This window comes from Actinophytocola xanthii (assembly GCF_001921205.1).
Classification (GTDB): domain Bacteria; phylum Actinomycetota; class Actinomycetes; order Mycobacteriales; family Pseudonocardiaceae; genus Actinophytocola; species Actinophytocola xanthii.
Genome location: NZ_MSIE01000007.1, coordinates 1 through 55,482 on the forward strand (window position 1 = coordinate 1; position 55,482 = coordinate 55,482).

Sequence of the window (55,482 nt, forward strand, 5' to 3'; positions counted from 1 at the left end):
CCACAACCCCTGGCTGCGCTGAACACGACCGCACGCCGCGACCGCCGGTCACCGCAACGGTGACCGGCGGTCGCGGCGTGGGGGGTCATCCCAGCGGTGCGGCCGTCCTCGCGACGCGCAGGGTGCGGACCGACTGCCAGACGAGCAGCACCAGCACCGCGGCGCTGCCGGCGAACGCCGCGCACGCGGTCGGGTTCGTGGCAAGCAGGGTGAGCGTGGACTGCCCGCCGGCCACGTTCATCGCGACCGCGTTGCCACCGCAGACCAGCGCACCCACCGTGCCGGTGACCCCGACGACGCTGGCCAGCGGGCGCGGCGGCACCGTGCGCCGCAAGGTCACCACGAGCAGGGCGAGCGCGACCAGCGCCACCACGGCGGTCAGCACGTCCTGCAGCGCGGCGAGCGAGGCGACCAGGTCCTGCGCCGGGGCCGGCTCCCTGCTCACCGCCCCGCTCGACCAGAGCAGATCCCAGCCGAGCAGCATCGCCGGGAACACCACGGCGAGCAGCGCGGCCGACCATCGTCCGCGTGCGGCGACGAGCTCGTCCTGGAACAACGGGGCGATCTCGCTCACCGGCCCGAAGTCCCGAACCGCGCGCTCGGCGGCCTGCTCCGGCGACAGCCCGCCGGCCCGGTAGGCCGCCGCGGCGTCCCGCAGGCCCGTCCGCGCCTCGGCGACCATGCACCAGCGGGCACGGCGGGGACCACGCAGCGCTCGCTCGAGCGCGGCGACATAGCTGTCGATCGGGTCCGCCGTGCTCATGTGGCACCGCCCGCCGGACGCAGCACCGCGTCGACGACCGAGCTGAACTCGCTCCACTCCGCGCGCTGCCGGGCCAGCGCGTGCCTGCCGGCGCGGGTGAGCGCGTAGGTGCGCCGCTCGCGGCCGCCGACGCTGCTCCACGTCCCGGACAGCAGCGCGGCGCTCTCCAACCGGCGCAGCGCGGGGTAGACCGTGCCCGTGGGCAGGTCCAGCGCACCGCCACTGCGCGCCTGCAACGCCTCGATGATCGCGTAGCCGTGACGCGGGCCGTCCTCGAGCACGGCGAGGATCAGCGCGTCGAGGTGGCCACGGACTGCTGCTGGTCGCACAGGTAGGCACTCTACTCACCGTCCTGGTCGGAACACGACACGTGGATCAGGGGAATCCCTGATGTATAGGTAGTCTGTCTACTTATAGTGTCCGGTGCGTGAAAACACTCGTTCGACCTGTGCGAGCCCGACGCGGGCCCGGGCTCTCACTGTGGTCCCTACGCATCACCGTCACGGTGTACCTCGTGATGGTGTTGGCCCAGCCCGTTCTCGCGGGGCTGTTCCTCACCGGGAACGTCGACGCGATCGCCGTGCACGGGGTGGTCGGTTCGACGCTTTCCGCGCTCGGTCTGGTGCTGGTCGCGGCGACCGCGGTCTACCTGGTGCGCCGGGGCCGGCTCTGGGTGCTGCCCGCCGTCGTGCTGCTGTTCCTCGCCGCCGGCCTGCAGACCGGCCTGGGGTACTCGCGCGTGCTGCAGGTACACATCCCGCTCGGGGTCGCCGTGACCACGGCGACGGTGGTTCTCGCGGTGTGGGTCTGGTCCCCCTCCGCCGCCCGTCCGCGCGGGGGTGCCCGGTGAGCCGCCTCTCCCGCCGTTCGTTCCTGGGGCTCGCCGGCGGCGCCGCGGCGGGCGCCGCACTGGCCGGATGTGGCGTGGACACCGTCGGCCAGACCGGGGAACGGCTGGCGAGCGGGCTGCCGTTGCCGAGACCGTTCCGGGTGCCGCTGCCGATCCCGCCGGTGGCGCGGCCGGTGGGGACCGACCGGAGCGGCGCCGAGCTGTACCGGATCACCCAGCGCCGCGCGCACGTCGAAATCCTCCCGGGCACGCGGACGCCGGTCCTCGGCTACGACGGGATCTTCCCGGGACCGACGATCGAGTCCCGCCGCGGCAGGCCGCTCGTCGTGCGGCACCGCAACGAGCTGGACGTGCCGACCGTCGTGCACCTGCACGGGGGGCACACCCCGCACGAGCACGACGGTTGGCCGCTGGACCTCGTCCTGCCGGCCGGGGACGACCGGGACTGGACGCCGCACCACGGGATGCGCGGCGAGGTCGCCAGGGGCGAGCGGGACTACCGGTACCCGATGGAGCAGCGCGCCGCGACGCTCTGGTACCACGACCACCGGATGGACTTCACCGGTCCCGCGGTGTACCGGGGCCTGGCCGGGTTCCACCTGGTCCGCGACGAGGTCGAGGACGAGCTGCCGCTGCCCCGGGAGGAGCGCGAGCTGCCGCTGATGATCTGCGACCGCGCCTTCGCCGAGGACGGCTCGTTCGCCTACCCCGCCTTCGACGAGGCCATGCGCTCGCTGCCGGGGGTGCGGGAGGAGTGGATGGAGGGCGTGCTCGGGGACGTCGTGCTGGTCAACGGCGCCCCGTGGCCGGTGCACGAGATCGACGCGGCCCGCTACCGGCTTCGCCTGCTCAACGCGTCCAACGCGCGCCGCTACCGGCTCGCGCTGAGCGTGCCGGGCGGCCCCGACCTGCCGCTGACGCAGATCGGGTCGGACGGCGGCCTGCTCGCCGCGCCCGTGTCGCACGACGCCGTCGAGCTGGCGCCGGCGGAACGGTTCGACGTGGTCGTGGACTTCTCGGTGCTGCCGGTCGGAACCGAAGTGACGATGGTCAACGGGCTGGGCGCCGGCGGCACCGACAGGGTCATGCGCTTCCGCGTGGTCCGCCGGGCCCCCGACGACAGCCGGGTACCCGACCGCCTCGCCGAGGTCGAGCGGCTGGTCGTGCCGCCCGGGGCGCGGCGCCGCACGTTCAGGTTCAGCCGCGGCGCGGTCGACGACCACACCGGCTGGACGATCAACGGGAGGTCCTTCCACCCCGACGACAGCCACGCCGACAGCCGGCTCGGCGAGGTGGAGGTCTGGCGGTTGGTGACCGACGTGCACCACCCGGTGCACGTCCACCTCGACCCCTTCCAGGTCCTGGCCCGCGACGGCGGCGACCCCGGCCCGGCCGACGCCGGATGGAAGGACACCGTGGACATCCGCCCCGCGGAGGTCGTCGACATCGCGGTCCGCTTCACCGACTACACCGGACGGTTCGTCATGCACTGTCACAACCTCGAGCACGAGGACATGGCGATGATGGCGACGGTCCGGACCACTCACTGACAGCCGTTGTCAGGGAAACCCCCTACCGTCGCCCGCATGGGACCCACCACCACCCCGCCCGACACCCGCGGCACCGTCGCGGCCTTCCTCACCCGCCTGGCCGAGGGCGACCCGGACCAGATCGCGGCGGTGTTCGCGGACGAGGTCGACTGGCAGCTGGCCTGGCCGGCCGAGGGTCATCCGGCTGTTCCCTGGATCCGCCCCCGCTCGACCCGCGCGGACGTGGCCGACCACTTCCGCGAGCTGAACGCCTTCCACGTGGCCGAGAAGGCGGCGGCGGAGGTGACCCGCATCCTGGTCGACGGGACGGACGCGGTCGTCCTCGGCCACCTCCGGCAGACCGTACGGGCCGACGGCCGGTCCTACAGCTCCCCGTTCGCACTGCACGTCACGGTGGAGGACGGGCTGGTCACCCGGTACCACATCTACGAGGACAGCCTCGGCATCGCCACCGCGTTGGCCTGAGCCGGACCGCAGGTCGCGTGTGGACGGTCAGCCGACCGGCTGGCCCTGCCGGGGCGCCGCGGCCGGGGTCCTGGTCGCGGCGGCGCCCTTTCGTGCGAAGTAGACAGCGCAGACCGTGGCCGGGAGGAACATGACCGTCCCGTACACGGCACCGGGGATGGCCATCTCCGTGCTGCCGAACACCGACGCGGCGACCGTCATGGCCAGCACGGCGTTGTGGATGCCGATCTCCATGGCCGAGGCGATCGACTGCGGCCCGCTCACCCCGGCCAGCCGCGGCGCCCAGTAGCCGATGGCGAAGCTGAGCACCGACAGCGCCAGCGCGACCCCGCCGACCGTGGTCATGTTGCTGAAGATGGTCTCGCGGTTCTGGACGATGGTCGCGACGATCATCAGCCCCAGGACGGCCGCGGAGAGCTTCCTGACCGGTCCGCGCATCCGCTCGGTGAAGCGGGGGAACAGCCGGTGCAGCCACATCCCCAGCGCCACCGGAACCAGGACCACGGCGAAGACCTGGACCAGCTTCGCCGGCTGCATCCCGATGTCGGCCCCGTCGCCGAGGAAGTGAGCCGCCGACAGGCCGACGACCAGCGGCAGCGTGACGACCGCGATCACGGAGTTGAGCGCGGTCAACGTGATGTTCAGCGCCACATCCCCACGGGCGAGGTGGCTGAACAGGTTGGCCGTCGTGCCGCCCGGCGAGGCGGCGAGGATCATCATGCCCACGGCCAGGACCGGCGGCAGGCCCACGAGCTTCACCAACCCGAAGCAGACCGCCGGAAGCACCACCACCTGGCAGCCCAACGCGATGACCGCCGCCCTGGGCGCGGTCGCGATCCGCGTGAAGTCCGCGAGCCGCAACGTCAACCCGAGCCCGAGCATGACCACCGCCAGCGTCGCCGGCAGCAGCACCGTGAGAAGCGTTCCCATGTTCCTCAACCCTCCTTGGCCACCGAGGTGGCGGACTGCCCACAGTGTCGAGAAGTCCGGGAGGCGGTGCTTCCTCGAGAGTGCGCAGCTGGCTCACGGTTGCCGTGGACCCGGCACAGACCTCGGGTAGTGCCAGTCGAACCGGGCGAGCACAGCGGCGGCCACGATGTCCTGGTGGTCGAAGGCAACGACCGCGGCCGAAGACAGGAACTCGCCGAGCGGGACCCAGCGGGCCGCTTGTGCGTCATCGTCGGCCACCACGTCGGGCGCTCCCGGGACGTAACCGTGGAAGGCCTCGCTGATCACGTGTCCACGGGGGTCCCGTCCCGGGCGGTCATAGGACCCGAACTGACACAGGCGCGTCGCCTCGATGGCCAGTCCTGTCTCCTCGGCCAACTCGCGCACCGCCGCCGAAACCGGCACCTCCCCCGGCTCGACGAAGCCCCCGGGAAGGGCCAACGCGGCGCGGAACGGCTCCTTACCCCGTTCCACCGCCAGGACCGAGAGCACATCGCCGCGCTTCGTGAACAACACCACGTCTGCCGCTACGGCAGCACACAAGGACGATGACCGAAAGTTATCACTCATGACCCTAAGTTATAATAAGGTCAGAGTGACTTCAATGGGATTCCCCGATTTCCACAGAACACTGGTCACGTTCCGGCACTCGGCAGGGAGTTCTCCTGCGCCCGAAGGAAAGGCGGCATCAGCAGTGGCGCCGAGCCCCTAGAGTACAATGCGGCCGGCCGTCCCACGGTGGACGTACGAAATTTACCCGTCGGCTCAAGGAAGCCTTCCGCCCGAGTGAGCTTGCGACGGAAGTTGCTCGGATCAAGCGGAATCCCCCAGATCACCTCGTACACGCGCCTCAACTCGCCGATCGTGAACGGCTCGGAGCAGAAGACCGTCGCGATACTGGTGTACTCGAGTTTCGCACGCGCGCGCTCCAAGCCGTCTCGCAATATCACGCCGTGATCGAAGGCCAGGAACCCCTCCTCGAGAACATCTCGCACAGGCATCCAGGACGCCTCTTTCGCATCGGTGCCCGCGCTCGGAGTCGGCAGATCGGCACCGAGTGCCAGGTAGGCGGTGGTGACAACCCGGCCGCGCGGGTCCCGGCGCGGGTCGCTGTAGGTCCGCAACTGCTCCAGATGCAGCCGCGCTCCATCCAGCTGGGTCTCCTCCCACAGCTCCCGAACTGCCGCCTCTTCCAACGTCTCCGCCCCACGCAGATACCCCCCGGGAAGCGCCAGCTGGCCCCGAAAGGGCTCGTTGCCCCGTTCCACCAGCAGCACCTGCAGCTGCTCCGCCCGCACGGTGAAGATCACCAAGTCCACCGTGAGCGACACCACGGCTCGCCCGCGCCCCATGCACACCCCTAAAGGTCGTATTGACTTTAAGTCGCGGACCCAATTAAGGTCGACCTGACCCGAACCTATCAGGGCTCCTTGGGGGAGCGATGACCGCATCGTTGAACGTGCTGCCTGACGGCACCCAGCCCGAGCCGGACCAGCACGAGGAACTGTCCGCCACCCGGCATCTCTGTACTGGGGTGTACCTGGACCGATCCTTCCGCAACCTGGTGATCCGGAAGGTCCACAACGACCCTCGGCGGAGGGTGGCACCGTCCTACGGGTTCGATCTCGTACCAGTGGTCCGACATGCCTGGCGCGCCTGGGCGCTCGATCTGGCACTGCACGTCGCCATAGTCGCCACGCTGCTGGCCGGTCTACTGACACATCAGGTGGTCTCAGTGCTCACCCTGCTGTGCGTGTTCTCGGTCTATCTTCTGGTGCTTTCGGCCGGCCGTGACCTGCTCGATCTACTTCGCCTCCGCGTCACGGACGAGGCGGAGCGATGGCGGGAGCGGCCGGAGCGGCGGGGCCGGTTCAAGGACATGGAACGCAAGGACAGAGGCAAGTTGCGCCTCAAGGTGCAGGCCGTGGCCTGTGTCGCACTCGCCGTCGGGCCACCGGTCGTGGCGAGCCGCACCGGCGATTCGCTGGGAGCGACGTTCCCAGAGACGGTTCTCCTGGCGGGAGTGATCATGTCCTGTGCCGTGGTCGTCGGCGTGCTTCGCCAGCTCCAGCTCAACGCGAACCAAAGCGCCGGGTCCCTTCGCCCCCGAACCCTTACTCGCCGGGAGAAGACGATCGACGAACAGCAGGACCATCCGTGTGTCGTCTACCGCCGGCCGCCGACCGAAAGTGACGTCGACCCGCTGGATCTCCTGACCGAGCCGCAGAAGGCGCCGTCGCCTTTTGTGGGAGCCGGCGCCCTGGTCAACCGGTGGCTGCCACCGATGACGATCCAGCTACTCCGACGAGACCTGGGTGCGACCGCGGTGGGGTTGGCGCAGCGGGAGCACAGCACGCCGCCTTTCCAAGCTCACGAGCTGGTCAACCATCTGAAGGGCGCCCTCGAGCAGCTCACCCATGACGCCGGCAACGAGGGTCTCCCCGGGCTGCGGGTGCGCGATCGCCTCTACGTCGCGGACACGGACCTCTCCGCAAACCGCCAGCTGCTCGGCGACGACCTGGCGTTCACGATCCGGCGAATCATCGACAACCCGCTGGCCCTCGCCCACCACTTCCTCGAGACCAGTGTGCCCATCGCCGGCGGCGAGTTGGTCACCACCGTGTTCATTCGCGTTTCCCTCAAGGGGCGCTGCCTGAGCCTCGACGTCGGCACGTGCGCGCTGACGAGGACGAACGAACGGTTCCACGTGGTCGACCGTTATGCCGAACACGGAATGACCGCGATCGTCCGGTCCGCCTTTCGCGCCCTGGGCAACGTGCCCAAGGACGTTTTCCATTCCTGGCACCTCCTGGAGACGCCAGGTCTACTGGCGGGCGCCGTGTGGTCCAAGAAGGACAGGACACGGAGGCCGCGGCGCGGCGTGCCGGTCGGCCCGCGGGTGGTCGTGAGAGAAGCCGTCGCCGACGGCTGGCACAGGGCTGAGCTGGACCGCACAGCGATCTACGACCACATGAAGATCATCGAACAACGCATCATCAAGGCGGCGATGGACTTTCTCGCTCAGCACGACGTCGATACCTCTGCGTTCGAGCGACAGGCGACCAACATCATCAACAGCGGGACATTGAACATGGGCGGTGTCAACACGTTCCTTAACTCGGCGCTCGGCGCCTCGGCCAAGGCCATGGTTGGAGCAGCACAGGAGATCCAGGCGGCAGCGAGGGAGAAGGCGACATGAACGGCACGACGGACAACCGCGGGGTGATCAATCTCGGTGGCACCAACACCTTCACCAACTCCGCTCTGGGCGAACAGGCCACCGTCTACGTGGGACACGACGGCCGCGAGAGCTCCTCGGCTCTGCGGCCGGATGAGTGGGACTTCGGGATCGTCACGGTCCTGCCCGCGGAGACACGAGCCGTACTGGACGTCCTCCAGCTCACCGACGACGGCTCCACCGGGCAGCGCTTCTATACGGGGCAACTCGACGTGCCCGGCGGAACCACAAAACTGGTGGCCACCCAACCCACTGGGCAGGGCCAACGCCCTATCATGGCCGCGCTGACGAACCTGCGGGACCGGTACTCCCCCGCTGTCGTCGCCCTGGTCGGCATCGGCGGGGCTATCCACGGCGACGTGGCGATCGATGACGTCGTTCTCGCCACGCGGGTGGTGTTCTACGAGAGCCGCAAGCTCCTCCCGGGTCGTATCCTCCGGCGGGGGCAGGAACTGCAGGCGCCGAACGAGATCACTCACTCGGTGAACGCGTTCTTCATCGCTGCGGACGAGCCTGCGGTTCTGCCCGGTCGCGGTGTCGCTCAGTCCTTCCGCGTGCACCACGGTGTCATCGGCTCCGGCGAGGCCGTGATTGCCGACGCCGACGACGAAATCCGCCGCTACCTCAACGACTACAACGACAAGACACTGGCGGTCGAGATGGAGGCGGGCGGGCTGAGCCAGTTCTGCCACGACACCACGACACGGTCAGGAGGCCCTCTCGGCTGGCTGGTACTCCGCGGTATCGCCGACCGCGCCGATCCGGACAAGGATGACCGCCATCACGAGACGGCCGCCGTCCATGCCGCACAAGCCCTCCGCTACCTCATCCCCTACGTCCGCCCTCAGCTGGTAGCTGGTCGGTGAGCTAAAGCCGTGGGCGGCGGCTGCGCACGAACAGGTCGGTGACCGAGGGGCCGCCGGCGAGGCACCAGACGGCGATGACCGGGTCGCAGATGGCGCAGCCCAGGGAGGAGTGCTCGGCGAAGGGGATGATGGGGTTGCCCTTGAGGTGGTGGGCCACGTCCCACGCGGTGTGCAGCAGCCACGCCACACCGATGAAGCTCCAGGAGTCGAGGCCGCGGTAGGCGCAGTAGGTGACGACGGCGGTGAAGGCGAACTCCCACGGTCCGAAGCCGCCGCCGCTGAGGTAGGCCGCGCCCGCGCCGGCGACCATCACGGCGTTGACCTGGCGGCGGTGCGGCTCGCGGAGCAGCGAGGCGAGGACGACGTAGGCGAGGCCGATCAGCAGTGGCACGAGGATGGTCATGGCGCTCCGGTGTCGGGTGTGGACCGTGGGCGCCGCCGACGCTAGGAGCTTCCGGCCGGGACCGGGAGCGGCCGGCGGGACAGGAACCGGCGGGTTCTCGCCAACCCGGGCGCGCCTACGGTGGTCCCATGCACACCGTGGCCGTCCTCGCCCTGGACGGGGTCATCCCGTTCGACCTGTCCACGCCGATCGAGGTGTTCACCCGCGTCCGGCTGACCGACGGCGCCCCCGCCTACCGCGTCCGGATCTGCGCCGCCACGCCGACCGTGGACACCGGGGCCTTCACCCTGCGGGCGCCGTGGGGGCTGGACGCCCTGGCCGACGCGGCCACGATCGTCCTGCCCGGCTGTGCCGACCCCACCGCCCCGGTGCCGGAGCCGGTGCTCGAGGCCCTGCGTCGCGCGGCGGCCGGCGGCGCCCGGATCGCCTCCCTCTGCACCGGCGCGTTCGTCCTCGCCGCCACCGGGCTGCTGGACGGCCTGCGCGCGACGACCCACTGGCGCGGCGCCGCGGCCCTCGCCCGCCGCCACCCCGCCGTCCAGGTCGACCCCGACGTGCTGTACGTGGACAACGGACAGCTGCTCACCTCGGCCGGCGCGGCCGCGGGGCTGGACCTGTGCCTGCACCTGATCCGCCGCGACCACGGTTCCGCGGTGGCCGCCGACGCCGCCCGGCTCTCGGTCATGCCGCTGGAGCGCGAGGGCGGCCAGGCGCAGTTCGTGGTGGACGACAACCCGCCCACGCCGCGGGGATCGGTCCTGGAGCCCGTACTGCGCTGGGTGAGCGACAACTGCGGCCGCGACCTGAGCCTGCACGACATCGCCGCCCACGCGGGCATGAGCACGCGCACGCTCAACCGGCACTTCCGCGAGCAGACCGGGACCACCCCGCTGCGCTGGCTCAACCGGGCCCGGGTCCGCCGCGCCCAACACCTGCTCGAGGCCACCGGCCACACCGTCGACCGCATCGCCGGCGAGGTCGGGTTCGGCTCGCCCACGGCGTTCCGCGAGCACTTCCGGCGGGTCGTCGGCACCAACCCGAACAGCTACCGGGCCGCGTTCCGCCGAGCCGTATGTTGATCTCATGCGCGTCCTGTTCGCCAGCCCCGGCTCGGTCGGCCACACCTACCCGCTGATCCCGCTCGCGGTCGCCGCCCGGGAGGCAGGGCACGAGGTGCACTTCGCGGCGGGCGAGGCCGTGCATCCGGCCCTGGCCGCGAACGCGTTGGCGCCCTTCCGCCCCGCCGACGCGTTCTACGAGATCTACGCCGAGGACCTCGAACCCGAGCTCGCCCGGCTGCGGCCCGACCTCGTCGTGCACGGGTGGGGCCTGCCCGGGGCCGCGGTGGCGGCCCAGCGGGCGGGGGTACCCCACCTCTGGCACGGTTTCGGCCGGATGTTCCCCGAGGGGATCGGCCTCGAGCGCCCCGCGGAGACACCCCGCCGCCCGCACGTCGACATCTGCCCGCCATCCCTGCAGGACGAGCGCTTCCTGACCGGCGCGGAACGGGTCGAGCTGCGCCCGGTGCCCTACTCCGAACCGGGACCGGCGGTGCCGACCGCCGACCACCCGCTCGTCTACCTGACGCTGGGAACGGCCTTCGGCACCGCCGAGCTGTTACGCACCGCCGCCGAGGCCGTGGCGGCGCTCGGCGCCAGGGTGGTCGTCACCACCGGTCGCGTGGACCCGGCCGAGCTCGGCGAGCTGCCCGGGACCGTCACCGTGCACCGGTGGGTGGCGCAGGCCGAGCTGGTCCCGCACGTCGACCTCGTCGTGCACCACGGCGGCAGCGGCACCACCCTCGGCGCTCTCGCCGCCGGCGTGCCGCAGCTGCTCCTGCCCCAGGGCGCCGACCAGTTCGCCAACACCGAGGCGCTCACCGCCGCCGGCGTCGGGCTGCACCTGCCGCCCGAGGACCAGACCGCGGACGCCATCGCCGAACGCACCGGTGCGCTGCTCGGCCGCGCCGGCCGGCCCCACCGCGACGCCGCCCGCTCGGTGGCGGCGGAGATCGCCGGGATGCCCTCCCCCGCCGAGGTCGCCCGCGCCCTGCCCGACCTGGCCGCCGACCAGCGCTAGGACGCGTCCTGGGCGGCTCGCCACTCCGGCGCCAGGACCGACCAGACCTCGACGTCGTACCGTCGCCCGCGGTGCGGGAAGTACTCGCGCAGCACCCCGTCCCTGGTCATGCCGAGGCGGCGGGCGACGGCGATGCTGGCCTCGTTCTCCGAGGAGACCAGCCACTCCACGCGGTGGATGCCCCGCTCCCGGATCGCCCAGTCGATGATCACCCGGGCCGCCCTGGTGGCCAGGCCTCGCCCCGCCGCCGCGGGCTCCAGCCAGCAACCCGCCTCGGCGTTGCCGTTCGGCACGTCCATCGTCCGGAACAGGACGCCGCCGACCAGGGTCCCGTCCACCCACGTACCCCAGATCCGCCCGGTGTCGGCCGCGGCCTTGTCCGCGTAGCCGCGGAGCAGCGCCCGGGCCGACTCGAGATCGGTGACGGCGTCGGCGAGCCCGATGAACCGGCCGACGAAATCCCGGCCCCGGTCCATGCTGGCGAGAAACTCCTCGGCCTGCCACGGCTCGAGGGAACGCAGCTCGGCGCCGTCCGCACCGAGGGAGATAGAGAACATGTCACCTTCCATGAGCTCGTCGGCCGCAGCGTACACAGCACAGGGACCGGGCCCGCCGGGTCAGGGTGGTGGCGGGTGGACGAGGCGGTGGCGGTAGGCCAGGGCGACGAGCTGGGCGCGGTCGCGGGCGCCGAGCTTGGTCATGGCGCGGCTCACGTGGGTCTTGGCCGTGGCCCGGCTGATGTGCAGGGCGGCGGAGATGTCGTCGTTGGTCATGCCGTGGGCGACGTGGGCGACGATCTCGCGTTCGCGGTCGGTGAGCTGGGCGAGGACGTCGGGGTTGGCTCGGGGCGGTTCGGCCCGGGCGGCGAGGCGAGCGGCGAGCCTGCGGGTCAGCCCCGGGGAGAGCAGGGCTTCGCCGCCGGCGATGATGCGGATGCCGTCGAGCAGCTGCCGGGGACTGGTGTTCTTGACCAGGAAGCCGCTGGCGCCGGCGTCGAGAGCGTCGATGACGTACTCGTCGTGGTCGAACGTGGTGAGGACGAGGACGTGCACGGCGGCCAGGTCGGGGTCGGCGGTGATCTGGCGCAGGGCGCTCAGGCCGTCCACGCCGGGCATCCGGATGTCCATGAGCACGACGTCGGGGCGGGTGTGGCGGGTGAGTTCGACGGCCTCGGCGCCGTCAGCGGCCTCGCCGACCACCGTCATGCCCGGTTCGGTGTCGATGAGCACGCGGAAGCCGCCGCGGACGAGGGCCTCGTCGTCGGCGATCAGAACGCGGACGGGGACGGCGGTCATGGTCGGTCCACGGGGTGGTCGGCGGTGGGCAGTTCACAGTGGACCTCGAACCCGCCCGTGGGCCGAGGGCCGGCCGTCAGCCGTCCGGACAGGGCGAGGACTCGTTGCCGCATGCCGGTGATGCCGTGCCCATCGCCGTGCCCATCGCCGTGCCCATCGCCGTGCGCATCGCCGTCCGCGGTGGCGACGCCGCGGCCGTTGTCCCGGACGTGGACGGCCAGCTGGGTGGGTTGGTAGTCCAGGTCGAGGTGGACGGTACTGGCGTCGGCGTGGCGGAGCACGTTGGTGAGGCTTTCCTGGATGATCCGGTACGCGGCGAGGTCGACCGCGGCGGGCAGCGGCCGCCGCGTGCCGCGCACGGTCAGCTCGATCTCGGGGCCGGCGGCCCTGGTGGCGTCGAGCAACGGGCCGAGCTGGGCGAGGCCGGTCGGTGGGGACGTGGGCGCGTCGGTCGGGTCGCCGGTGTGCAGCGCGACGAGGATCGACTTGATGTCGGCCAGGCCCTCGTCGCTGATCTTCTTGATGGCCGTCAGGGCTTCGACGGCCTGGCCGGGGCGTTGCTCGATGACGTGCAGGGCGACCCCGGCCTGGACGCTGATGGTGGCCATGGCGTGGCCGACGATGTCGTGGACCTCCCGGGCGATGCGCAGCCGCTGCTCGGCGGCCTGACGACGGACCTGCTCCTCGCGGGCCTCGGCCTCGCGAGCGAGCCGGCGGCCGACGGCCGCGGTGAGCTCGCGCCGGTAGTGCACGGCGATGCCGGCGAGGTAGGCGAGGAGGACGAGCTCCGGGTTGGGAGGCGGTGCGCCGACCACGGTCAGGTCGGTCGTCAGGGCGATCAGCACCATGGTCAGGGCGGTCACCGCGGCCGCGGCGAGACCCTGGCGCCAGCCCCGCCGCGCGGCGACGGTGTACAACCCGATCATCGGTACGAGCGTCACCAGCCGCCCGGGACAGCCGGCGAGCAGCCACGCGGCCGTGGCGGCGTTGAGGACGACCAGCGCCGCCAGCGGGTGGCGGCGCCGCGCCCCGAGCGCGCCGGCGAGCACGAGGCCCAGCCCCACCGTCACCAGGTCGACCGGGCGGGCGTTCGGCACCCCGGCCGGGCCCAGGCCGAGCCAGGCGGCGGTGAGCAACAGCACGGCCACCCCCGCACCCAGGGCGACGTCGGTGACCAGGGGCGGCGGTCTCCGCATCGACTCCCCTTCCGTTGCGCGTGTGTGGCCGATCCTGCCGGTAGCGGCCGGGTCCGGGCATCCGGCCGGGGACGTACGGCGCGGCGACGACGTCCGTACTACCCGGGGATGATCGTCGTCCCCGGGGTGGACCTCGGGAACGGGCCCGCTGTCCGACGCGGACGAGGCGGTGCGGCGGCGAGCATCGCCGACATGGACATCCTCGTGGGCGTGCTCAACGGTTCGGCGATCGTGCTGGTCGCGTTGTTCGGTGGCGCACTGTTCCGGTGGCGAGCGGCGCGCTGGCTGCGGTGGAGCGGGGCGGTCCTCGCGCTCGGTCAGCTCGGGGTCGCCGGCTACCTGTGGTCGTTGGACTGGCGCTTCGCCGCGGATGTCGTGCTGGTCGCCGTGCCGCCGCTGGCCGCGGCGGTGGTGCTCGCCCCGCCCGCGCGGGACCTGGCGCCCTGGCGGCGCGGGGCGGCCGGGTTCGGGGCGCTGCTGCACGGGTACGCGATCGTGAGCCCGCCGGCCCCGCCCTACCTGCCCGATGCGGGGCGCATGCTGGTGGGGCTGGCCGTGGGCGTGGGGCTGGCCTGGTTGTGGCAGCACAAGGCCTCCGGCAGGGCCGGCCGGGGCGTGCGCATCGCGCTGGGTGGCACGGCGGTCGCCGCACTGGTCGCCGCCGGGCTCGTCGCGTCGGCGGCGAGCCGGGTGCCCGCCGAGGCGAGCATGACCGACCACGGCGTCCTCGACTACGGCGGCGGGGACGCCGGCGGCGCTGAGCACGACGGTCACCACGCCGGGGTGGACATCAGCACGCTCACCGGGCCGGCGGACCGCACCCCCGACCGGCGCTTCGCTCTCGACGCGCGCGCCGCGCGGGTCACCCTGGCCTCCGGCGAGCGGGTCGACGCGTGGACGTTCAACGGCACCCTGCCGGGGCCGGAGCTGCGCGTGCGGCAGGGCGAGCTGGTCGAGGTGACGCTGACCAACGCCGACGTTCCCGCCGGGGTGACCGTCCACTGGCACGGGGTGAACGTCCCCAACGCCGAGGACGGGGTGGCCGGCCTCACCCAGGACGCGGTCCGGCCCGCCGGACGGCACGTGTACCGGTTCGTCGCCGAACAGACCGGGACCTTCTGGTATCACTCCCACCAGCAGTCCAACGACCAGGTGCGCCGCGGCCTGTTCGGCGCGCTCGTCGTCGAACCGCGCACCGCCGCGGCGGGCACCGACCTGGTCGTGCTCGCCCACGCCTGGTCCACCAGCCACGACGATCGAGACGGCTGGACCTCGGCCCTGTCGGTCGCGGCGGCGACCCCGTCCACCGGCACCGTGCGCCGCCAGGTGACACCTGGCACGCGGGTTCGGCTACGGCTGGTCAACGCCGACAACGAGCCGCGCGTCCACGCCCTGGCCGGCGCCCCGTTCCGGGTGACCGCGATCGACGGCAACGACGTGGCCGGACCAACCGACCTCACCGGGCGAGCGCTGCTCGTCGCCGGCGGCGGGCGGTACGACGTCGAGCTCACCATGCCCGCCGGGCCGGTCCAGCTCACCCTCACCCGGGACACGAACGGTCGGGGAAGCCCAGCGGTCCTGCTGTCCCCGGACGGCTTGGGCGAGCTCCGGCACGCCCCGCCGGGCGACGTCCTCGACCCGGCCGCCTACGGCTCCCCGACCGACCTCCCGTACGGAGCCGACAGCGCGTTCGACCGCACGTTCACCCTGCTGCTCGGCGAGACGATCGGCTTCTACAACGGCCGGCCGGGCCAGTGGACCACGATCAACGGCGGCGTCTACCCCGACACGCCCGTGTTGGCCGTCGCTCAGGGTGACCTGGTGAAGGTCACCATTCTCAACCGCGGCTTCGAGGACCACCCCATGCACCTGCACGGCCACCACATGCTCGTGCTCAGCCGCGACGGCCGCGCCGCCACCGGCAGTCCATGGTGGACGGACACACTCAACGTGGCGCCGGGCGAGCGCTACGAGGTCGCCTTCCGCGCCGACAACCCCGGCCTGTGGATGGACCACTGCCACAACCTCGAACACGCCGCCGAGGGGATGACCACCCACCTGATGTACCTCGGCTACCACACGCCCCATCGCGTCGGACCCGACACGGGAAACCAACCCGAGTAGCTGTCAGGCCACGGCGCCCACGATGCAGCCGAAGGCGGCCAGGCCGAGCAGTGTCCGACCGTAGTGGAACCGGCGCCACACCACCCGCAGCCGGTCGGCGCGCTCGGGCGCCTGTCCCTCCGGGAGCCGGCGGAACCGCGCGTTGATCGGCTCGGCCACGATGAGGGAGCTGACGATGATGACCCCGAGCAGCGCCACGGCGACCCAGGTGAGGGTGGCCGGGCGACCGCCCGAGTTCAGCGCGAACAACAGCGCCCCCACGGCGGTCAGCGCACCCAGGATCGGCAGCATCGGGTCGACACGGGCGAGCGAGCGCCGGAAGTCCACGGCGTACTGCTCCACCGGCATCCGGCGCCACAGGTTCGTGCGCTCGACCGCGACGACCAGGATGCCGCCGGCGAACAGCCCTCCGGAGGAGAGCATCAGCCACGCGGCGAGCTGGGTGAGCGTCATGGGCACTCCCTCGAGGTCTCCTGCCGGCCGGCGCGCCACGGGCCGCCACCCGCAGTCAAGGCGACCGGCGCTCCCCCGGCAACGGTCCACCACCTCCTCTCGACCCGACCTCCGGTGCGCGGTCAGCCGCCGAGCGGCAGGGGCAGCCGCGGGGCGAGCAGTCCACGGCGTGCCAACTCGGGTCGGACGCCCTCGCCGAACCAGTAGGCCTCCTCGAGGTGGGGGTAGCCGGAGAGGATGAACTCGTCGATGCCGAGCGCGTGGTACTCCTCGATCCGGTCGGCGACCTCTGTGTGGCTGCCGACCAGTGCGGTGCCCGCTCCCCCGCGGACCAGGCCGACACCGGCCCACAGGTTCGGGTAGATCTCCAGCGCGCGTACGCCCGCGCTCGCGTTGCCGTTGTGCAGAGCGACCATGCGCTGCTGCCCGACCGACTCGCTGGCCGCGAGCTGGCGCTGGGCGTTGCGGACCTGCTCCTCGTCCAGGGAGTCCAGCAGGTTCTGGGCCTGGGCCCAGGCCTGCGCGGAGGTGTCCCGGGAGAGCGTGTGCAGGCGGATGCCGAAGCGCACCTCCCGCCCGGCCCGCTCGGCGAGCTCGCGCACCGCCGCGATCTTCGCCGCCACCTGGTCCGGCGGTTCACCCCAGGTGAGGTAGACGTCGGCGTGGCTGGCGGCGACCGGCAGCGCGGCGGCCGAGGACCCTCCGAAGTAGACGGCGGGTACCGGGTCCGGCGGGGCGAGCATCGTGGCGCCCTCGACCCGCAGGTGCTCGCCGTGGTGGGTGAACGGCTGCCCCGACCAGACGCCGCGCAGGATCGCGAGGAACTCGTCGGTCCTGGCGTAGCGGGCGTCGTGGTCGTGCCAGTCGCCGAACCGGCGCTGCTCCACGGCGTCGCCGCCGGTCACGATGTTGAGCAGGAGCCGGCCGCCGGAGATGCGCTGGTAGGTCCCGGCCATCTGGGCGGCCAGGGTCGGGGAGATCACCCCTGGCCGGAACGCGACCAGGAACTTCAGCCTGGTGGTCTCGCGGATGAGGGCGGCGGTGGTGAGCCAGGCGTCCTCACACCAGGTGCCGGTGGGGGTGAGCACCCCCTCGAACTCGAGTCGCTCGGCGGCCCTGGCGACCAGGGCGAGGTAGTCGATGTCGGCGTCGCGCGCGGCGGCCGGGCCCAGCGAGCGGTTGGCGTGGAACCGCTCGACGATCGTGCGCCCGTCGCCCGAGGTGGGCAGGAACCAGTGCAGGTGGAGGCTCATCGGCTGCTGTCCTTGATCTTCTCGAGGTCGTCGGTGAAGCGCCTGTCGACGAAGCGGGCGAAGTCGACCCGGCCGGGGAGCACCCCGTCGTCGGTGAAGGCGTCGGCGAGGTCCTGCTCGGAGCCGACGACCTCGTCGTCCAGGGGGACCGGCACGTCGGGTCCGCGCTCCACGGCCCTGCTGGCGACCTCGACCGCGAGCCCTGTCTCCGCTGCCCAGGACCGGGCCCACTGCTCCCGGTGTGCGTCGGCCCAGAGCTCCGCCCTGGCGTGCCGGGTGACGTAGTCGAGGATGGCCGCGTTGCGACCGGCGTCGGCCAGGGCGTCGGTGCCGGCCACGATGAACGTGTAGCCGTTGGCGGTACCGGTGCCGTCGGCCAGGACCCTGGCATCGGCCTCGAGCTCGGCCTGGGCGCTGTAGGGGTCCCAGACGGCCCAGGCGTCGACCTGTCCCTGGGTGAACGCGCCGTAGGCGTCGGCCGGCTGAAGAAAGGACAGCTTGACGTCCTTGGTGGACAGTCCGGCACGGCGCAGCGTGTAGAGGATCTGCCCGTGCGCCGAGCTGCCCTTCGCGACCGCGACCGTCCTGCCGCGCAACTCGCCCACCTCCCGCAGGGGCGAGTCCGCGGGCACCAGCAGCGTGTCGCCCGCGGTACTGCCCTGGGAGCTGGCGACAACGGCGATCCTGGCGTTGGCCGCGGCCGCGAAGATCGGCGGCGTGTTGCCGACCCGGCCCAGGTCGATCCCGCCGGCCGAGGCTGCCTCCAGCAGCGGCGGGCCGGAGGTGAACGTGGACCACTCGATGCGGTACGGCACGTCGTCCAGCAGCCCAGCGGCGGTCAGCAGTGCCTGGGAGCCGCCCTTCTGGTCGCCGACCCGCAGCGTCACCGAGGCCAGCTCCTCACGGCTGACCGGCGGCGGCTCGGCTGTCGAGGCGGGCTGTGACTGTCCGCACGCCGCGAGGAGGAGGACGGCCGTGAGGAGGGCGAACGGCTTAGCTACGCGCATGGTCGGTGACTCCCAGGTCGGCGAGTACGTGGGCGCGCAGGTCGATGTGGTCGGCCAGGCGCCGGGGACGGGGGGTGTCGAGCACGTGTTCGGCGGTGATCCGCCCGCCGTCGAGGACGAGTACGCGGTCGGCGAGCAGGAGTGCCTCGTCGACGTCGTGGGTGACCAGCAACACGCTGGGCCGGTGCCGCTGCCAGAGGTCCTCGACCAGGCGGTGCATGGCGAGCCGGGTCAGCGCGTCCAGCGCGCCGAACGGCTCGTCGAGCAGCAGCAGGTCCGGTTCGCGGACCAGTGCCCTGGCCAGCGAGAGGCGCTGGGCCTCGCCGCCGGACAGGGTGCGCGGCCAGGCGTCGGCGTGGTCGGCGAGACGCACCTCGTCCAGCGCACGCTCGGCCAGCGCGCGGTCCCGGGAGTGGTTCCGGCCGTCCCGGCGCAGGCCCAACACGACGTTGCGCCACACCGACCGCCAGGGCAGCAGCCGTGGCTGCTGGAAGGCGACCGAGACCGTTCCGCGCACCTCGGCCGAACCGGTCGTCTCCGGGTCCAGGTTGGCCAGGATGCGCAGCAGGGTGGACTTGCCCGAGCCGCTCCGGCCCAGCAGTGCGACGAACTCGCCGGTACCGATGTCGAGATCGAGTCCGGAAAGGACCGTGCGTGTGCCGAACCTCCTGGTGAGGTCCCGAACCTCGACGGTCAGCGTGCGCGCCATCGCAGTGCCCTCCGTTCCAGTAGGCGAACCAGGGCGTCGGTAACCAGGCCGAGTACCGCGTAGACGACCAGTCCGACGACGATCACGTCCGTGCGGAGGAACTCGCGCGCGTTGTTGATCAGGTAGCCGAGGCCGGCGTCGGCGTTGACCGTCTCCCCCACGATCAGCGCCAGCCACGCGATGCCGAGCGACTGCCGCAGGCCGACCAGGGTCTGCGGCACGGCGGCGGGCAGGACGACGTGCCACAGGCGTTCGGCGCGGCTGTACCCGAGCGCGGTCGTGGCCTCGATCAGGTGATCGTCGACGTTCCGGATACCGGAGTGCACGTTCAGGTAGAGCGGGAACGCCACCCCGAGCGCCACAAGGATGATCTTCGGCTCCTCCCCGATGCCGAACCACAGGATCAGCAGCGGGATCAGCCCCAGGAACGGGAGCGTGCGGAGCATCTGCACGGGCGGATCGATCAACACGTTTGCCCACGTGGACAGTCCGGCGAGGATGCCCAGCAGCAGGGCGATCGTGGCGCCGAAGAGGAAGCCGGTACCGACCCGCGTGATCGACACCGCGAACGCCGAGCCGAGCTCGCCGCTGCGGACGAGGTCGAGTCCGGCATGCAGCACCGTCCACGGCGAGCTCAACTTCTCCGGCGGCAGCAGGCCGGTCGCGCTGGCGACCTGCCAGAGCAGCACCAGGCCGACCGGGCTGACCCAGCGGCGAAGATCCGGCAGCCGCCAGCGCCGGCTTCTCGGCGCCAGCCGGCCACGTTCGTCTGAAGTGGACACAGTGGTGCCCAGGGTCGAGATGGACACGGATTTCTCCTGGCAGGATCAGGGGAACAGAAGAGTTCGGCCGTGACGTGAACTGGCGGCGGGAGACCGCACCGCTCTCAGGCGCCGGCCGGACAGGTGCAGGCGGCCACGCGGACGAAGTCCACATGACGGCGCCGAGTCAGCAACAGGACGGTACCCACAGCACTATCGGTACCCGGCGCGCTCGGGTCGGGTCAACGAGCGCGTCCCCGCGTCCACAGCATGGGAAGGGTTGGTCCGGTCGGATGATTGCCCTCATCGCCCGAAGACCGGATGATAGTGAATTATTTTCGTATTGCTCGGGAGGTTCACATGCGTCGCCGGGTCGTCTCCGTCTCCGCCGCCACCGTCCTCGTCGCCGGCGCCCTGGTGGGTGCCGCCGCCCCGGCGCAGGCAGCCGCCTGCCGGCGCGGCTGGGAGTGCGTGACCACCTACTACGACGACTCCGCGCACACCAACGTGGTGGGCGGCAAGGTCGAGTTCTGCGAGGGCGGCTCCAACTCCTGGGGCACCCGCACCGGCTACATCGAGTTCGACCAGTACCAGTGCTGACCGCGTGATCTTCATCAGCAGTTCACCGCTCGGGTGCCGGCCGGGCTACCGACCGGCACCCGGGCGGCGGATGCTCCGCGGTACATGCGGATCGTGCAGTTGGCGAACTTCTACAGCCCCACCTCGGGCGGGCTTCGTACCGTCGTGGACACCCTGGGCCGCGGGTATGCGACCCGGGGACATGAACGGGTCCTGGTCGTGCCCGGCGACCGTGCCCGGCGCCGGCGCACCGCCGGCGGGTGGTTGATCACCGTGCCCGGCGTGCCGGTCGGCGGCGGCTACCGGGTGATGCCGCGGTCGGGCCCGGTGCTGCGGCTGCTCGACGACCTCGCCGTCGGCCCCGTGTCGATCGAGGTGTCCGACAAGACCACGCTGCTGACCGCCGGCGAGTGGGCCCGTCGGCGGGGCGTGCGGACCGTGCTGTTCTCCCACGAGCGGTTGGACCGGTGGATCGCGGCGCGGCTGCCCCGGCTCGAGGCGCTGGGCGGGTCCCTGTTCGCCCGCGCCGTGCACGGCTGGAACAGGGGCATCGCCTCGCGGTTCGACACCGTCGTGGTGACCAGCGACTACGCCGAACGGGAGTTCGCCGGGCTGGACGTGTCCCTGCGCCGGGTCCCCCTGGGGGTGGACCTGGCCACGTTCCGGCCCGCACGGGCCGCGCGGGCGCGAACCGGCCCCGTACGCCTGGTCTACGCCGGCCGGCTGTCCCCGGAGAAGAACCCGGCGGCGGCGGTCGGCGCCGTTCGGGAGCTGCTTTCCGCCGGCACCCGGGTACGGCTGGACGTCTACGGCGAGGGCCCCGAGCGCGTGCGGCTGGCCCGGCAGGCGCGGGACCTGCCGGTGGTGTTCCACGGTCACGTCGGCGACCGCGCGGCACTGGCCGCCGCCCTGGCGCGGGCCGACGTGGCCTTCGCGCCGAGTGTCGCCGAGACCTTCGGCCTGTCCATCCTGGAAGCCATGGCCTGCGGCACTCCCGTGGTCACGTCGGTGACCGGCGGCGCGCCCGAACTGCTGTCCCCCGGCGCCGGGGTGGCCGTCCCGGCGACGCCGGCGGGCCTCGCGGCCGGGGTGGCCGAAGTCCTGTCCTGGCCGGTGGCCGTCCGCCGTGCCGCGGCCCGTGAACGCGCCGAGCGCTTCCCCTGGTCGAGGACCATCGAGGCCATGCTCGCCCTGCACACGTCATCGGCGTCCTGACCGTCCTGACCGTGTGCGAGACTCCCCTCATGCGCCTACGGCGGTTCGTCTCCCTGGACCCCGACGGGATGGCCGACGGATGGCTGTACGTGATCGTGGCGGCCCCGACGGGAGTTGTCCACCAACACCAGTACGGGGGCACGGCCTGCCGGCAGGGCCAGCTCGAGGGCTACCTCGTCCCGGTTCCCGCCGCCGAGGGCCTGGACGCACTGCGCGCGCTGTTCGAGCAGGACTTCGACAGCGTGGGCACCTGGAACCGCCGGTGGCGGGACGAGGAACGGGACGCGTTGACCCGGATCGTCCGCGGCGTCTCGTACTGGGCGTCCGACGGGCACGGCGAGGAGCGGCACGACCTCCGACTGGACGAGAGCCGTATGGCCGAGGTAGACGAGGCGTGGGTACCGGTTCTCACACCGGACGGTCCCGGCGTGCTGGTCTGGCCCAACTCCGACTGAGCGCCGCCGCGGGTCGGAGCAGGGCAGCCAGCGCATAGGGCACCAGATCCCCGCCTCGGCGGCAGAGCCACGGGATCCCCTTGCACACGAGCCAGATCCAGTGGGCGAGGGGACCGGTGGCGCGGCCGCCGGCGCAGTCAAGCGACACCTCCGCCGCGGCCAGGCCGCTCTCGGCGATCCGGGCGGCCAGGGCGCGGGCCAGCATGCGGTGCCCGAGCTCGGAGGGGTGCAGCCGGTCCACGGCCCAGGCCGCCGGATGGTAGATCTCGGGCAGGGCGCCCAGGTCCACGAGCGCGATGCGGTTGCGGGTCGCGACCTCGTCCAGGACCGCGTTGAGCGCGGCGATCCGCGCCGCGAGCGCCCGGCGCAGCGGGCCCGGCAGCGGGAAGACCCGGTGGTGCTCGTGGTACCGGACGGTGACGACCATCGTCCCGACCGCCCGCAGCGCCGCGACGACGTGGTCGAGGTCGGCGTCCAACCTCGCCGGGTCGAAGTCCGAGCGCATGGTGTCGTTCATGCCCACCACCAGGACCGCGACGTCCGGCCGGAGATGGAGCGCCCGGGGCAGCTGAACCTCGCGCAGCCCGCTCACCCGGGAGCCGCTGACCGCCAGGTTGGCCAGCCGCGGCCCGCCGAGCGCCTCGGCGAGCAGTGGCGCGAACCCGCGCCACCCGCCGTCCAGCGCGGGGTCCCCGATCCCCACGCCCACGGAGTCCCCCAACACCGCGACGACCCCCACCGCCCGCCCCAAACCGGCTTCCGGAACCGCGTCAACCAGCACGGACGCACTGTCCCCCATCGATCCACACACCCGATGAGAACGCGGTTAGCACCTGGCGAAGGATCGGCGAACTCGCGCCACCGAGAGTCCTTTGAGGACAGAACTACCCGGCTGGCGGGCCGCCCGTGCGGCTGGCACAGTCCTCGCCATGAGGGTGGACGACCTGCCGGGGTGGCTGCCGGCGTGGTGCGTGGACCAGCTGGGGGACGAGCCGGTCGCCGTGCTGTTCGAGCGACGGTCGATTTCCGCGGTGGTCGGGCTGCGGCTGGCCGGTGGACGCGACGTCGTGGTCAAGGCGCGGGAGGACGACGGCCGGGCGGAGTCGTGCGTCCTCGCCCAGACGCGGCTGGCCGAGCGTGGCTTCCCGTGCGCCCGGCCGCTCACGCCGGTCGTCGGCGTCGGTGCGCTGGCCGTGCACGCCGAGGAGTCCCGCCCCGGCGGCGAGCTGCTGCACGGCGACTCGCCCCACGTCGCCGTGCGCTACGCGGCGGTGTTCGCCCGGCTCATGGCCGAGCTGACCGACGTGACGGTCGCGCCGCCGCTGCCGAACCCGCGCTGGGCGCGCTGGGACCACGGCGACCCCGGCCTCTGGCCGGCCGTGCGGGTTCTCGACGAGCGGGACCAGAGCGCGGTACCCCCGTTCGTCCTCGAGACCGCCGAGCGCGCACGCGGCCGGCTGCTGGCAGCCGACCTGCCGTGCGTGTTGGGCCACGCCGACTTCGAGGCGCAGAACCTCCGCTGGCGCGACGGGGAGGTGTGGGCCGTGCACGACTGGGACAGCCTCGCCTGGCAGCCGGAGGCGGCCCTGGTGGGCGCCGCGTCCGGGACGTTCGTCAGCGTGTCGCCGCCGACCCTCGCGCCGGTCGAGAGCTCCGCCGCGTTCCTGGCGGCATACCAGGAGCTCCGGGGGCGGGTCCTCAGCACGGAGGAGCAGGAGATCGCCTGGGCGGCGAGCCTGTGGCCGGCCCTGCACAACGCCCGGTGGGAGGCCCTGCACGGGGACCCGCCGGTGTGCGGTGAGGCCGTCCGCGCCCAGGCCGCCGAACGCCTCCGTCTGGCGAACGCCTGACCCGGACGTTCAACGCTCCTCAGTAGACGGATTGCGCCGGGCGCGGTTGGCCGCCGAGAGGTCGTCGGCGGTCACCAGGCGTACCTCGGCGGCGCGGCGACCGACGGCGAAGCGGACGTTGCGGACCTGGCGGTCGGTACCTGCGCGGAACGGGTCCTCGTGGGGACCGAACGCGACGGCGGACACCTTGCGGATCGCCTCGTCGACTCGCTGGGGGCGCTCGAGGTTCCAGGCGTAGCCGCGCCAGGACAGCACGCGCTCGTAGATCTCGCGGTTGGTGGGCGGGCGGGGGTAGTCGTCCGCGCCGCTGAGCCATGGCTCGGCCAGTGCCAGCGCCACGAACCACTCCCGGCCGTGCGGCACGAGCCCCGGGGCGTCCTTGGTGGGCGCGGCGTCGCGGTCGAGCAGGGCCGGCAGCGGGATCGGTCGCGTCGTGGTCTCGTCGACGCGGGTCACGTCCATGGCCAGCAGCAGGTCCGCATGCCCGGCGCCGACCTGCTTGCCGCGCAACACCAGCAGCTGGTTCTCGCCGTCGTCGAGCTGGGCCGAGACACCCTCGGTCAGGATGACCCGGCGGGCTCCGCCGGGAGCGTCGAACATGCTCGACAGCTGGGCCGCGGGGTTGCCGCGCCAGCGCAGGCGGACGGTCTCGTCGCCGACGACGACCTCGCCCAGCAGCCGGGAGACGTGCTCGGCGCAGTCGGGCAGCGGGTAGGGGCTGAACCGCAGCTGCGTCTCGGGCCGGCCCTCCGGCACCTGCGGGGCGCGACCGACGAGCAGCGTCTCACCGGAACCGAGCACCACGGCCGGGGCACCCGACCCCCGAACCATGACCCGCAGCACGGACGAAGTCTAGAGCAGGATCATTCCGTGACCCGAAAGCTGTCACGGATCGCGCTCAGGACGTCCAGGTTGTCCTTCCAGAGCCGCTCGGTCTCGGCCGGGTCGTCGCTCTGCGCGGCCAGCGTGAGGATGTAGGTCCGGCCGTTCCCGGTGACCACATGCAACATCTCGTGCAGGTCGAGCTCGCCCTGGTCGCTGACGTGGTAGCTGACCTCCAGCTCCGCGCTGGTCAGGCCGCGCGGCGCGGGCCGCTCCTCGAGCCGGATCTTCCGGTAGTTCGTGATGAAGTCCATTGTGAACTCGCCTTGCTCGAACCCCCTGAGCACGCCGAGCGCCCCGCCCCGCTCACCCTGGTCCCACCATTCCAGGTGCGCCAGCACGGTCTGCGCGCCGTGCGGGTCCTGCACCCAGAAGATGTCCTGGCCGGAGGCGTCCTTGAACCAGCCCTCCGGGGTGGCGATCGTGAACCCGTCACCGCTGTGCGCGGTGAACCCCGGCGCCGCCGAGACCGTCGGCCCGGTGCCGGTGCTGGTGGTCGGGCCGGCCGTGCGGTCACCGTCGCCGCCGGACCGCAGGACCAGCAGCACCGTCGTCGCGGCGACGAGGACGAGCACGACGAACAGCACGGCGATCCGCCGGCTGGGCCGCCGCCCGCGCGGGGCCGCCGGGACCGGCCCGTCCACCGGCCTGGTCGGGTCCTGCGGCTCGGGTCTGCCGACCGCTCGGGCCAGCAGCGACGCCGCCGCCGCGGCGGTGGGGCGCTGACGGGGATCCTTGTCCAGCAACGCGGACAGCACCGGCCAGAGGCGAGGTGCCTGCGGTAGCCGGGGCGGGGTGAACGTGAGCACGGCCGCCAACGTCGCCTGCGTGTCCGAACGCTGGAACGGCGACTCGCCCCGCAACGCGGCGCAGAGGGTGACGCCGAGGGACCACAGGTCGGTCGCCGGGGTGGCCGGCTCGCCGTTGACCCGCTCCGGGGCGAGGTACTCCGGTGAGCCGAGAACCGCGTCGCTGACCGTGGTGTCGCTGCTCACCGCCGCGATCCCGAAGTCGGTGAGCACGACCCGGTCCCCGTCGAGCAGGATGTTGGCCGGCTTGATGTCGCGGTGCACGACGCCGTGCGCGTGGGCGACCGCGAGCGCTTCGAGCACCCGCGTCCCGAGCTCGGCGACGCGCTCCTCGGACAGCGGCCCCTCGGTGCGGAGCAGGTCGGCGAGCGACGGGCCCTCGATCAGCTCCATCACGATCAGCGGACGCCCGTCGGCGACCACGACGTCGTGGACGGCGACGACCCCGGTATGCCGCAGCCGCGCCGCGGCACGGGCTTCCCGCAGGATCTGCTGGGTCTGGTAGTCGCCGTCGACACCGACCCGGACGTGCAGCTCCTTGACCGCGACGTCGCGGCGCAGGAGCTCGTCGTGGGCCCGCCACACCACGCCCATGCCGCCCTGGCCGAGGCGGGTGAGCAACCGGTAGCGATCAGCGACCACTGTCACGCCCCGAAACCTATCCGCCACGGGGGTGTGAGGGAAATTCGGATCCACCGGCGGAACGCCGCGGATCCGAACCCGCCGGTCAGGCGGACGCGGGGGGCGAGAGGGCCCAGGCGGGCGGGGTCGTCGTGCGCAGGTCGGCGGCGCGGGCGTGGCCCTCGAACAGCTCCACGCGCGACGCGCGAGCGCAGATCTCGCCCAGTCGGGCGCTGGAAGCCGCGTCGGTGACCTCCTGGTAGGTCACCGTCTTCAGGTACTTGCCCACCCAGAGACCGCCGGTGTAGCGCGCCGCGCCCCGCGTCGGCAGGACGTGGTTGGTGCCGATCACCTTGTCGCCGAAGGAGACGCAGGTACCCGCGCCCAGGAACAGCGCGCCGTAGTCGCGCATCGCCGTCAGGGCCTCCCGGGGGTCGGCGGTGAGCACCTCGACGTGCTCGAAGGCGTAGGAGTCGGCGACCTCGTAGGCCTCGGCGAGCGAGTCCACCACCACGACCTGGCCGTGGTCTCGCCACGCGGGCTCGGCCATGTCCCGGGTGGGCATCCCGGGCAGCAGCCGGTCGATGTGCGCTATCGCCTCGCGGGCGAGGTCCGCGGAGGTCGTCACGAGCACGGCGGGGCTGTCCGGGCCGTGCTCGGCCTGGCTGAGCAGGTCGACGGCCACCGTGAACGGGTCGGCGGTCTCGTCGGCGATCACGAGGATCTCCGTGGGACCGGCGAACAGGTCGATGCCCACCTCGCCGAACAGCTGTCGCTTGGCTTCGGCCACATAGGCGTTCCCCGGCCCGGCCAGCATGTTCACCGGGTCGATCGTCTCGGTGCCGTACGCCAGCGCGGCGACCGCCTGCACCCCGCCGAACAGGTAGATCTCGTCGGCACCGGCCAGGTGCATGGCCGCCACGGTCGCCGCCGGCACCTCGCCGCGGATCGGTGGCGTGCACGCGGCCACCCGGGGCACGCCGGCCACCTTCGCCGTCACGATCGTCATGTGCGCCGAGGCCACCAGCGGGTAGCGGCCGCCCGGCACGTAGGCCGCGGTGGCCGCGACCGGGAGGTGCCGCTGGCCCAGCCGAACCCCGGGCAGGGTCTCCACCTCGACGTCTCGCAGGGAGTCGCGCTGGTGTCGGGCGAACTCGCGCACCTGGCCCTGGGCGAACTCGATGTCGGCGATGACCTGGTCCGGCACCCCGGCCACGATCTTCTCGACCTCCTGCGCCGAGAGCCGGAACGACTCCGGGGACCAGGAGTCGAACTTCTCCGAGTACTCGCGCAGCGCCGCGTCACCGCGCTCCCGGACCTCGGCGAGGATCCGCTCGACTGTCTCCCGGACCTGGTGCCCACCGGCGACCGACGCGGCCGATGCGCCGACCGGGGCCTTGATGACCTGCATGGCTCCACCTCACGTGAAACAGCGTTCCATGTCAATAAGAGATCAGTACCGCGCGGAGACCGGCCACTCGTCGAGCACCTCGGTGCCCCGGACGGCGTACACGCGGCTCCACATGTTCGTCGTGCCACAGGCGTGGTTGGGCACGACGCGCAGCAGGTCGCCGACCGCGATCCCGCCCTCGTGGTTCAGAAACCCGTGCTCCTCGTTGGCCTCGCCGAACACCACACCCCGAAGTGGCCGTCCCGACACGTCCACGACGACACCCACCGAGCCGGCGGCGGCGATCGTGTCGGAGCTCATCGCCTTGACCCCGGCGTCGATGATCGCCCGGCCGGGCCGCTCGGCGGAGGCCACCCGGGTGAGCACGCTCAGCGCGCACTCCTCGAGCGTGCAGCTGCCGAGCCGCACCTGGTTGGCGTCGTAGTAGACGTAGGTACCGGGACGGGCCTCGGTGACGCCCGCGGCGAACGGCGCGGAGGTCGCGCCCGGGGTCGAGCCGACCGACACCACGTCGACCGCGTGGCCGGCGTCGCGCAGTGCGCCCGCCACGCCCGCGAGCACCGCGCCTGCGGCCCCGCCGGCCAGCTCCAGCGCCGCCCGGTCGGGGGCGGCGGCGATGTGGCCCTCGTGGGTGAGCACCCCGCGCAGCGCCAGCCCCGGCAGGGCGGCGATCTCGGCGGCCGTGGCCGGGGCGCGGTCCGGCTCGACCCCGAGCCGCGCGTGGCCGGTGTTCACCTCGAGCACGAACGGGACGGTCACGCCGGCAGCGGAGGCCGCCTCGGCGAGCGGCCGCGCCGCCGCCACCGAGTCCAGTGCCACGGTCAGTCCGCCGCCGCGCGCCGCGTCCACCGCGAACTCGACCTTGCGCGGACCGATCGGGACGTTGGCCCACAACAGGTCCGGCACGCCCCGCTCGCGGAGCCAGGCCACCTCCGCGGCGGTCGAGCAGGTCATCCCGACCGCGCCCGCCGCGAGCTGACGGCGCGCGACCTCCCAGCACTTGGAGGTCTTCACGTGCGGCCGCAGCGCGACCCCCGTCCCCGCGAAGGACGTCGCCATCGCGGCGACATTGCGGTCCAACCGGTCCACGTCGACGAGCAGGGCGGGCGTGGCCAGCTCGGCGAGATCCATCAGGCCAACCCCAACGCCACGCGGGGATCCCCGTCGACCAGCCAGTCGATGGTCTCCGGAGCGATCGCCGGCAGGCCGGTCGGGCGCATCGCGGCCAGCTCGCGCAGCCCGGCGACCGCCTCCGCCGGGGTCCACATCGGATAGTCCGACCCGAACAGCAGCTTCGGTACGACGTCCCACTCCTGGGCGCGGGCCAGCGCCATGAAGCCGTCGAGCGGGCGCGCCCACGCCGCCGACACGTCGCCGAACACGTTGCGGTTCTTGCGGAGCACGACGACCGTCTCCCGCTGCCAGGGGTGGCCGAGGTGGGCGATGATCTGGCGCAGGTCCGGGTGGCGCCGGGCGACGTCGTCGACCAGCAGCGGCTCGCTGAGGTCGAGCCGGCCTTCCGGGCTGGGGGTGGCGCCCATGTGCCAGAGCACGATCAGGCCCGCCTCGGTCGCGGCCCGGAAGAACTCGTCGTGGGCGGTGTCGCGCGGGTCGAAGTGCGCGAGCACCGGGTAGAGCTTGATGCCGCGCAGTCCTCGTGCGATCCCGTCGGCGAGCTGGTCCAGCACGTCGTCGTCGCTCAGGTCCAGGGCCATGAAGCCGATCGTGTTGGTCTCGGTCGCGGCGCAGAACCCCTCGACGAACTCGTTGGGGGTGATCACCCCGGCCCGGGTCGCCCGCATGCCGAACACGAACGCGAGGTCCACGCCGGCGGCGGCCATGACCTCGTCGTACTGCTCCGGGGTCCGGTCGGCGTACTCGTGGCCGTACACCGGCTGCCAGTTCCGGTGCCACTCGCAACCCCAGTGCTCGGCGAGGTGGCAGTGGGTGTGGACGTCGATCATCGCGCTCCTCGGTCTCAGGTCCGCAGTACGTGTCCGGCCAGGGCGCCGGTGTGGTCGCCGCCCTCGACCGCGACCGACCCGTTCACCAGCACCAGGTCGACGCCGGCGGCGAACTGGTGCGGCAGGGTGAACGTCGCCCGGTCGGCGAGCCGCTCCGGGTCGAGCACGACGACGTCGGCCGGGGCGCCGGGTGCCAGCACGCCCCGGTCGGTCAGCCCGACCCGCTCGGCCGGCGCCGAGGTGCACCGTCGGACCGCTTCGGGCAGGTCGTGGGCGTAGCGGGTCAGGTAGCGCGGGAAGCAGCCGTAGCTGCGTGGGTGCGGCATGCCCGCGCCGGTCACCCCGGCCGGGTCCAGCGCGAGCCCGTCGGAGGCGACGACGGCCGCCGGATGGGCGAGCACCGCGCGCAGGTCGTCCTCGCTGCGCCCGCCCGCGGTCATCATCACCCCGGTTCCGAGCTCGGCGAGCAGGTCGAGTACCACCTCGTCCCCCGGGATGCCCAGCTCGTCGGCCAGCTCGGCCACGCTGCGCCCGACGGCCGGGTCGGGCTCGGGGCGGGCCGTCCAGCTGACCATGATCTCGTCCCAGGTGGTCGGCCGGTCCAGCCAGGCCGTCCGGACCCGGCCGCGCACGTCCGGGTCGCGCAGGCGGGGCACCCAGGTCGCCGGGCCCCCGTCCTGCGCCCAGGCCGGCAGCAGCTGGGCCAGCGGCGCGTTGCCGTGCAGGTAGGGGTAGATGTCCACGCCGACCGAGAAGCCGTCGGCGTTCGCCTCGTCCACCAGGTCCAGCGCACGGCGCACCGAGCCCCAGTTGCGCCGGCCGACCGAGACCAGGTGGGAGATCTGGGTCCGGCACCCGGTCCCTCTGGCGACCCGCACGGCCTGCTCGACCGAGGCGACAAGGCCGTCCTCGTAGCTGCGCACGTGCCAGGTGAAGACCTTGCCGGCGGCCGCGACGACCGAGGCGAGCGCCAGCAGCTCGTCCTCGCGCACGAACGGCAGCGGCGCGTAGACCAGACCGGTCGACAGACCGACCGCACCGCCGTCCAGGGCGTCGCGCAGCAGACCGCCCATGGCGTCGAGATCGGCGGCGCTGGCCGGCCGGTCGGCGAAGCCGCAGACCCGGGCGTGCAGCACGAGGTGCCCGACGAGGGCGGCGACGTTCACCCCGGGACGCGCCGCCTCGACGGCGTCCAGGTAGCCGGGGAGGTCCCGCCAGCTCCACTCGACCGACGGGTCCAGGTCGAGGTAGCTGACCGCGGCCCGCAGGTCGGGCTGCTCGGGCGCGGTGACGCCGAGGCCGCAGTTGCCCACGACCTCGGTCGTGACCCCCTGGTGGACCTTGCTCAGCGCGCGCGGGTCGGACAGCAGCGTCAGGTCCGAGTGGGTGTGGATGTCGACGAACCCCGGGCAGACCACGCGGCCGGTGACGTCCACCCGCCGCGCGTCAGCGGGCGGCTCGCCGCCGATCGCCCGCACCAGGCCGTCGCGGAGGTGTACCGAGGCGTGCCGGCCCGGTGCGCCGGTGCCGTCCACGACCAGTCCCCCGGTCAGCACCAGGTCCGGAACGTGATTCCCTGTGGTCATGATTGAACGCTTCCATCCCGCGAGCTTCCCCGCTCCGGCAGTACCGCTGTCCCACGCGACCCGCGCCGGCGACTTCGTGTTCGTCTCGGGCCAGGTCGCCACCGACGCCGAGGCCAAGGTCTACATCGGCGACTTCACCCGGGAGGTGGAGAGCGTCCTCGACAACGTCGAGGCCGTCCTCGCCGCCGCGGGCGCACGCCGCGACCAGATCGTCAAGGTCGGCGCGTTCCTGTCCAACGCGGCGCTGTTCGCGCCGTTCAACGAGGTCTACGCGCGCCGGTTCGGCGACGCCCCACCGGCGAGGACGACCGTGTGCGTCGACTTCGGACACCCGGACGTCCGGGTCGAGATCGAGGCGATCGCCTACGTCGGCTGAGGGCGTCATGCGCCGGCCGGCCGCAGCGAACGGTGCACGATCCGCAGTGCGGTCGTGAAGTCCGGGTCGGCCGGCATCGCCTTCGCCACGTCGTCCAGTACGGACACGTACTCGTGCTGCTTGGCGGGCGTGAACTCGCCGGCCGGCCCCGACACGCTCACCGCCGCGAGGCACTCCCCGCCGACGCGGACCGGGACCGCGACGCAGCGCAGCCCGTTGCTGCGCTCGTTGTCGTCCAGCGCGTAGCCGCGGCGGGCCGTCTTGCGCAGGTCACGGCGCAGGTCGGCACCGGAGGTGATCGTGTGCTCGGTGAACGGCTCGAACGGCTCGGCTGGCACGGTACGGGCCAGCTGCTCCTCGGACAGGTCGGACAGCAGCACCTTGCCCAGGCCCGTGCAGTACGTGTGGTCGCGCGAGCCGACGGCGGTGGTGAACCGAAGCGGCCGGTCCGGTTCGGCGACACAGATGTGCAGCACCTGGTCGCCGTCCAGCACCCCCAGGTTGGCCGTCTGTCCGGTCCGCTCGGCGACCGGTTTCAGGTACGCCTGGGCGACCACCGTGAGATCCAGTGTGGACACGTACGAGCTGGCGAGGCGGTGCACCTTGTGACCCAGCCGGTAGGAGGGCCGCTCGTCGATGCGCACCACGTACTCCATCTCGGACAGCACGGCGAGCAGGCGGACGAGCGTGCTCTTGGGCAGCGCCGTCGACTCGCTGAAGTCGATGAGCGTGAGCGGCTCGGACGCGGCGGCCAGCATCTCGAGCAGCGCGAGGCCGCGCGCCAGCGCGTTCGCGTGGTAGTTCGCCGAGGCCGGCTTCGAGTCGTCGACAGAGGCCTGGCGAGTGGTACGGGCCATGAAACGCTCCTACGCTGCAGAGATCTCGGGGAAGTGGCACGCACTCGGATGCCCGACGCCGAGCCGGTCGGCCAGCGCGGGTGCCTCCTGCGCGCAGACATCCTGCGCCTTCCAGCACCGCGTGCGGAACCGGCACCCGCTGGGCGGGTCGCTCGGGCTCGGTACGTCGCCGGTCAACGTGATCCGCTGCCGCCGCTCCCGGCCGACCGGGTCGGGCACCGGGATGGCCGACAGGAGGGCCTGCGTGTACGGGTGGGTCGGTCGGGTGAAGATGTCGGCCCTGGTTCCCGTCTCGACGATCGCTCCCAGGTACATCACGGCGACGCGGTGGGAGATGTGCCGGACCACCGACAGGTTGTGCGAGATGAACAGGTAGGCCAGGCCCAACCGCTCCTGCAGGCCGCGCAGCTGGTTGATCACCTGCGCCTGCACGGACACGTCCAGCGCGCTGACCGGCTCGTCCAGCACGATCAGCCTCGGCTCCAGGGCCAGTGCCCTGGCGATACCGACCCGCTGGCGCTGGCCGCCGGAGAACTCGTGGGCGTAGCGGCGGGCGTGCTCGGGACGCAGACCGACCAGCTCGAGCAGCTCACCCACCCGCTCCGCGCCGCCCTCCCGGTAGCGGCCCTGCACGCGCAGCGGCTCGGCGACGATGTCGTGCACGGTCATCCGGGGTGAGAGCGAGGCGTACGGGTCCTGGAACATGATCTGGATGTCCTGGCGCCTGGCCCGCAGGTCCCGCTGGGACAGCGGGGACAGGTCGGTGCCGTCGAACTCGATGCGTCCCGCGGTCGGCTCCAGCAGGCGCACCAGCAGTCGGCCGGTGGTCGACTTGCCGCAACCCGACTCCCCCACCAGCGACAGGGTCTCCCCCGCGGCCAGCTCGAGGTCCACGCCGTCCACGGCGCGGATCTCGCCGACCTTGCGGCGCAGCACCCCCCGCCGGATCGGGAAGTGCTTGCTCAGGCCCTCGACCTTCAGCAGCGTCACGGTCCCACCTCCTCGGGGAAATGGCAGGCACTGCGGCGGCCGCCACCCAGGTCGAGCAGGGCCGGCCGCTCGGCTCGGCAGCGCTCCCTCGCCAGCGGGCACCGCGGGTGGAACGGGCAGCCCGGCGGCGGGTTGGACATGTTGGGAGGGTTGCCCGGAATGGGGTCGAGCGCGTCGGTGTCGGTGTCCATCCTGGGCAGGCTCGCGAGCAGGCCGACCGTGTACGGGTGCCTGGGCCGGACGAACAGGTCCTCGACCCCGGCGGTCTCCATCACCCGGCCCGCGTACATGACCACCACCCGGTCGGCGAGCTCCGCGACCACCCCCAGGTCGTGGGTGATCAGGACGGTCGCCGCGCCGGTCTCGGCCTGCGCCTTCTGGATGAGGTCGAGCACCTGTGCCTGGATCGTCACGTCCAGGGCCGTCGTCGGCTCGTCGGCGATGATCAGGTCCGGGTCGTTGGCGATCGCCATGGCGATCATGGCCCGCTGCCGCATGCCGCCGGAGAACTCGTGCGGGTACTGCCGCGCGCGCTGGCCCGGGTCGGGCACACCCACCAGCTCGAGCAGCTCCACGGCGCGCGCCTGGGCCGCCCGCCTGTCCCGCCTCTCCTGGTGCAGCAGCACGGCCTCGGCGATCTGGTCGCCGATCGTCATCACCGGGTTCAGCGCGGTCATCGGGTCCTGGAAGATCATGCCGACCGGACCGCCACGCACCGCGCGCAGCCGCCGCGGCGGCATCGCGCGGAGGTCCTGGCCGCGGAAGGTCAGCGCGTCCGCGCGGACCCTGGCCGGCGGCTCGCGCAGCAGCCGCAGCACGGACATGGCGGTCACGCTCTTGCCCGAGCCGGACTCGCCGACCACCGCGACGATCTCGCCGGGGTTCACCTCCATGCTCACGCCGTCCACGGCGTGCACCACGCCGTCCTCGGTGGGGAACTCGACGTGCAGCCCCTCGATCCGCAGCAGGGGCTCTGGCTCGTGCACGGTCATGACTGCCTCGGATCCACGGCGTCGCGCAGCCCGTCGCCGATGAAGTTGACCGCGAGCACGGTGAGCGCGACCGCGATCCCGGGTGCGAGCCAGAGCCAGGGCTGACCGGCGATGACCGTCAGGCTCTGGGCGTCGGTGAGCATGTTGCCCCAGCTCGGTGTCGGTGGCTGCACGCCGAGACCGAGGAAGGACAGGGTGGACTCCAGCCCGATCGCCTGGGCGACGGCGAGGGTGGCCGCCACACTGATCGGCGGCAGTGCGGCCGGGACGATGTGCCGGGTCATCAGCCAGAACGACCCAGCGCCGGCCGCTCGCGCGGCGAGCAGGTACTCCTGCTCGCGCAGCGAGAGCGTGACGCCGCGGACGATCCGGCCGCACACCGGCCACTGGAACAGGCCGATCGCGATGATCATCGTCGGCACGCTGGGGCCGAGGATGCCGGCCACGACGACCGTCACCACCACCGTGGGGAAGGACAGGAACACGTCGGCGAGCCGCATCACGACGCTGTCGACCCAGCGGCCGAGCAGACCGGCGAGCCCGCCGAGCAGGGTGCCGAAGACGACCGCGAGGCCGGCCGCGGCCAGGCCGACACCCAGCGAGACCCGGGCGGCGTGCAGGAGCCGGGAGAACACGTCGCGGCCGGTGGGGTCGGTGCCGAGCCAGTGCGCCGCCGAGGGCGCCTCCCGGACGTGCTCGAGGTCGACCGCGTTGGGGTCGTAGCCGGACAGGGTCGGGGCGAAGACCGCGGCGGCGACCACGAGCAGCAGGTACCCGACGCTGACGACGGCCACGGTGTGGCGGCGGAAGCGGCGCAGCCCCGTCCGCCAGGGCGTGCTGCGTCCGGCCGACGCGTCCGCCCGCGCCTCGAGCTCGCCCGGCAGGTCGGCGGGGAGATCGGTCATCGCAGCCTCACCCTGGGATCGACGAGTGTGTAGAGGACGTCGGCGAGCAGGTTCGACAGCAGCACCAGGATCGCGACGAGCAGCGCGAACCCGACGATGACCGAGTAGTCCTGCTGGAACACCGAGCTCACCGCGAGCTGCCCCATGCCGGGCCAGGCGAAGACCTGCTCGATGACGACGGCGCCGCCGAGCAGCTGGCCCATGTTGGTCGCGATCACCGTGAGCACGGGGATCAGCGAGTTGCGCAGCGCGTGCCGCACGACCACCCGTCGGGGCGAGGCACCCTTGGCCTCGGCCGTGCGCACGTAGTCGGCGTTCAGCTCGGTGATCATGCTGCTGCGGACGTACCGGAGGTAGGTCCCGGAGTTCGCGAAACCGAGGATGACCGCGGGCAGGACGAGATGGCTCAGCGTGTCGAGCAGGCCGGGGTTGGTCGGGTCGGAGATCCCCGAGGCCGGCAGCAGCTGCAACTTCAGCGAGAACAGGTAGATCCCGATGAGCGCGACGAAGAACACCGGGATCGACACCGAGCCCAGGCTCACTACCGCCGTCCCGTAGTCCCAGGCCGAGTTGCGCCGGCGGGCGGCGAGGATGCCGAGCGGGAACGCGATCAGCAGCGAGATCAGCAGCCCGACGAGCATCAGCTCGACGGTGGGGCCGATCCGCTCGGCGAGCAGCTCGGTGACCGGGCGGCCGTTGAGCAGCGAGTAGCCGAGGTCGCCCTGCACCGCGTTGACCAACCAGAACCAGTACTGGACGACGATCGGTCGGTCCAGGCCGAGCTCGTGGCGCCGCTGGGCGATGTACTCGGCGGTTCCCGAGTTCAGCTGGTCGGGGGGAATCCGCATCGCGATCGGGTCGCCCGGCGTCTTGTGCACCAGCCAGAAGATCGCGATCGTGATGAGGAAGAAGACCAGCACGTTGGTCATCAGCCGGCGTGCGAGGTACGCGCCCACTCCCGCCCTCCCTTCGTCCGCTCGTCGGGTGTGCCGGGCCGGCCCCGCGGGACAGGCCCGGCACGGGGATCAGCCGGCGATCGACCAGCTCGCCGGGTCCCAGAACCCGGCGTCCTGGGAACCGGGGGCTTCGAAGCCCTGGACCCGGTCGTTCACACCCCACAGGCCGAACGGGGAGTACAGCCAGAACAGGTCGGCCTGGGAGTTCTCCCGCAGCGCGGCCTGGGAGTACAGCGACTTCCGCTCGGCCTCGTCGGTGGTGGCGTTGGCCCGCGCCATCAGGTCGTCGAGCTGCGGGTCGCAGAAGAAGTTGATGTTCCCGCCGGCGGGGTAGCGGAGCGCGCAGGCGGTGATGTAGTTGACGCTCGAGGCGTCGACGGCGTAGTTGCCACCGCCGTAGAGCGTCATGTCGTAGGACTTCTCGTCGTAGGTCTTGGAGATCTGCGCGGCCTGGATGTTCACCAGCTTGACCTTCACGCCGACCGCCGCGAGCTGGTTCTGGACGATCGTGACGGTCGCGTCGCGGTCGCGCTGCCCCTGGACCCACTGCAGGTTCACGGTGCGGTTGAAGTCCCAGCCGGCCTGGGTGAGCAGCTGCTTGGCCTTGTCCGGGTCGGCGGCGTAGGTCTCCAGCCCCTCGGGCGCGTCGTCCTTGTCGAAGTCGGACAGCCGGACCTCGCCCTTGCCGGCGAGCACCGTCTTCACGATCTGTTCGCGGTCGACGGCGTACAGGAACGCCTGGCGCACCCGGACGTCGGAGAAGTACGGCTTGGACTGGTTCAGCGCGATCCGCACGAACCCGGCACCCGGCTTCTCCTGCGTGCTCACGTTCCCGAACCCGCCGACGGTCTCCAGGTCTGTGGGCGAGTACGAGGCGATGTCGATGCCGCCGTTGCCGAGCTGTGCGGTGGCGGCGTCGGAGGTCATCGGCTTGAGGAAGACGTCCTTGATCTTCGCCGGCGACCGGTACTCCGGGTTGGCGGTCACGTGCACGTACTGGTTGGTCCTGTACTCGACGAACGTGTACGGGCCCACCGTCACCTTGGGCGCCCGGAAGTACTCGTTCTCCGCGACCGACTCGACCGGGACGTCACCGAGGACGTGCTCGGGCACGATGGCCGCGGTCCCCACGAGCGCCGCGAGGCCGAAGTTCGGAGCGGCCGCCTTCATCACGAACGTGGTGTCGTCCGGCGCCGAGAACCCGGAGATCTCGTCGGCCTTGCCGGCCACGAAGTCGGCGACGCCCTCCACGGCGGTGTAGTTGCCCGCGGTGGCGCTGGTGGACCTCGGGTCGGCCAGGAGCTTGTAGGTGAACAGCACGTCCTTGGACGTGAACGGCTTCCCGTCGCTCCACTTCAGACCTTCACGGAGCTTGAAGGTGAAGGTCCTCGCGTCCGGGGAGACCTCGTAGCTCTCCGCCAGGCGCGGCTGGAGCTCGTAGTCCGGGTCGACGCCCAGCAGGCCCTCGTGCAGCAGGGACATGACCTGGTTGTCCGGGCCGCTGCTGGGTGCGAGCGGACCGAACAGGCCGGCCGGCTCCTGGTACAGGTAGATGTTGAGCGCCGACGAACCGGAGGCACCGGTCCCGGTGTTCTGCGGGCCGGCGCAGCCGGCCACCGCGAGCGCGGCGACCGCCAGGGCGGCGATGAGCTTCCGTCGCATGGGTACCTCTCTGGTGGGGAAGGGGTCTAGGCGACCGTGTTGCGAAGGGTGCCGAGGTGGCCGATGACGACGGTCATCTCGTCGCCGGCCGCCAGGTACTCCCCGGTCGCGGCCCCGACGCCGGACGGGGTTCCGGTCTGGATGATGTCGCCGGGTTCGAGGGTCATCAGGCGGGAGGCATGGGCGACCAGCTCCGCCACCGTGAAGATCATGTCCTTGGTGGACCCCCGCTGGCGGGTGGTGCCGTTGACGGCCAGCTCGACGGACAGGTCCTGCGGGTCGGGCACCTCGTCGGCACTGACCAACCACGGGCCGAGCGGGGCGAACCCGTCGCACCACTTGCCGGCGAGCCAGTCGAAGAACCAGACGGCCTTGTCGTCGGTGTCGCGCTCGTAGCCGAGGTCGATCGAGCGAGCGGAGACATCGTTGGAGGTCAGGTACCCGGAGACCACGCCGAGCGCCTCCTCGACCGGAACGTCGCGGACGCGGGTGCCGATGACCACCGCCAGCTCCGCCTCCCAGTCGACCTCCTTGCTCACGTCGGGCAGCGGGATCACCGCGTCCGGACCGACGATCGAGCTGGACGGCTTGAGGAACAGCCGCGGCGAGATGTGGGACTTGTCCAGCGGCTCGCCGCCGGTCTCGGTGACGTGGTCCTGGTAGTTCGCCGCCGCCGCGAGGAGCTTGCCCGGGCGCAGCAGGGGCGCGAGCAGCTCGACCTCGGTCAGGGCGTGCTCGCCGACGGGTGTGGGCAGGGCGTCCTCGCGCAGCGGGAACACCGCCGACAGCAGGGACTCGAGGTCGCCGTCGCCCAGCTCGACGACCCGGTCGTCGGTCAGGCGGCCGTGGCGCACGGCCCCGGCACGGCGGTAGGTGACGAGCCGCATCAGTTCTCACTCTCCAGGGGGACGGGGGCTCCGGTGTCCAGGGAAAGCTGGGCCGCCTCGACGACGCGCTGGGCGTGGACGGCGTCGGCGACGCCCAGCGCGGCGCGGCCGGTGCGGACACCGGCGGCCAGGACGTCGAGCAGGGCGTCGACCGTGCTCGGACCGGTCCACCTGCCGGTGGTCCCGGCGGCGGTGCTGACCCGGAGCGCGGGCTTGGCGGCGTCGACGGCGAGGACGCCGTGCGAGCCGCTGACCCGGTAGCGGTGCACGGCGAGCCCGGAGGAGCGGACGTCGGCGAGCTCGGCGATCCGGCCGCAGAGGATCGTGCTGGTGACGCCGTGCTCGTGGTCGACCAGGAGCGTGACCAGGTCGGGGTCGCCGACCGCGTGCACCCGCCGGACCGGGAGCCCGAGCATCGCGTGCACGACGTCGATCGGGTACAGGGCCAGGTTCACCAGCTCGCCGGTCGGTGCGGGGTCGCCGCCGGCCACCAGGAAGTCGCACTGGACGTTCCACGGCAGGCCGACCCGGCCGCCACGCACCGCCGTCGCGGCCGAGCGCAGCGCCGGAGAGAACCGCTGGTGGTGTGCGGGGACGACGAGAACCCCCCGCTCGGCGGCGAGCCGGCCGATCTCCTCGCACTCGGCGAGCGTGGCCGCGAGCGGCTTGTCGGCCAGGACGTGCTTGCCGGCGCGGATCGCGTCGGCGATGGTCTCGGCGCGCCGGTCGAGCGCGACCGCCACGCTCACCACGTCGGCCTTGTCCTTGTCGGTGACCAGCTCGAAGGCCGGGTGGGCGGCGAACGCCGGCCGGTACATCGCGTTCTGGTGGTCCTGGCGGCCGATCCCGGCGCTGCCCTCGAGGTAGACGCGGATCATGCCGCCGCCCCCACCGCGACGGGCCGCCCGCTCGCGATCGACTCCTCGACGGCCACCCCGAGCTCCACCGCGCGGACCGCGTCGGCGACCGGCATGGCCGACGGGGCCCCGCCGATGGCGTCCAACCAGGACTCGAACTGGGCGGTGAAACCGTCGCCGCCCGCGGCGGGGACCAGGCCGGTGCCGCCCTCGGTGTGGAGGAAGGAGGACTCGCCGTCCCAGTCCTGCCGGATGACGCCGCCGGTGCCGGTGACGAGCAGCTCACGCAGGCCGAACGAGCCGGGCCGGTGCGCACGGCTCATCTCGCAGACCGACACCGCCCCGTCCGCGTACTCGACGACCATCTCCAGGTAGTCGTAGATGCGCAGCTCGGCCGCGGTCTGCCGGCGGCCGCGGGCGAAGACCCGGACCGGGTCGCCGCCGAGCCACCAGGTGACCAGGTCCAGGACGTGCACGCCGTTGTGCAGCGCGTGACCGCCGGAGCGGACCGGGTCGGCCGCCCAGGCGTCCCAGCCGGTCCAGATCCACCCACCCAGGATCGCCAGCCGGGCGTGCCGGGGGCGACCGACGGCGCCGGCCTCGATCGCCTCCTTGACCGCCCGCCCGTAGGCGTGGTGGCGGTGCGAGTGGGCCGCGACCAGCACCCGGCCGGCCGCGGCGAACTCCGCGGCGAGCGCCCGCGCGTCGGCCAGGGTGGTCGCCAGCGGCTTCTCGATGAGCAGGTGCTTGCCGGCCGCGGCGACCTGCGCGCCGATCCGCCGGTGGGTGTCGTTGGGGGTGCACACGACCACGGCGTCGACGTTCGGCCAGGCGAGAGCCTCTGCCAGGTCGACCGTGTACGGGACGGCGCCGTGCGAGCGGGCGAAGGCCGCCGCGCGGCCTGGGTCCGCGTCGACGATCCCGGCCAGGTGGGCGCGCGAGCTCGCGGCGACCGCGGCGCTGTGCACGTCTGCGATGAAGCCGGCTCCGACCAGCAGAATGCCGATCGAGCTCGGCACGGAACGAGGTTCCATGTCGCAACATCCTGAGTTCGCCCGGCGGCCATGTCAAGGACTTCCCCCACTGTCCACCTTGCTCGGACGTAAAACATGGAACGCCTTGCCATGTCCTTCGGCGCTCATCTAGCGTCGGCTGCATGCCAAGCCCTCAACACCCGCGCGGACAGGCGATCGCGGACGCCGCCGCTCGCGTGATTCCCGGTGGTGTCAACTCCTCGACCCGGTACATCGGCGCGCCGTACTCCTTCGTCGAGGCCGCGGGTGCGTACGTGACCGACGCGGACGGCAACCGCTACCTCGACTACCACGCGGCGTTCGGCGCGATCCTGCTCGGGCACAACCACCCGGCCGTGAACGACGCGGTCCGCGCCGCACTCGAGGGGGTCGACCTCGTCGGGCTGGGCGTGACCGAGGGCGAGGTCGCCCTCGCCGAACGGGTGGTCGAGATCCTGCCCTCCGCCGAGTCGATGATCGCGACGATGAGCGGCTCGGAGGCGGTCGCGCAGGCCGTCCGGCTCGCCCGTGCGGTCACCGGCCGTGACCTCATCGTCAAGTTCCAGGGCGGGTTCCACGGCTGGTCGGACGCCGTCGCCCGGAACGTGATCTCCCCGGCGGACCGCGCCTACGGCCGCGACCCGCTGTCTCGGGGCATCCTGCCCCAGGCCCTCGACTCGACGCTGATAGCCGAGTTCAACGACCTGGACTCGGTGACCGCGCTGTTCGAGGTGCACAAGGACCGGATCGCCGCGGTGATCATGGAACCGATCCCGCACAACGTGGGCGCGCTGCTGCCGACGACCGAGTTCGTCACCGGCCTGCGGGAGCTCACCCGGGAACGGGGCGCACTGCTGATCTTCGACGAGGTGATCACCGGGCTGCGCCACTCACTGGGTGGCTACCAGCAGGTGGTCGGGATCAACCCCGACCTCACCACGTTCGGCAAGGGCCTGGCCAACGGCTTCCCGTCCGGCGGCGTGGCCGGCCCACGGGACCTGATGGAGCACTTCAACGGCCAGACCGGGGACGTGCTGCTGGCCGGGACCTTCAACGGCAACGCGATCGCCTGCGCCGCGGCCTTGGCGACGATCGACCACCTCCAGGCGAACCCCGACTTCTACCAGCGCACCCACGCGCTGGGCGAGCGGATGCGGACCGGGCTGACCGAGCTCGTCACCGAGCTCGACATCGAGGCGACGACGGCCGGCTTCGGCGGAATCTTCGTCCTCTACTTCGCCAAACCGCCGATCCTCGGGTACCGGGACCTGCTGCGCAACAACGACGAGGCCTACGTCGCCTTCCACCGCGGGATGACCGAGCGCGGCTTCCTCATGCTGCCGATGTCGTTGAAGCGCAACCACATCTCCGGAGCGCACACCCAGGAGGACGTCGACCGCACGCTCGAGGCGGCACGTGACGTGCTGGTCGCGCTGCGGGCAGCGGGAACCGTCTGAGACATCGAGGCACACACCGTTCCTTATTGACATGGAACGGCGTTCCATCCAGGCTGACGACGTTCCCGGCGTCCCCGTTGGAGGGCCGATGAAACTCCGGAAAACCCTGCTCGCCAGCCTTGTCCTCGCCACCGCGGCAGCCGTCGTCCCCGGCTCCGCGGTCGGCCAGACCCCACCGTCCGCCGTCGTCGGCAAGACCCCGAACCTGCTGCCGAACGGCGGCTTCGACATCGGTGACCGGTCGGGCCACCCCGTGGCATGGGCCGTGGACGGCACCGTCTCCGGCGCGACGATCGTCAACCTCTCCGCCTACCGCACCGCCGGCCTCGGCTCGCTCCAGATCAGCAACGCCGCCGGCGCGAGCGTGAGCGCGACCAGCCAGCGGCTCGTCGTGGCACCGGAGACCGAGTACACCCTGACCGCCCGGCTCAAGGGCCGCAGCGGTACCCCGCCGACGCTGTCGCTGGTGTTCACGAGCTTCGAGAACACCGTGCTGGACACCAGGACCGTCGCCCCGCCGGCCAGCCTCGACTGGCAGACGGTCACGGTGTCCGGCATCGCGCCGGCCAGAACGGCGAACGTGAGCGTGCGCATCGCCGCCGGCGCCGACAACGTCGGGGTGTACTACTGGGACGAGCTGACCCTGCGCCAGGCGCAGCCGGCCTACGACCCGGCACTCGGCACGGCTCGGGAGCTCTTCCTCGACGACTACCGCATCGAGTCCACGAAGGACATCGGCCGGGTGGTGCACCCGGCGGCGAAGCTGCCCGACCCGGTGATCCGCCCGGAGCACCCCTGGGAGACCACGGCGGCCTACACCTACGGCTCGGTCTTCAAGTTCGGGAACACCTACCGCCTCTGGTACGACTGCAACAACGACGTCCCGCCCGGCTACTATCTCTGCTACGCCGAGAGCCGTGACGGCGTGCGCTGGGTGAAACCGCTTGGCCGCGGAAACGTCGGCTACAAGGACATCCCCGCCTCGAAGACGAACCTGATCATCGCCGGCGGCGGCACGATCGCCTACAACCCGAACGCGACCCCCGAGCGCCGGTTCGCCCTGATGCAGTTCAAGAGCGGCGTCGTCAACGACACGCTCGGCTACTACGTCTACTTCTCCCCCGACGGCTACACCTGGACCCAGGGCAGCGAACGGCCGGTCCTGCTGGACGGGGACGTCTCCAACGTGACCTGGGACCAGCGCCGGGGCGAGTACGTCGCCACGATCAAGAAGCGGATGTTCACCTCCGGCACCCCGGGTATCTACAACCGCTCGGCGTTCCTGTCCACCAGCAAGGACTTCCTCAACTGGACGACGCCGGTCCTCGCGGTCAGCGGCGACTACGCCGACACCGGCGCGGCCCAGGCGCTGGGCGGGCTGGAGGGCCAGATCTACGGCATGCCGGTGCTGCCCTACGAGAGCACGACGATCGGGCTGCCGTGGGTCTTCCTGATCACCAACTACACGACCGGTTCCCAGTCCGGCGCCGGCGCCGGACCGGTGCTGCCGGGCATCGCCTCCTCGCGTGACCTGGTCAACTGGAGCCGCCCGGTCCGCGACCCCGTGCTCACCCCCGGCCAGCCGGGAGCCTGGGACGACGGCGCGCTCTACACCGCGTCCAACGCGCTGGTCACCGACCGCACCGTGATCATGTACTACGGCGCGTTCAACGCCGACCACGGCGGCCAGGACATCACCGACCCGAACCGGGTGCCCTACGTCGGCCAGACCGGCCGGGCGACCTGGCGGCGCGACGGCTTCGTGTCGCTGACCAACGCCGCGCGGCCCAACAGCGGCGACCCGGGATGGGTCACCACCAAGCCGCTGGTGTTCTCCGGGTCCGCGCTGCACCTCAACACGGTCGTGCGCCGGGGCGGGTCGGTGAAGGTCGAGGTGCTCGACGCGGAGAGCGGCGAGGTGGTCCCCGGCTTCACCTCCCGGCCGATCACCGGCGACCAGTACGACGCCACGGTGCGCTGGAGCGGGAACGTGCGGCTGTCCACGCTGGCCGGGAAGCCGGTGAAGCTGCGCATCCACCTGACCGGCGCCGACCTCTACTCCTACTGGGTGAAGTGATCCGATGATCCACCGGGACGAGCCGTCCGGCCACCACCTGCTCGCCGGTGAAGGGTTCTCCTACGCCTTCACCGTCCGGCCGGACGGCTCGCTCCGGCACCTGTACTGGGGCGCGCCGCTGGCCCCGGCCGACCTGGACCGGCTCGCCGACGACGCCGGCGCCACGCGGATCGGGTCCAACACCTGGTCCCGGCCCCGCGCCCACCACGAGGAGCTGGTCACCGCCGGCGGTGCCCGGTTCGACGAGTGCGCGCTGCTCGTCGAGCTCGCCGACGGGCTCACCGCGCTCGACCTGCGCCACGACCGCACCGAGGTCGAGGCGGACGCGCTTGCCGTGCGCCTGGTCGACCGGCACCGGCCGCTCGCGGTGACCCTGCGCTACGCGGTGCGCGGCCCGGCACTGGCCCGCACGCTGGAGGTGGCCAACTCCGACGACCGGCCGGTGACGCTGACCCGCGCGGCCTCGGCGAGCTGGCCGGTCCCCTGGCAGGTCGACCACCACGCCACCACGATCGCCGGCGGGTACGCCGCCGAGACCACCGTCCACCGTCGACCGCTCGGACCGGGACGACTGGTCCTGGAGTCCCGGCGCGGCATCCCGGGCCACGCCTTTCAGCCCTGGCTCGCGGTCGACGGCGGCGCCGGCGAGGAGCACGGCGAGATCTGGAGCGTCGCCGTGGCGCACGGCGGCTCCTGGAAGATCGTCGCCGACCACTCCGGCGACGGGCACGTGCACGTCACCGCGGGGCTCAACGACTTCGACCTGCGCGAGGTGCTCGCCCCCGGCGCCTCGCTCACGCTGCCCTGGACGGTCGGGGTGTTCGCACTCGGCGGGTACGACGAGCTCACCGCTCGGTGGCACGACTACGAGCGCCGGTTCGTCCTGCCCCGCCCGGACACGGTGCGGCCGGTCCTCTACAACTCCTGGGAGTCCACGTTCTTCGACGTGCGCCACTCCGACCAGGTCGCGCTGGCCCGGCGCGCGCGGGAGCTGGGCGTCGAGCTGTTCGTCGTGGACGACGGCTGGTTCACCGACCGCGACGACGACCGCGGCGGCCTCGGCGACTGGCGGCCGGACCCGGCGAAGCTGCCCGGCGGTGTCGGTGGCCTGGCCGAGGAGGTCCACGCGCTCGGCATGCGGTTCGGGCTGTGGGTCGAGCCCGAGAGCGCCAGCCCCGGCACCGACCTCCTCCGCGACCACCCCGACTGGGTGTACCGCTGGCCCGACCGCGAGCCGACGCCGGTGCGGCACAGCTACGGCCTGGACCTCGGGCGGGCGGAGGTCCAGGACTGGGCCTTCGAGACCCTGGACCGCCTGGTTCGGGACGGAGACGTCGACTACCTCAAGTGGGACCTGAACCGCTCGCTGACCGACGCCCCCGGCGCGGCGTCGCTCCACCACGAGGCCGGGTTCGCGGCGGTGGTCGACCGGCTGCGGGCGGCGCATCCCGGCCTGTGGCTCGAGACCTGCGCCTCGGGCGGCGGCCGGGCCGACCTCGCCACCCTCTCCCGGTTCGAGCTGGCCTGGCCGAGCGACAACACCGACGCGTTCGAGCGCCTGGCCATCCAGGACGGGTACGCGTTCGTCCACTCGCCACAGACCATGTCGTGCTGGGTCACCGACTCCCCCGGCTACCTGACCCGCCGCACGATCCCGCTGCGGTTCCGGTTCCACACGGCCATGACCGGAACGCTGGGCATCGGCGGGCGGCTGGCCGACTGGACCACCGACGAGCTGGCCGAGGCCGCCGGGTACGTGGCGCGGTACAAGGAGATCAGGGCGACCGTGCAGCTGGGCCGCCGGCACCGGCTCGGCACCGACCCCGACCGGTACGCCGTGTGCCACGTGTCCCGCGACGGTGGCCAGGTGGTGGTCGTCGTGCTCGCCAGGACGGTTCGCCAGGCCCGCCTCGACCCGCCGCTGCGGTTGCGCGGGCTGGACCCGGCCGGCCGCTACCGCGACGCCGACACCGGTCTGGTCTACGGTGGCGCCTACCTGACCCACCACGGCCTGCGCCCCCTGCTCGCCGGCGACTACACCAGCACGCTGGTCGTGCTGAGCAAGGACTGACGTGGCATTCACGATCATGCATCGCGGCGGCGACGAGGAGGACAGTTCCGGCACGGCCGGGATCGACGGGATCCTCGCCGAGCTGGACGAGCCGCGGGACGACGAGCACCCCGACGTCGCGGTCGGCCACGAGAGCGGCTGGACGCTGTCCGCCTTCCAGACCGGGTCGCTGGTGTGGGAGAACCCGGAGGAGGACCACGAGCCGCGGCACATGAGCGACGTCTCCCGGGCGGAGGCTCGCCGGATCATGGTGCTGGTCGCGCAGGGCCGGCTCGACGAGGTCGAGGCGCTGGACTGGTCGCCCGGGTACGGGAGCTGAGGGCGGCACGGGATCTCGGCCGCCTGTTCGTCCCCGCGTCGCGGCGCGGTCACCCGGTGTTCGGCCGGGTGAACGACGTTGTGCACCGGCGCTGACCCAGGCGAACGGAGACGGCATGTGCCAGGACCACGATCACGAACACGCCCACGACGATCCGGCCGGCGGGGCCGGTGACCTCCCCGCCGCGATCGACCTGTCCATTCCGGACTCCGAGCTCGACCCCGAGCAGCTGAGCCGGCGAGGGCTGCTGCGCGGCGCGGGCATGCTCGGCGCCGGCGCCGCGGCGGTGAGCGTGATCGGCCCGGGGGTGGCCGCCGCCGAGCGCCAGGGCGACGGCCGCGGCGGGTACGTCGCCGGGGGCCTGCGCTGGCTCGCGGGCGACCACCACATCCACACCCAGTACAGCGGCGACGGGCTCTACCGCGTGGTCGACCAGGCCCGGCACGCCCGGGCGTACGGTCTGGACTGGATCGTGATCACCGACCACGGCGGCCCCGCCCACGCCAGGATCGGCGTGGACCGGGTCAACCCGGACATCGTCGCGACCCGCGAGGAGCTGCGGGACCTGCTGGTGTTCCAGGGCCTGGAGTGGAACATCCCCGCCGCCGAGCACGGCACCGTGTTCGTCCACCCGGGACGCAACGAGGTCGCCGTGCTCAAGGAGTTCGAGAACCGCTACGACGGCTCGGTGGTCGACGCCGGTTCCATCCCGGCCAGGGAGGCGCTCGCCGCCGACGGGATCCGGTTCCTCGGCACGTCGGTGCGCAAGCGGCGGGTGGAGGCCGCGTTGTTCCTGGCCAACCACCCGGCACGCCGGGGCATCGACTCCCCGCACGAGTTCCGGCTGTGGCGCGACGCGGACCCGAGCGTCGCGATCGGCATGGAGGGGGCGCCCGGCCACCAGGCGGCCGGCATCCCGGCGCCGCTCGGCCCGGGCGGCGGGCGCGGGTTCTACGCCGGCAGCCCGTCGGCGGAGTCCTTCCCGGGGTACCCGACCGAGAGCTACCGGACCTGGGGCGGGTTCGACTGGTTCACCGCGACCGTCGGCGGGCTCTGGGACAGCCTGCTCGCCGAGGGCAGGCCCTGGTGGATCACCGCCAACTCCGACTCGCACGTCAACTACCTCGACGTCGCGACCCGGGGCCCGGGCGGGAACTTCGAGACCGACGGGCGGTACCCGGACCCGGTGTACGGCGGCAGGGCACTCACCACGGCCGGCGACTTCTGGCCCGGCTTCTACAGCCGCACCCACGTCGGCGCGTCCTCGAACGGGTACCGCGCCGTCATGGACGGGCTGCGGGACGGGCGGGTCTGGGTCGACCACGGCCGCCTGCTCCGCGGCCTGGACGTCCGGGCACGGGTGCGCGGCGACCGACGGGGCGGGGTCCCGCTCGGCGGCTCGCTGCGGGTGCGCCGCGGAACGGCCGTCGAGCTCACCATCGACATCGCCCTCGCCACGCTGCCGAACTGGGCGCAGTTCGTGCCGCGGCTGGCCCGGGTCGACGTGATCCAGGGCGAGGTCACCGGTCCGGTCGGCGACCCCGACACCTTCACGACGCCGAAGACCCGCGTCGTCACCTCCTTCGAGGTCGACCCGCGCGGCGAACGGGCGTCGTTCACCTACTCGCTCGGCCGGGTGGACCGCCCGCTCTACCTGCGAGTGCGCGGTACCGACGGCAACCGCTCCGCCCCGGGCTACCTGGGCGCGGCGGTCGACCCGCACGGCCCCGCGATCGACGTCCCGGGCAACGCCGACCCGTGGGTGGACCTGTGGTTCTACGCCAACCCGATCTTCGTCCTGCCGCACTGACGCACCCCGCGACCCCATAAGCAACCCTAGTTGCCAAAATGGAGTTAGGCAACTAGGGTTGCTTCATGTCCGACGCCGAGGTGCCCGTTCCCACGGACCCGGCCGACGCACTCGCCGCGGTCGCGGCGTTGCGGCGGCTGGCCGACCGGCTGGAGGACGCGGCAGTGGAACAGGCCATGCGAGCGGGCTGGGGGTGGCCCCGGGTCGCCGAGGCGCTCGGGGTCACCCGCCAGGCGGTCTACAAGAAGCACGCCCAGCGGCTCATCGCCGCCGGGGTCAAGCTGAGGAGGCGCGAGGGGTGAGCCCCTTCGACGAGTACCTGCACGCGGTCATCATGCGTGCCCACCTGGAGGCCCGGGACGACGGCTCGCCGACGGTCGAGGTCGCGCACCTGTTGCTGGCGGTGGCCACCGAGCCGGAGCCGTCGGTCCACAGTGTACTCAGCGCGGCCGGGCTCGACCGGGACGGCGTGCGCGCGGCCCTGGAGCGGGAGTTCGAGCACAGCCTGAACGTGGTCGGCGTCTCCGCCGCCGGCCACGACCTGCCCCGGCCGAGCAGGCTGCCCACCAAGCCCGCGCTGGGCACCTCGGCCAAGCTCGCGCTGGAACGGGGCTTCGGCGCCGTGTCCCGCAAGAAGGACCTGCGACCGGCGCACGTACTGCTCGGGATCCTGTCCGCCCAGGCCGGCACCGTGCCGCGGGCGCTGGCCCTGGCCGGAGTCGACCAGGAGGACCTGGCCGCCCGGACCCGCCTCGCGCTCACCGACGACAACGACTGAGAGGACCGACGATGAACGTACTGGCCGTTTCCACCATCACCGACACCGACGGGTACTGGAGCTCGCTCAAGAAGGCGCACGCCACGCTGCCCAAGGGCACCAGGTGGCTGTTGGCGGTCGCGAGCACGGACGGGACCAGGGCGGTGAACGTCCTCGTGCACGACTCGGTCGACGGCACGCGGGACCTGTTCGAGCGGTACGCCGGCGAGTTCGCCAGCACCGAGTACTACGAGGCCGACGCCGCCAACGCGGTCGGCCTCCCCCGGTAGGCATGGCGTGAGCGACCTCCAGGACCACGTGTCCGACCTGCTGGCCGAGTACCAGGTCCCCGGCGCCGCCGTCGGGATCCTGCACCGGGGGGAGACGACCGAGTTCGCCCTCGGCGTCACCGACGTCACGACCGGGGAGCGCGTCCGGACCGACACGGTCTTCCAGTGCGGCTCCATGACCAAGACCTGGACCGCGCTGGCGTTCATGCGGCTCGTCGACGAGGGGAAGGTGGGCCTGGACGAGCCGGTGCGGACGTATCTGCCCGGGTTCCGGATCGCCGACCCGGACGTCAGCGCCCGGGTCACGCCGCGCCACCTGCTCAACCACACCAACGGGATCGAGGAGGCCTTCGGCGACCCCGGCGAGGGCGACGACGTGTACGAGCGCATGGTCGAGAACATCGTCGACGCGAACCAGGTCCACCCGCTCGGCCACACCCACGGCTACAGCGCCGCCCTCGGCTACGCGATCCTGGCCCGTGTCATGGAGGTGGTCGGGGGACGGCGCTGGGACGACCTCCTGACCGAGCGCCTCTTCGGGCCGATGGGTCTGACCAGCACGACCAGCCGACCCGACCGGGTCGATCCCGAGCGCGCGGCGACCGGGCACGTGCTCCGCTCGAGGGACGAGGGGCCCGTCGTCTCCCCCGTGCCCCACCTGCCGCGTGCCTACGGCCCGGGTGGCGGCGTCTGCGCCACGGTGGGGGACGTGCTCACGACCGCGCACGTGCTGCTGGCCGGCGGCGTCGCGCCGAACGGCACCCGGATCGTCTCCGCGGAACGGGTGCACGAGCTGAGGACCTCGCGGGTTCCCGTCCCCGACCCGTACATGTTCGGGCCGGAGTGGGCGCTGGGCCTCATCGTCTGCGACTGGCACGGCGAGACCGTCTACGCCACCGACGGCAGCACGATCGGCCAGAACGCGCGGCTGCGGCTCCTGCCGGACTCGGACACCGCGGTCGCCGTGCTCACCAACGGCGGCCCCCGGGAGAGCTTCGGCAGGGCCGTGTTCAACCGGGTCCTCGCCGAACTGGGCCCGACCAGGGTTCCCGACCTGCCCGAGCCGGACCCGACGCTCCGCCTCGACCCCTCCCGGTACGAGGGGGTCTACGAACGCCCCGGCACCCGCCTCGAGGTGACGGCGCGGGACGGGAACCTGTTCCTGACCCACACCCTTGATCCCGTGCACGCGCAGTTCCTCGGCAAACCGGACCAGCTGCGCTACCCGCTGCTCCCGGTCAGCGAGACGCACTTCCTGATGCCCTCGGACGACCCGCTCGAGGACACCCAGACCGTGGCGATCTACGACTTCGCCGGCGGCGCGGCGCGGTACCTCCACACGAACTGCCGGGTGCACCCGAGGTCCGTCGCCTGAGGCGGGACGCGGCGGGGTCAACCCCGGCGGCGCGGTGCCAGGAGGTAGCCGAGCGCCCGACGCCGCTCCCCCGCGTTGTCCGGGCGCGGGTCGAAGATGGCGTCGAGCAGGGGAACAACGCGTTGCCTGGCCTCGCGCGTCCGCATGACCCGCTGCCACAGCCTGAGGTTGAGCGTGTGCCGCCAGGCAGGCGTGCGGGCGAGACGGACGACGTTGCGGACGTTCCGGCGCACCCGCGGTGGGAGGTCCGCGATGTCCTCGTCACGCTCGAGCAGCCGTTCGGGGAGGACGTCGAGCCCGTTCGCCGTGGTGGACACGAAGTCGGTCGGCCAGGCCGCGGCCCAGAGGAAGTCGACCATCCGGCACCAGCCACGCAGGAACGTCAGCTCCAGCTCCGAGTAGGGCGCCGGGTGACGTCGAGCCCCGCCAGCTCTGCGGGATGGACGACGACAGGTCCCATCTCGGCCTCCTCGGTCACGTGCTGTGGTAGGAGTGTCGCGTGACACACACAGACGACGCGGTTCGGGGAGCGTTCGAGCGGGCCTGCCCGGGGGTTCGGGTGCGCGGGGTCACCCCCCTCGAGCTGGGGCACTCGAGCAGGCAGTGGCTGTTCGACACCGACGAGGGCGCGCTCATGCTCAAGGTCCCCGCGCGGGACCCGAACCCGCACAAGCTCCGCAACCTGATGGCGGCCACCCGCGTCGCCGCGGAGCTGGACGTCCCGGTCAGCCGGTACCGCGCCTTCTTGCCCGACGACGAAGCGGTCCACGGTCCCGTTCTGGTGCAGGAGTTCGTGCCCGGCGAGCAGGCCGCCGCGGTCTGGTCGGACCTCGACTCGGCCGATCGTGTCCGGGTCGCGCAGACCCTCGGCCGGTGGATCGGCCTGCTGCACACCCACCGCGGCACCGACCTCACCGACCTGCTCGGTGCGGACCGGTACCCCTCCATCGAGGACTTCGTCATCGTCCAGCTCGACGAGGCCGTCGCCGCGATCGGCGAGGTGGACGTCGACATCCCGCTTGCCCGACGCCGCGTCGAGCAGGGGCTCGCCGAGTTCGGCGAGGTCGAGCCGGCACTGTGCCACCGCGACGTCTACCTGGACAACGTACTGCTGCGGCAGGGGCGACCGAGCCGCCTGCTCGACTTCGAGCACGCCCGCTTCCTCGACAGGTACGCGGAGTTCGGCAAGATCCGCGAGCTGCTCTTCGACTGGTTCCCGGAGACCGAGCAGCCGTTCCTCGAGGCATACCAGGACCTCCACCCGATCGACGAGCTCGGCCGCCACCACATCCACGTCCATATAGGACTGTACAACCTGGTCATGTGCGGCTACTTCACGAAGTGGGCACCGGACCTCGTACCGACCTACCTGGACCGGATCAGGACCTGGTTGGCGTCCTGACCAACCGGGGCAGCCCCAGCACGTCCACCGGGTGCACACCGGAGCCGAGATGGCCCAGGCCGTCGCGGACGCCGTCGGAGGCCAGCTGGCGGGCCTGGCGCATCGCCTCCGGCAGCGGCATCCCCCCGGCCAGCAGTCCGGTGGCGAGCGCGGAGTGCGCACAGCCGGCACCGTGCTCGCAGTTGGTGTCGTGGTAGGCGCCGGCGAGCAGCTCGTGGGTGGTCCCGTCGAAGAACCAGTCGCCGCTGTCCCGGGCGTCCGCGGTGACGACCGCGGCCGGGGCGCCGAGATCGACCAGCGCCGCCGCCAGCTCGCGGCGGTCCAGCGCGTGCGGTGGCGCACCGACCAGCAGCTCGGCCTCCTGGCGGTTCGGGGTCACGACCGTGGCGAGCGGGAACAGCGACTCCACCAGCGCCGAGCGGATCTGCTCGACGTCGGAGAGGTACGCGCCGGCCGCGGTGACCAGCACGGGGTCCACGACGATCGGCACCGACAGGTCGGCGAGCGCGCTGCCGAGCCAGGTGACCAGCTCCGGGCTCCACGCCGTGCCGACCTTGATCCCCCGGATGGGAAGGTCGTCGAGCACGGCGGAGAGCTGGGCCCGGACGAGGTCGACCGGCAGGCCGTACCTGGCGCGGACGCCGGTCGTGTTCTGGGCGGTCACCCCGACGACGACGGTCGCGGCGAAGCAGCCGATCGAGGCGAAGGCCTTGATGTCGCCCTGCACCCCCGCCCCGCCGCTGGAGTCGCTGGAGCCGATGGTGAGGCATGCGATGGTGGGATCGGGCACGGCTACCTCCTCGATGCTGCCGGTACGGGCGGTTCGCTGTCCTCGACGACGCCGGGCGCGAGCCGGCCGAGCCGGTGGGCCAGCGCGCTGCTGGCCAGCGCCAGCGCGGCGAGCACCGCCCACAGCAGCACCGGGCCGGCACCGACCAGCAGCACTCCGCCCGGTGAGGCGACGACCAGCGCCAGCCCCCAGGCGGAGGCGGCGTACCCGCTGGCGCGACCCAGCCGCGCCGGGGGGACCGCGGCCGCGAGCAGCGGTTGAAAGTTGGGTTGGAACACGCAGGCGCCCACGCCGTAGAGCACGGCCATCGCCACCAGCGCGGTCGTCGTGCCGACCGGCTGGAGGAACACGGCCACCAGGCCGCACCCCCAGCCCACCGCCCACACGAGACCGAGCGCGGTGAGCATGGTGGCCGGCGACCGGCGCTCGGAGAGCCGGCCGACGGCCAGCTGCAGCACGACGAGCGTGGTCGTCCCGGTGGCCACGACCACCCCGATCAGCCCGGTACCCAGGCCGACCCAGGTCTGCAGCAGCAACGGGACCGCCGCGTTGAACTGCCCGAAGCCGGCGAGCACGAGCAGCGTCTGCAACACCAGGAGCCAGGCCAGCATCCCGTCGACCCCGCCCCGGCCGGGTGCCGACCGGTCCACGGTCGGCGACCGGCCGCGCAGCACCGCCAGCAGCAGCCCGCAGAACAGCAGGTAGGACGCCGCGTTCAGGACGAACATTAGCTGGAACGCGGCGACCGAGGTGGTCCCGAGCAGCAGCCCGCCCAGCGCCGCGCCGACCCCGGTGCCCAGCCCCGTCGCCGTGGAGCGCAGGCTGAACGCCCTGCGCTGCCGCGCCGGCGGGACCAGGGCCACCAGGATCGGCACGCTGACCGGGTAGAACCCGCCGCCGCCCAGACCCGCCAACGCGGCTGCGGCGATGGCCGGCCCCGGGGTGGCCGCGAACCCGAGCGCGACCCACCCCGCGGCCTGCACGACCAGGCTCACCGCCACCACGCCCCGCAGCCCGAACCGGTCGATCAGCAGGCCACCGGCGAGGCTCCCGGCGATGTTGGCCGCCGCGATCACCGCCAGCACGAGGCCGACCGTGCCCAGCGGGAACCCGCGGGCCGCGGTCAGGTAGATCGCCGTGAACGGCGCCACGATCCCCGACCCGACCGCGGACAGCAGGCACCCGCCGAGGTACACACCGAGCGCGTGTCTACGCACGCGGCACCTCGGGTAGCAGGGCCGTGGTGATGTCGAGCCAGCGGCGCCGGAAGAACCTCTCGGTAAGGATCTTCGTCTGGCTCCACGGATCCGACGGAACGTGCCGGGCATCGTAGGCCGACACCGGCCCCAGCCGCCCGGCGAGCGCGTCGTGGATCATGCGGCGGTCCGCCGCGCCGAGGTCGGTGGAGACCCGGTGCACGAGGAACACCGACTCGTCGGCGAGGAAGTCCGCGATCCGTGCCGGCGGGTACCACTTCAGCGTGATCGCCCGCGAGCCCGGGTTCGCCATCGGCCGGCAACCCAACCCGGCCGCGAGGCTGGGGTAGATCACCTCGTCGATCGCACGCAGCCGGGACGCCTCGGCACGGGCGATGATCCGGTCCACGTGCGGCAGCGCGGCGAACTTGGTGACGTACTCGCGCCGGAACACCTGCCCCGGGTTGAACGCGTGGTACGGCCCCGGCGTACCGATCAGCTCCCGCCAGCCCTCGGCCCACTTCCACCTGGCCCGCCGGCCGATGGGGTTGTCCCACCAACCGTCCTTGACCCGGTGGAAGCGGGTGCCGAGGTAGGCGGCGTCACCCATCGTGGCGTCGAGGAAGTCGGCGAAGCCGCGCCGGGCGATCATCATGTCCGGCTCGAGCGTCACCACGTACTCGGGCAGCCGGGAACGCCCCGCCAGCCAGGTCATGATCTCGGCGTGGAACCTGGCCGTTCCCGAGTACCGCAGGGGCCGGCTGGTCGGGCAGACCTCGACGTCCAGGCCGTCGAGGTCGAAGTCGGACCCTCCGTTGTAGACCACGATCTCCTCGTCCGGCGCCGCCGTGCGGAAGTTCGCGATCATGTCCTCGAGACCCGCGCGGTGGTTGTGCGCCAGGATCGCGAAGCAGATTCTCGCCGTCGCCATGGCCCTCAGGCCGCCCGGCGTTCAGCCGCCGCGGTCGCCTCTTCGATGGCCGCGGGAAGTGCCTCGATGATCTCGGCCGGGTCCTCGAACTCGATGTAGCTGATGTTGGCGAACGAGCCGAGACCGGTGACGAGGAAGCTGTGCCGCTGGTCCTTCTCCAGTAGGACGACCATCCGCTTC

Annotated in this window: 58 protein-coding genes (1 of these 58 only partly in view); 23 read left to right on the top strand and 35 right to left on the bottom strand. The window is 72.4% G+C overall.

Features of this window, described 5'->3' with window-relative positions:
* Positions 1-85: 85 nt before the first annotated feature.
* Positions 86-763: a permease prefix domain 1-containing protein gene (locus BU204_RS05465; RefSeq protein ID WP_075124448.1), complete on the bottom strand. Its 678-nt coding sequence runs from the start codon at positions 761-763 to the stop codon at positions 86-88.
* Positions 760-1,092 carry a PadR family transcriptional regulator gene (locus BU204_RS05470; RefSeq protein WP_075124449.1) on the bottom strand — a complete coding sequence of 111 codons (333 nt, stop codon included), beginning with the start codon at positions 1,090-1,092 and terminating at the stop codon, positions 760-762. The genes BU204_RS05465 and BU204_RS05470 overlap by 4 nt, the downstream gene beginning before the upstream one ends.
* Before the next feature lie 185 nt (positions 1,093-1,277).
* On the opposite strand from BU204_RS05470, the gene BU204_RS05475 reads away from it, so the two are divergent.
* The 3 genes from BU204_RS05475 to BU204_RS05485 are packed head-to-tail and all read left to right on the top strand — an operon-like array spanning position 1,278 to position 3,628.
* A complete protein-coding gene (locus BU204_RS05475) occupies positions 1,278-1,613 on the top strand; it encodes a hypothetical protein (RefSeq protein ID WP_158073398.1) in 336 nt (111 codons plus the stop codon).
* Complete coding sequence (locus tag BU204_RS05480; RefSeq protein ID WP_075124601.1) at positions 1,610-3,163, top strand: multicopper oxidase family protein; 1,554 nt, start codon at positions 1,610-1,612, stop codon at positions 3,161-3,163. The genes BU204_RS05475 and BU204_RS05480 overlap by 4 nt, the downstream gene beginning before the upstream one ends.
* Positions 3,164-3,199: 36 nt before the next feature.
* Positions 3,200-3,628, top strand: coding sequence for a nuclear transport factor 2 family protein (locus tag BU204_RS05485; protein WP_075124451.1), 429 nt, complete (start codon positions 3,200-3,202; stop codon positions 3,626-3,628).
* A 27-nt stretch (positions 3,629-3,655) separates the two neighbouring features.
* Here BU204_RS05485 and BU204_RS05490 read toward each other — a convergent pair whose 3' ends face one another.
* The 3 genes from BU204_RS05490 to BU204_RS05500 form a co-directional block, all read right to left on the bottom strand.
* Positions 3,656-4,558 carry a bile acid:sodium symporter family protein gene (locus tag BU204_RS05490; protein ID WP_075124452.1) on the bottom strand — a complete coding sequence of 301 codons (903 nt, stop codon included), beginning with the start codon at positions 4,556-4,558 and terminating at the stop codon, positions 3,656-3,658.
* 93 nt (positions 4,559-4,651) lie between these two features.
* On the bottom strand, positions 4,652-5,146 hold the full coding sequence (locus tag BU204_RS05495) for an NUDIX domain-containing protein (protein ID WP_083661013.1): 495 nt from the start codon (positions 5,144-5,146) through the stop codon (positions 4,652-4,654).
* 65 nt (positions 5,147-5,211) lie between these two features.
* Positions 5,212-5,886 (bottom strand): NUDIX hydrolase, encoded by a 675-nt coding sequence (locus BU204_RS05500; protein WP_332888569.1) that lies wholly within the window; start codon positions 5,884-5,886, stop codon positions 5,212-5,214.
* A 131-nt stretch (positions 5,887-6,017) separates the two neighbouring features.
* On the opposite strand from BU204_RS05500, the gene BU204_RS05505 reads away from it, so the two are divergent.
* Both BU204_RS05505 and BU204_RS05510 read left to right on the top strand, forming a co-directional pair.
* Positions 6,018-7,775 carry a hypothetical protein gene (locus BU204_RS05505; protein WP_083661014.1) on the top strand — a complete coding sequence of 586 codons (1,758 nt, stop codon included), beginning with the start codon at positions 6,018-6,020 and terminating at the stop codon, positions 7,773-7,775.
* On the top strand, positions 7,772-8,680 hold the full coding sequence (locus BU204_RS05510) for a 5'-methylthioadenosine/S-adenosylhomocysteine nucleosidase family protein (protein ID WP_075124454.1): 909 nt from the start codon (positions 7,772-7,774) through the stop codon (positions 8,678-8,680). Before BU204_RS05505 ends, BU204_RS05510 begins: the two co-directional genes overlap by 4 nt.
* A gap of 1 nt (position 8,681) precedes the next feature.
* On the opposite strand, the gene BU204_RS05515 is transcribed toward BU204_RS05510, so the two are convergent.
* Positions 8,682-9,083 (bottom strand): DUF6010 family protein, encoded by a 402-nt coding sequence (locus BU204_RS05515; RefSeq protein ID WP_075124455.1) that lies wholly within the window; start codon positions 9,081-9,083, stop codon positions 8,682-8,684.
* 128 nt (positions 9,084-9,211) lie between these two features.
* On the opposite strand from BU204_RS05515, the gene BU204_RS05520 reads away from it, so the two are divergent.
* Both BU204_RS05520 and BU204_RS05525 read left to right on the top strand, forming a co-directional pair.
* A complete protein-coding gene (locus tag BU204_RS05520; protein ID WP_075124456.1) occupies positions 9,212-10,162 on the top strand; it encodes a GlxA family transcriptional regulator in 951 nt (316 codons plus the stop codon).
* A gap of 4 nt (positions 10,163-10,166) precedes the next feature.
* Positions 10,167-11,162 (top strand): glycosyltransferase, encoded by a 996-nt coding sequence (locus tag BU204_RS05525; RefSeq protein ID WP_075124457.1) that lies wholly within the window; start codon positions 10,167-10,169, stop codon positions 11,160-11,162.
* Here BU204_RS05525 and BU204_RS05530 read toward each other — a convergent pair.
* From BU204_RS05530 to BU204_RS05540, 3 genes are read right to left on the bottom strand one after another with little or no spacing between them, the layout of a single operon-like run.
* Positions 11,159-11,719: a GNAT family N-acetyltransferase gene (locus tag BU204_RS05530; RefSeq protein WP_075124604.1), complete on the bottom strand. Its 561-nt coding sequence runs from the start codon at positions 11,717-11,719 to the stop codon at positions 11,159-11,161. The genes BU204_RS05525 and BU204_RS05530 overlap by 4 nt on opposite strands.
* Before the next feature lie 60 nt (positions 11,720-11,779).
* Entirely contained in the window at positions 11,780-12,457 is a 678-nt protein-coding gene (locus BU204_RS05535; RefSeq protein ID WP_075124458.1) for a response regulator, read from the bottom strand.
* Positions 12,454-13,653 (bottom strand): sensor histidine kinase, encoded by a 1,200-nt coding sequence (locus BU204_RS05540; protein ID WP_075124459.1) that lies wholly within the window; start codon positions 13,651-13,653, stop codon positions 12,454-12,456. Before BU204_RS05540 ends, BU204_RS05535 begins: the two co-directional genes overlap by 4 nt.
* 108 nt (positions 13,654-13,761) lie before the next feature.
* On the opposite strand from BU204_RS05540, the gene BU204_RS05545 reads away from it, so the two are divergent.
* A complete protein-coding gene (locus tag BU204_RS05545; protein WP_198942777.1) occupies positions 13,762-15,777 on the top strand; it encodes a multicopper oxidase family protein in 2,016 nt (671 codons plus the stop codon).
* Positions 15,778-15,780: 3 nt separating this feature from the next.
* On the opposite strand, the gene BU204_RS05550 is transcribed toward BU204_RS05545, so the two are convergent.
* From BU204_RS05550 to BU204_RS05570, 5 genes are all read right to left on the bottom strand, one after another.
* The gene (locus BU204_RS05550; RefSeq protein ID WP_075124460.1) at positions 15,781-16,230 is read right to left on the bottom strand and encodes a DUF1772 domain-containing protein; all 450 of its coding nucleotides are present in this window, start codon (positions 16,228-16,230) and stop codon (positions 15,781-15,783) included.
* 122 nt (positions 16,231-16,352) lie between these two features.
* Positions 16,353-17,483: an LLM class flavin-dependent oxidoreductase gene (locus BU204_RS05555; protein ID WP_075124461.1), complete on the bottom strand. Its 1,131-nt coding sequence runs from the start codon at positions 17,481-17,483 to the stop codon at positions 16,353-16,355.
* Positions 17,480-18,490 carry an ABC transporter substrate-binding protein gene (locus BU204_RS05560; protein ID WP_075124462.1) on the bottom strand — a complete coding sequence of 337 codons (1,011 nt, stop codon included), beginning with the start codon at positions 18,488-18,490 and terminating at the stop codon, positions 17,480-17,482. Before BU204_RS05560 ends, BU204_RS05555 begins: the two co-directional genes overlap by 4 nt.
* Positions 18,477-19,199, bottom strand: a complete 723-nt coding sequence (locus BU204_RS05565) for an ABC transporter ATP-binding protein (protein ID WP_075124463.1) — start codon at positions 19,197-19,199, stop codon at positions 18,477-18,479. Before BU204_RS05565 ends, BU204_RS05560 begins: the two co-directional genes overlap by 14 nt.
* Positions 19,184-20,008 carry an ABC transporter permease gene (locus tag BU204_RS05570; RefSeq protein WP_408607986.1) on the bottom strand — a complete coding sequence of 275 codons (825 nt, stop codon included), beginning with the start codon at positions 20,006-20,008 and terminating at the stop codon, positions 19,184-19,186. Before BU204_RS05570 ends, BU204_RS05565 begins: the two co-directional genes overlap by 16 nt.
* Positions 20,009-20,320: 312 nt before the next feature.
* Between BU204_RS05570 and BU204_RS05575 the strand changes: the two genes are divergently transcribed.
* The 3 genes from BU204_RS05575 (at position 20,321) to BU204_RS05585 (ending at position 22,209) form a co-directional block, all read left to right on the top strand.
* Entirely contained in the window at positions 20,321-20,560 is a 240-nt protein-coding gene (locus BU204_RS05575) for a DUF6289 family protein (RefSeq protein WP_075124464.1), read from the top strand.
* An 84-nt stretch (positions 20,561-20,644) separates the two neighbouring features.
* A complete protein-coding gene (locus tag BU204_RS05580) occupies positions 20,645-21,754 on the top strand; it encodes a glycosyltransferase (RefSeq protein ID WP_075124465.1) in 1,110 nt (369 codons plus the stop codon).
* 29 nt (positions 21,755-21,783) lie between these two features.
* Positions 21,784-22,209, top strand: coding sequence for a DUF6210 family protein (locus tag BU204_RS05585; RefSeq protein WP_075124466.1), 426 nt, complete (start codon positions 21,784-21,786; stop codon positions 22,207-22,209).
* Here BU204_RS05585 and BU204_RS05590 read toward each other — a convergent pair.
* On the bottom strand, positions 22,163-22,990 hold the full coding sequence (locus tag BU204_RS05590) for an SGNH/GDSL hydrolase family protein (RefSeq protein WP_233159365.1): 828 nt from the start codon (positions 22,988-22,990) through the stop codon (positions 22,163-22,165). The genes BU204_RS05585 and BU204_RS05590 overlap by 47 nt on opposite strands.
* Before the next feature lie 148 nt (positions 22,991-23,138).
* Here BU204_RS05590 and BU204_RS05595 point away from each other — a divergent pair, with 148 nt between their 5' ends.
* Positions 23,139-24,059, top strand: a complete 921-nt coding sequence (locus BU204_RS05595; RefSeq protein WP_075124467.1) for a phosphotransferase — start codon at positions 23,139-23,141, stop codon at positions 24,057-24,059.
* 9 nt (positions 24,060-24,068) lie between these two features.
* Here the strand turns inward: BU204_RS05595 and BU204_RS05600 are convergent, their stop codons facing one another.
* The 6 genes from BU204_RS05600 to BU204_RS05625 form a co-directional block, all read right to left on the bottom strand.
* Positions 24,069-24,902, bottom strand: coding sequence for a hypothetical protein (locus BU204_RS05600; RefSeq protein ID WP_198942778.1), 834 nt, complete (start codon positions 24,900-24,902; stop codon positions 24,069-24,071).
* Between the two features lie 20 nt (positions 24,903-24,922).
* Positions 24,923-26,398 (bottom strand): serine/threonine-protein kinase, encoded by a 1,476-nt coding sequence (locus BU204_RS05605; RefSeq protein ID WP_143229321.1) that lies wholly within the window; start codon positions 26,396-26,398, stop codon positions 24,923-24,925.
* 79 nt (positions 26,399-26,477) lie between these two features.
* Positions 26,478-27,782: a histidinol dehydrogenase gene (hisD, locus tag BU204_RS05610; RefSeq protein WP_075124469.1), complete on the bottom strand. Its 1,305-nt coding sequence runs from the start codon at positions 27,780-27,782 to the stop codon at positions 26,478-26,480.
* 42 nt (positions 27,783-27,824) lie between these two features.
* Complete coding sequence (locus BU204_RS05615; protein WP_075124470.1) at positions 27,825-28,913, bottom strand: alanine racemase; 1,089 nt, start codon at positions 28,911-28,913, stop codon at positions 27,825-27,827.
* Positions 28,913-29,746, bottom strand: a complete 834-nt coding sequence (locus BU204_RS05620; protein ID WP_075124471.1) for an amidohydrolase family protein — start codon at positions 29,744-29,746, stop codon at positions 28,913-28,915. Before BU204_RS05620 ends, BU204_RS05615 begins: the two co-directional genes overlap by 1 nt.
* A 14-nt stretch (positions 29,747-29,760) precedes the next feature.
* Positions 29,761-31,332, bottom strand: coding sequence for an N-acyl-D-amino-acid deacylase family protein (locus tag BU204_RS05625; RefSeq protein ID WP_075124472.1), 1,572 nt, complete (start codon positions 31,330-31,332; stop codon positions 29,761-29,763).
* On the opposite strand from BU204_RS05625, the gene BU204_RS05630 reads away from it, so the two are divergent.
* Positions 31,331-31,708, top strand: coding sequence for a RidA family protein (locus BU204_RS05630; RefSeq protein WP_075124473.1), 378 nt, complete (start codon positions 31,331-31,333; stop codon positions 31,706-31,708). The two genes, BU204_RS05625 and BU204_RS05630, sit on opposite strands and share 2 nt — an antisense overlap.
* A gap of 5 nt (positions 31,709-31,713) precedes the next feature.
* On the opposite strand, the gene BU204_RS05635 is transcribed toward BU204_RS05630, so the two are convergent.
* From BU204_RS05635 to BU204_RS05675, 9 genes are all read right to left on the bottom strand, one after another.
* The gene (locus BU204_RS05635; protein WP_075124474.1) at positions 31,714-32,565 is read right to left on the bottom strand and encodes an IclR family transcriptional regulator; all 852 of its coding nucleotides are present in this window, start codon (positions 32,563-32,565) and stop codon (positions 31,714-31,716) included.
* Between the two features lie 9 nt (positions 32,566-32,574).
* Positions 32,575-33,555, bottom strand: a complete 981-nt coding sequence (locus BU204_RS05640; RefSeq protein WP_158073400.1) for an ABC transporter ATP-binding protein — start codon at positions 33,553-33,555, stop codon at positions 32,575-32,577.
* Positions 33,552-34,547 (bottom strand): ABC transporter ATP-binding protein, encoded by a 996-nt coding sequence (locus BU204_RS05645; RefSeq protein WP_075124475.1) that lies wholly within the window; start codon positions 34,545-34,547, stop codon positions 33,552-33,554. The genes BU204_RS05640 and BU204_RS05645 overlap by 4 nt, the downstream gene beginning before the upstream one ends.
* On the bottom strand, positions 34,544-35,452 hold the full coding sequence (locus BU204_RS05650; protein ID WP_075124476.1) for an ABC transporter permease: 909 nt from the start codon (positions 35,450-35,452) through the stop codon (positions 34,544-34,546). Before BU204_RS05650 ends, BU204_RS05645 begins: the two co-directional genes overlap by 4 nt.
* A complete protein-coding gene (locus BU204_RS05655; protein ID WP_075124477.1) occupies positions 35,449-36,408 on the bottom strand; it encodes an ABC transporter permease in 960 nt (319 codons plus the stop codon). Before BU204_RS05655 ends, BU204_RS05650 begins: the two co-directional genes overlap by 4 nt.
* 69 nt (positions 36,409-36,477) lie before the next feature.
* Entirely contained in the window at positions 36,478-38,070 is a 1,593-nt protein-coding gene (locus BU204_RS05660; protein WP_075124478.1) for an ABC transporter substrate-binding protein, read from the bottom strand.
* 26 nt (positions 38,071-38,096) lie between these two features.
* The gene (locus tag BU204_RS05665) at positions 38,097-38,957 is read right to left on the bottom strand and encodes a fumarylacetoacetate hydrolase family protein (protein ID WP_075124479.1); all 861 of its coding nucleotides are present in this window, start codon (positions 38,955-38,957) and stop codon (positions 38,097-38,099) included.
* Positions 38,957-39,835: a Gfo/Idh/MocA family protein gene (locus tag BU204_RS05670; RefSeq protein WP_075124480.1), complete on the bottom strand. Its 879-nt coding sequence runs from the start codon at positions 39,833-39,835 to the stop codon at positions 38,957-38,959. The genes BU204_RS05665 and BU204_RS05670 overlap by 1 nt, the downstream gene beginning before the upstream one ends.
* Entirely contained in the window at positions 39,832-40,848 is a 1,017-nt protein-coding gene (locus BU204_RS05675; RefSeq protein ID WP_083661015.1) for a Gfo/Idh/MocA family protein, read from the bottom strand. The genes BU204_RS05670 and BU204_RS05675 overlap by 4 nt, the downstream gene beginning before the upstream one ends.
* Positions 40,849-40,970: 122 nt before the next feature.
* Between BU204_RS05675 and BU204_RS05680 the strand changes: the two genes are divergently transcribed.
* The 9 genes from BU204_RS05680 to BU204_RS05720 all read left to right on the top strand — a co-directional run bounded on the left by BU204_RS05680 (position 40,971) and on the right by BU204_RS05720 (position 50,983).
* Entirely contained in the window at positions 40,971-42,284 is a 1,314-nt protein-coding gene (locus BU204_RS05680; RefSeq protein WP_075124482.1) for an aspartate aminotransferase family protein, read from the top strand.
* Positions 42,285-42,372: 88 nt separating this feature from the next.
* Entirely contained in the window at positions 42,373-44,361 is a 1,989-nt protein-coding gene (locus BU204_RS05685) for a hypothetical protein (protein ID WP_075124483.1), read from the top strand.
* Positions 44,362-44,365: 4 nt separating this feature from the next.
* Positions 44,366-46,432, top strand: a complete 2,067-nt coding sequence (locus BU204_RS05690; protein WP_075124484.1) for an alpha-galactosidase — start codon at positions 44,366-44,368, stop codon at positions 46,430-46,432.
* Between the two features lies 1 nt (position 46,433).
* The gene (locus BU204_RS05695) at positions 46,434-46,751 is read left to right on the top strand and encodes a hypothetical protein (RefSeq protein ID WP_075124485.1); all 318 of its coding nucleotides are present in this window, start codon (positions 46,434-46,436) and stop codon (positions 46,749-46,751) included.
* A 115-nt stretch (positions 46,752-46,866) separates the two neighbouring features.
* Positions 46,867-48,561: a PHP domain-containing protein gene (locus BU204_RS05700; RefSeq protein ID WP_075124486.1), complete on the top strand. Its 1,695-nt coding sequence runs from the start codon at positions 46,867-46,869 to the stop codon at positions 48,559-48,561.
* A gap of 65 nt (positions 48,562-48,626) precedes the next feature.
* Positions 48,627-48,863 carry a hypothetical protein gene (locus BU204_RS05705; RefSeq protein ID WP_075124487.1) on the top strand — a complete coding sequence of 79 codons (237 nt, stop codon included), beginning with the start codon at positions 48,627-48,629 and terminating at the stop codon, positions 48,861-48,863.
* A complete protein-coding gene (locus BU204_RS05710) occupies positions 48,860-49,339 on the top strand; it encodes a Clp protease N-terminal domain-containing protein (RefSeq protein ID WP_075124488.1) in 480 nt (159 codons plus the stop codon). The genes BU204_RS05705 and BU204_RS05710 overlap by 4 nt, the downstream gene beginning before the upstream one ends.
* A gap of 11 nt (positions 49,340-49,350) precedes the next feature.
* A complete protein-coding gene (locus BU204_RS05715; RefSeq protein WP_075124489.1) occupies positions 49,351-49,608 on the top strand; it encodes a hypothetical protein in 258 nt (85 codons plus the stop codon).
* A 7-nt stretch (positions 49,609-49,615) separates the two neighbouring features.
* The gene (locus BU204_RS05720) at positions 49,616-50,983 is read left to right on the top strand and encodes a serine hydrolase domain-containing protein (protein WP_075124490.1); all 1,368 of its coding nucleotides are present in this window, start codon (positions 49,616-49,618) and stop codon (positions 50,981-50,983) included.
* A gap of 17 nt (positions 50,984-51,000) precedes the next feature.
* Here BU204_RS05720 and BU204_RS05725 read toward each other — a convergent pair whose 3' ends face one another.
* Positions 51,001-51,342: a hypothetical protein gene (locus BU204_RS05725; protein WP_075124491.1), complete on the bottom strand. Its 342-nt coding sequence runs from the start codon at positions 51,340-51,342 to the stop codon at positions 51,001-51,003.
* 140 nt (positions 51,343-51,482) lie between these two features.
* Here BU204_RS05725 and BU204_RS05730 point away from each other — a divergent pair, with 140 nt between their 5' ends.
* Positions 51,483-52,385, top strand: a complete 903-nt coding sequence (locus BU204_RS05730) for a phosphotransferase family protein (RefSeq protein WP_083661016.1) — start codon at positions 51,483-51,485, stop codon at positions 52,383-52,385.
* On the opposite strand, the gene thiD is transcribed toward BU204_RS05730, so the two are convergent.
* The 4 genes in view from thiD to BU204_RS05750 are tightly spaced (at most 5 nt apart) and all read right to left on the bottom strand, a layout consistent with a single transcriptional unit that may run on beyond the window.
* Positions 52,363-53,175: a bifunctional hydroxymethylpyrimidine kinase/phosphomethylpyrimidine kinase gene (thiD, locus tag BU204_RS37985; RefSeq protein ID WP_075124493.1), complete on the bottom strand. Its 813-nt coding sequence runs from the start codon at positions 53,173-53,175 to the stop codon at positions 52,363-52,365. The genes BU204_RS05730 and thiD overlap by 23 nt on opposite strands.
* Positions 53,176-53,177: 2 nt before the next feature.
* A complete protein-coding gene (locus tag BU204_RS05740; protein WP_158073401.1) occupies positions 53,178-54,392 on the bottom strand; it encodes an MFS transporter in 1,215 nt (404 codons plus the stop codon).
* A complete protein-coding gene (locus BU204_RS38870) occupies positions 54,385-55,302 on the bottom strand; it encodes a hypothetical protein (protein ID WP_075124495.1) in 918 nt (305 codons plus the stop codon). The genes BU204_RS05740 and BU204_RS38870 overlap by 8 nt, the downstream gene beginning before the upstream one ends.
* A gap of 5 nt (positions 55,303-55,307) precedes the next feature.
* Positions 55,308-55,482: the end of a TIR domain-containing protein gene (locus BU204_RS05750; RefSeq protein WP_198942779.1), read on the bottom strand. The gene runs 335 nt beyond the window's last position; 175 of the gene's 510 nt are visible here — the last part of the coding sequence; the start codon falls outside the window, past its right edge; its stop codon occupies positions 55,308-55,310.

Coding starts and splice junctions, on each gene's coding strand:
- BU204_RS05465 (WP_075124448.1), bottom strand. CDS start 763: ATGAGCACGGCGGACCCGATCGACAGCTATGTCGCCGCGCTCGAGCGA.
- BU204_RS05485 (WP_075124451.1), top strand. CDS start 3,200: ATGGGACCCACCACCACCCCGCCCGACACCCGCGGCACCGTCGCGGCC.
- BU204_RS05490 (WP_075124452.1), bottom strand. CDS start 4,558: ATGGGAACGCTTCTCACGGTGCTGCTGCCGGCGACGCTGGCGGTGGTC.
- BU204_RS05495 (WP_083661013.1), bottom strand. CDS start 5,146: ATGAGTGATAACTTTCGGTCATCGTCCTTGTGTGCTGCCGTAGCGGCA.
- BU204_RS05505 (WP_083661014.1), top strand. CDS start 6,018: ATGACCGCATCGTTGAACGTGCTGCCTGACGGCACCCAGCCCGAGCCG.
- BU204_RS05510 (WP_075124454.1), top strand. CDS start 7,772: ATGAACGGCACGACGGACAACCGCGGGGTGATCAATCTCGGTGGCACC.
- BU204_RS05515 (WP_075124455.1), bottom strand. CDS start 9,083: ATGACCATCCTCGTGCCACTGCTGATCGGCCTCGCCTACGTCGTCCTC.
- BU204_RS05520 (WP_075124456.1), top strand. CDS start 9,212: ATGCACACCGTGGCCGTCCTCGCCCTGGACGGGGTCATCCCGTTCGAC.
- BU204_RS05525 (WP_075124457.1), top strand. CDS start 10,167: ATGCGCGTCCTGTTCGCCAGCCCCGGCTCGGTCGGCCACACCTACCCG.
- BU204_RS05530 (WP_075124604.1), bottom strand. CDS start 11,719: ATGTTCTCTATCTCCCTCGGTGCGGACGGCGCCGAGCTGCGTTCCCTC.
- BU204_RS05535 (WP_075124458.1), bottom strand. CDS start 12,457: ATGACCGCCGTCCCCGTCCGCGTTCTGATCGCCGACGACGAGGCCCTC.
- BU204_RS05540 (WP_075124459.1), bottom strand. CDS start 13,653: ATGCGGAGACCGCCGCCCCTGGTCACCGACGTCGCCCTGGGTGCGGGG.
- BU204_RS05545 (WP_198942777.1), top strand. CDS start 13,762: ATGATCGTCGTCCCCGGGGTGGACCTCGGGAACGGGCCCGCTGTCCGA.
- BU204_RS05550 (WP_075124460.1), bottom strand. CDS start 16,230: ATGACGCTCACCCAGCTCGCCGCGTGGCTGATGCTCTCCTCCGGAGGG.
- BU204_RS05555 (WP_075124461.1), bottom strand. CDS start 17,483: ATGAGCCTCCACCTGCACTGGTTCCTGCCCACCTCGGGCGACGGGCGC.
- BU204_RS05560 (WP_075124462.1), bottom strand. CDS start 18,490: ATGCGCGTAGCTAAGCCGTTCGCCCTCCTCACGGCCGTCCTCCTCCTC.
- BU204_RS05565 (WP_075124463.1), bottom strand. CDS start 19,199: ATGGCGCGCACGCTGACCGTCGAGGTTCGGGACCTCACCAGGAGGTTC.
- BU204_RS05575 (WP_075124464.1), top strand. CDS start 20,321: ATGCGTCGCCGGGTCGTCTCCGTCTCCGCCGCCACCGTCCTCGTCGCC.
- BU204_RS05580 (WP_075124465.1), top strand. CDS start 20,645: ATGCGGATCGTGCAGTTGGCGAACTTCTACAGCCCCACCTCGGGCGGG.
- BU204_RS05585 (WP_075124466.1), top strand. CDS start 21,784: ATGCGCCTACGGCGGTTCGTCTCCCTGGACCCCGACGGGATGGCCGAC.
- BU204_RS05595 (WP_075124467.1), top strand. CDS start 23,139: ATGAGGGTGGACGACCTGCCGGGGTGGCTGCCGGCGTGGTGCGTGGAC.
- hisD (WP_075124469.1), bottom strand. CDS start 27,782: ATGCAGGTCATCAAGGCCCCGGTCGGCGCATCGGCCGCGTCGGTCGCC.
- BU204_RS05615 (WP_075124470.1), bottom strand. CDS start 28,913: ATGGATCTCGCCGAGCTGGCCACGCCCGCCCTGCTCGTCGACGTGGAC.
- BU204_RS05620 (WP_075124471.1), bottom strand. CDS start 29,746: ATGATCGACGTCCACACCCACTGCCACCTCGCCGAGCACTGGGGTTGC.
- BU204_RS05630 (WP_075124473.1), top strand. CDS start 31,331: ATGATTGAACGCTTCCATCCCGCGAGCTTCCCCGCTCCGGCAGTACCG.
- BU204_RS05625 (WP_075124472.1), bottom strand. CDS start 31,332: ATGACCACAGGGAATCACGTTCCGGACCTGGTGCTGACCGGGGGACTG.
- BU204_RS05635 (WP_075124474.1), bottom strand. CDS start 32,565: ATGGCCCGTACCACTCGCCAGGCCTCTGTCGACGACTCGAAGCCGGCC.
- BU204_RS05645 (WP_075124475.1), bottom strand. CDS start 34,547: ATGACCGTGCACGAGCCAGAGCCCCTGCTGCGGATCGAGGGGCTGCAC.
- BU204_RS05650 (WP_075124476.1), bottom strand. CDS start 35,452: ATGACCGATCTCCCCGCCGACCTGCCGGGCGAGCTCGAGGCGCGGGCG.
- BU204_RS05660 (WP_075124478.1), bottom strand. CDS start 38,070: ATGCGACGGAAGCTCATCGCCGCCCTGGCGGTCGCCGCGCTCGCGGTG.
- BU204_RS05665 (WP_075124479.1), bottom strand. CDS start 38,957: ATGCGGCTCGTCACCTACCGCCGTGCCGGGGCCGTGCGCCACGGCCGC.
- BU204_RS05670 (WP_075124480.1), bottom strand. CDS start 39,835: ATGATCCGCGTCTACCTCGAGGGCAGCGCCGGGATCGGCCGCCAGGAC.
- BU204_RS05675 (WP_083661015.1), bottom strand. CDS start 40,848: ATGGAACCTCGTTCCGTGCCGAGCTCGATCGGCATTCTGCTGGTCGGA.
- BU204_RS05680 (WP_075124482.1), top strand. CDS start 40,971: ATGCCAAGCCCTCAACACCCGCGCGGACAGGCGATCGCGGACGCCGCC.
- BU204_RS05685 (WP_075124483.1), top strand. CDS start 42,373: ATGAAACTCCGGAAAACCCTGCTCGCCAGCCTTGTCCTCGCCACCGCG.
- BU204_RS05690 (WP_075124484.1), top strand. CDS start 44,366: ATGATCCACCGGGACGAGCCGTCCGGCCACCACCTGCTCGCCGGTGAA.
- BU204_RS05700 (WP_075124486.1), top strand. CDS start 46,867: ATGTGCCAGGACCACGATCACGAACACGCCCACGACGATCCGGCCGGC.
- BU204_RS05705 (WP_075124487.1), top strand. CDS start 48,627: ATGTCCGACGCCGAGGTGCCCGTTCCCACGGACCCGGCCGACGCACTC.
- BU204_RS05715 (WP_075124489.1), top strand. CDS start 49,351: ATGAACGTACTGGCCGTTTCCACCATCACCGACACCGACGGGTACTGG.
- BU204_RS05725 (WP_075124491.1), bottom strand. CDS start 51,342: ATGGTCGACTTCCTCTGGGCCGCGGCCTGGCCGACCGACTTCGTGTCC.
- BU204_RS38870 (WP_075124495.1), bottom strand. CDS start 55,302: ATGGCGACGGCGAGAATCTGCTTCGCGATCCTGGCGCACAACCACCGC.